The sequence below is a fragment of the Lentzea pudingi genome (genome assembly GCF_014646255.1).
In the GTDB taxonomy this organism is placed as follows: domain Bacteria; phylum Actinomycetota; class Actinomycetes; order Mycobacteriales; family Pseudonocardiaceae; genus Lentzea; species Lentzea pudingi.
This window is the reverse complement of record NZ_BMNC01000008.1, coordinates 230687-286775: the sequence shown is the minus strand read 5'-3', so window position 1 is coordinate 286775 and position 56089 is coordinate 230687. Positions and strand designations below refer to the sequence as shown.

The window sequence follows — 56089 nt, the reverse complement described above, 5'->3', positions numbered from 1 at the left end:
CGAGGAAGACGTCGCCACCCTCGAAGAACTCGTCGCGGTGGTCGACCACTTCGACAGAGGAGCGGAACTCGTCGCCCACACCCTGAACACCGCTGCCCGCGTGATGAACGCCCGCTACCCCGCGGAACTCGTCCGCCACCCGCTTCCGCCGGACTGCGACCTGCGCCGGCTGTTCCACGCGGACGTCGACGAACGCAGCCAGGACACCGCACGGGCGCTGTTCAACCAACGGCTCGCGCGGCTTTCCGACGTGCGGGACACGGAGATCGCCGTGGACCTCGACGAACTCACGTCGCAGCAGCGCATCGAGGTGTTCATGGCGATCTTCTTCCTGTACGGGACGAAGGTCGGGGCGTTGCAGAACCGGACCGGCATCCGATGAGGTGCCTCGTCATGGGCGCGACCGGACACCTCGGCTCCCGGCTCGTGCCGGAACTCCTCGCGCACGACCACGAGGTGGCCGCGCTGGTTCGCGACAGCGCCCAGTCGACGAGGTTCCCCACCAACGTGATGGTGCACATCGGTGACGCCACGGATCCGCACGCGGTCCGGGAAGCGTTGGCGGGCAAGGACCTCGTGTACTTCCTCGTGCACTCGCTGGACCGGCCGGACTTCGCCGACGTCGACCGCGAGGCCGCCGCCGTGCTGACTGCCGCCGCGGCGGAAGCCGGGGTGCGGCAGATCGTCTACGTCGGCGGGCCGCGTCCCGGTTCCGCAGGCCTCTCCGGCCACCTCGCCTCCCGGGCCGAGGTCGGCGACGTAGTGACCGCGGGCCCGGTGCCCGCCCTCGTCCTGCAGGCACCGATGATCATCGGCGCCGGTTCGACGAGCTTCGAGCTGCTGCGGTCGTCCGCGCGCGTCGTGCCCTGGGTGCCGGTGCCGTCGTGGATGCACAACACCAGCAAGCCAGTCGCCGCCGACGACGTCGTGCACTTCCTGCTGGCCGCAGCGAACCTCCCCGAACCGGTCGGCGGCGTGTACGACATCGCCGGCCCGGAGCAGCTCAGCTACCTCGAACTGGTGCAGCGGTGCGCACGGGTGCTGGGGCTGCCGGTCCGGCTGCCGCTGCCCTCACCCCTGTGGTCGCACAAGCTCGCGGCCCAGGTCGCCGGGCTCGTGACGCCGGTACCGGCGACGGTCGCGGAACCGTTGTTCGCGTCGCTCGACCACGACCTCGGGCAGTCCGGTCCGCCCGCCACCGACGTGCTGCCGCCGCCTCCCGCCGGCATGACGAGCGTCGACAACGCCATCCGCGCCACGACCGCCGCCGAGACCGATCAGTCCGACGGCGAGGTGTTCACCGAGGAACGGACCGTGCTCACCGAAGCCGCGCAGAAGGACGTGTGGAGCGCGGTGAACTCGCTGGGAGGCGACGACGGCTGGCACACGATCCCTCTCGTGTGGACGGTCCGGGGAGCGATCGACCACCTCATCGGCGGCGTCGGGCTGTACCGCGGCCGCGCACCCGAGGTCGGGGAAGGCGACGTGGTCGACTTCTGGACGGTCGTCCACCGCGACGACGAGGCGAGGCGGCTCGTCCTGCGCGCGGACATGAAGATGCCCGGCCACACGGTGCTGGACATGCGCGTCGACCGCGAAGGCGACCGCACCCGGTACCGGCAGAAGATCACGTTCACCGCGGACGGACTGTTCGGCCGGCTGTACTGGCTGGCACAGAAACCGTTGCACGACATCGTGTTCGCCACGATGGCCAGGGGGATCGTCAGGAAGGCGACGGTGCTCGGCCGCGGGTGAGTGCGGACGTGTCGCCGGCCCGGGCACGCGGGCCGAACGTCAGCAGCACCGCCACACCAGGCCTTCCCGGACAGCCGTCATGGTTGCGCGGCCAGGTCAGAGGGATGCGTCGCCAGCGGCGTCACCTCAACCGTCATGTACTGCCACAGCGGTAACGACGACAGGAACGCGTGCAGCTCGTCGTTGGACGGCACGTCGAAGACGCTGATGTTCCCGTACTGCCCGACGACGCGCCACAGGTGCGGCCACACGCCCAGTTTCTGCAGCTCCAGCGCGCGCTCCTTCTCGGCGCGCACCAGCTCGGCGCGGTCGTTGGGGTCCATGTCGTGGGGCAGGGAAACGTCCATCCGCACGTGGAATAGCACGGTCACCTCCTGGTGAAGGCCGCGACGGCCGCGGGGTCCAGCTCGATGCCGGGCCCCGGGCCGACCGGCGGGTGCAGGTCGCCGCCGTCGTGGCGCAGCGGCGTGGCCGGCGGCTCCTCGCGTACGAGCAACGGCCCGAACAGCTCGCTGCCCCACGTCACGGCCGGTGAGGCGCGGACGAGGTGCAACGACGCCGCCGTGCCGACCGGGCTCTCGATCGAGGTGCCGCCGTGACGGGGAATACCCGCCGCGGCCGCGATCGAAGCGAAGACCGCGGTGGCACGCGGCCCGCCGGACCTGGTCGTCTTCAATCCACTCGACCTCGGCGCCCGGCGCGGGCCTGCTCGACCAGTTCGACCCCCTGCATCGGCGAGCGTCAGCAGGCGGCGCGATGACCTGGTCCAGCACCGTCCACCGACCGGCTCGCTGACCCAGGTCGTCGCGGAGCCTCACGCCCCAGTGACGCCGTCGATCCCCTCGCGCAGGAAGTCCGCGTGGCCGTTGTGCCGCGCGTACTCGTGGCAGAGGTGGTTCATGACCAGCCGCAGCGACACCTGCTCGCCCCAGCGCGGCTGGTAGCCCGTCACGTCCAGCGACTCGGCCTCGCGCTCGATCCGGCGCGCGTGCTCGACCTCCGTCTGCCACGCCTCGAACGCCTCGGACCGCGTGGAGCCCGAGGCGTCGTAGGCGACCTGGTAGTCGCCGGCGTCCGACCACACCAGCGGGACGTCCTCGCCGTTGATGACCTTGCGGAACCACGTGCGCTCCACCTCGGCCATGTGCCGGACGAGGCCGAGCAGCGTGAGCGTCGACGGCGGAATCGAGCGGCGGCGCAGGTCGTCGTCGGACAGGCCGTCGCACTTCATCGCAAGGGTGGCGCGGTGGAAGTCGAGGAACGCGCGCAGGGTCTCGCGTTCGCCGGCCTGCAGGGGAGGGCTCGGGCGTTCGGTGGTCACGTGATCAGTCTGCCTTGCTCCGTTCGGGTGATGAGGGGCAACCGGTGCGGAGCGCCCCGCGTGATCGTGACGTCTTCAGTTGATTCGGGGGGATCAGAGATGCGCAGACGAGCGTTCATCGCGGCCATCGGCCTGGCGGGCACGGTGCTGGCGGCTCCGGGGGTGGCGACGGCGGACACGTGCGAGTGGGTCGTGTCCAAAGTGGCCGTGCCCGACGGGTACGACCCGCGTTCCACCAAGGTGGAAGGCACCGACAGCCACGGCGACTACGCGGGCACGTCGCTGCGGCCCGGGGAGAACACCAACGACCTGATCGTGTGGACGGGCGGGAAGCCGCGGGTCGTCCACGAGTTGCGGCACCTGCGGTCGTTGTCGATGGCCGGCGAGAACTCGTCGGGCACCGTGCTGGTCGACGGCACCATCGTCGCCGAGGGACGCCGTGCGGTCGTGCTGTACTCCGCGTCGGGAACGACGGACCTCGCCGCACCGAACGGATATCGGCTCACCGGCGCGACCGCCATCAACGAACGTGGCGACGTGCTCGGTCACGGCGAGCGGATCGCGGACGGCCGGCAAGTGGGAATTCTGTGGTCCACGATCGCGGTCGCTCCGCTGATCATCGACCTCACCACCGGCACGCCGCAGGGTCTCGACGACGACGGCACGGTGCTGCTGCGCGGCAGGGAGGGAAAACCGGGCGCCCTGTGGAAGTCCGGGCAGGTGACGTTGCTGGCCGACGAGGGCAGGTACACGTACGCGGAGGCGATCCGCGGCGGCAGGGTGGTCGGCTACCAGATCGGTGACAGGTGGCCGGAGTCGCAGGCACTGCTGTGGGACCGCGGCGGCAACGTCCGGCACGTCGACGGCGGCGGCACCGCGTTCGCCGTCAACGCGAGCGGACTGATCACCGGCGAACGGTCCACAATGGTCGGACCCGCGTCGGTCTGGCGGGACACGACCTTCCTGGGTGAACTGCCCTATCCCGACGGAGTCACGTTCGTCTCCGAGCTGTTCGTGGTGGGCGACGACAACTCGTTGTTCAGCCACGCGAGCGACTACGGACCAGTGCGGTGGACCTGTTCGTAGTCCGTGTGAGGCGCCACACCACCCCTCTCCCCGATCGGCGCTAACGTTGCCGTGAGGAGAGGGGTGGCCGATGACCCAGCAGCTCGACGAGGCCGAGTCGGCGTTCGCGGCGGCCCGGCCGAGGCTGTTCGGCATCGCGTACCGCATGTCCGGCAGCGTCGCCGACGCCGAGGACCTGGTGCAGGAGGTGTGGTTGCGCTGGCAGCTCGCGGACCGCGCCGCCGTGCTCAACCCCGAGGCTTACCTGGCCACTGCGATCACCCGGCTCGCGATCAACGAGTCGCAGACCGCGCGGGCCCGCCGCGAGACCTACGTCGGGCCGTGGCTGCCCGAACCCGTCGACACCTCCGCCGACCCGCAGGTGGGCGCGGAACGGGGTGCGGTGCTGGAGCTCGCGGTGCTGATGCTGCTGGAGAAGCTGACCCCGACCGAACGTGCCGCGTACGTGCTGCGCGAGGCGTTCGACTACCCGTACCGCGAGATCGCCGAGATCGTGCGGACCAGCGAGGTCGCGGCGCGGCAGCTGGTCAGCCGGGCGCGCAAGCACCTCGCGGACGAACGCCGGGCGCCCGTCGAGCGTGCCGAGCAGCGCAAGCTGCTGGAGGCGTTCGTGGCGGCGGCGCAGGCCGGTGACCTGGCGTCGCTCGAGAAGCTGTTCGCGCAGGACGTCGTGAGCTGGTCCGACAGCAACGGCGCGATCCGGGCGGCCGGTCGCCCGCTGTTCGGCGCGGCCTCCCTGGCGAAGATCATCTCGGGCTGGGCACCGTCGTTCTGGGCCGGCGCGGAAGCGTCGTTCGTCGAGGCGAACGGGCTCACCGCCGTGCGGCTGCGCAAGGACGACGGGACCTACGCGGTGATCACCGTGACCGCGTCTTCGGAAGGCATCGACCAGGTGTTGTGGCTGGTCAACCCGTCGAAGCTGGGCGCGTTCCAGTAGGGCTGTCACAAACCCGGAGGCTGTCCTGTCTTGGCTCGTGAACACCCCCGCAGGGAACACGAGAGGGATGGACTCCATGAGGATCGTTGTCATCGGCGGCACCGGGTTGATCGGCAGCCAGGTCGTGAAGCGGCTCGGCGAGCACGGCCACGACGCCGTGCCCGCGTCCCCGAACAGCGGAGTGAACACGCTGACCGGAGAGGGCGTCGAGGAGGTGCTCGAGGGCGCCGACGTGCTGGTGGACGTGTCGAACTCGCCGTCGTTCGCCGACGACGACGTGATGAACTTCTTCACCACGGCCACGACGAACCTGACCAAGGCCGCCGCCGAGGCGGGCGTCGGCCACTACGTCGCGCTGTCGATCGTCGGCACGGACGAGCTGCCCGAGTCCGGTTACCTGCGCGCGAAGGCGGCGCAGGAGAAGCTCATCGCGGAGTCGGGCCTCACGTACTCGATCATCCGCGCCACCCAGTTCTTCGAGTTCGCGGGTGCCATCGCGAACTCGGCCGAGCAGGACGGCGCCGTGCACCTCCCGCACGGCGGCGTCCAGCCGATCGCGGCCTCCGACGTCGCCGCGGTGGTCGGCCGGACCGCCGCGACCTCGCCGGTGAACGGCGTGCTGGAGATCGGCGGGCCGGAAGAGTTCACAATGGACGGTTGGATCCGCACGGTGCTGGCCCAGCGCAAGGACGAGCGCGAGGTCGTGGGGGACCCGCGGGCCAAGTACTTCGGCACGTTGCTGACCGGCAAGCAGCTCGTGCCGAACGCGGGCGCGCAGCTGCAGCCGACCAGCCTGCGGGAGTGGCTGGCCGCGGGCAACTGAGCTCGTGGAGAGTGCGGCCGAACGGTCGCGCTCTCCACGCTCTTCCCGCTACGCTCGGCGAAGTGTGACTCACAGATCTGGGGGGATGAGATGAGTCGAAACTTCGGCATGGCCCTGTCCGCCGCGCTGCTGGCGACGGTCGTCGTCGCCGCACCGGCCCACGCGAGCACGACCGCCGTGGAACTGGACAGACTTCCCGGCACCACCGAACAGGAAGCCGCGGCGATCAACGACGCGGGTGTTGTGGCCGGGTCCGCGACGATCGACGGTTCGACCCGTGCGGTGAAGTGGGACGCAGACGGCACGGTGTCCGCGGTCGGCGGCCCGAACACCAAGGCGAAGGCGGTCAACAGCTCCGGCGTGATCGCGGGCGAGACCAAGGTGTCCGGTGCCGCGGTCGCGGTGCGGTTCGACCTCGACGGGACGCACACCGTGCTCGGCGCGATTCCCGGGCACAACGCGGTCGTCACCGGTGTCGACGACGCGGGCGTGGTCTACGGCTACAGCCTCGAACCGTCCGGCGTCGGCGCCTGGCTCGCGGTGCGCTGGGACCTGACCGGGGTGCTGACGCCGCTGGCCGTACCGGACGGCACCACGACCAGCCAGGTCAGCGCGGTCTCCCCGAACGGCTTCGCCACCGGGTGGGTCGAGGGCGAGCGTTCGGGAGCGGTGCGCTGGAACCCCGACGGGTCGGTCACCCGGCTCCCCGGGCTGGAGGAGCACCGTCGCGCGAGGGGCACCGGTGTGAACCGGCACGGCGATGTCGTCGGCACGGCCGAGTACAGGTCGACGATGTACTCGGTGCGCTGGAACCACGACGGCACGATCATTCAGTTCGACGGCAGCGGTCGTGCGGCCTGGATCAACGACGAGGGCGTCGTGGTCAGCACCGTGGGCTTCAAGGCGGTCCGATGGAGCCCCACCGGCGAGCGCACCGATCTCCGCTGGCCGACCGGTTCCTACCTCGGCCGGGTCACGGCGATCAACAGCAGCGGGGTGGTCGTCGGCCACAGCGGCGACGGGACGATCGACCCCAAGAACGCGGTCAAGTGGGTGCTCGGCTGACCTCGGTCGGCTAGAACTTCGCGTCGCGCAACTGGCGGCGCGAAGTCACCCCCACCTTCCCGAACACCTTGCGCAGGTGCCATTCCACGGTGCGCGGGCTGATGAACAGCCGCGTGCCGATCTCCGGGTTCGAGTAGCCCTCCCGCGCCAGCCGGGCGATCTGGTACTCCTGCGCGGTCAGCTCGTCCGTCGGCTCGGCGGTCCGCTTGCGCGCCGTCTCGCCGGTCGCCTGCAGTTCCCGCATTGCCCGGTCCGCGAACGTCGGCATACCGCACGCCACAAGCGTTTCGTGAGCGGTCCGCAGGTGCTCCCGGGCTTCGACCCGTTGCCCCTCACGCCGCAGCCACTCGCCGTACAGCAGGTGCGCGCGGCCCAGCTCGCCGCGCAGGGCCGTCCGCTCGAAACAAGCGATCGACTCGGCGAACGCCGATGAATCCCCGTCCAGCGCGCGCAGACGAGCCTTGACGCCCAACGACCACTGCGTGTCGACCCAGTCCGCGGACCGTTCCAGCGCCTCGGAAATCAAGGCACTGTCGCCCGTGCGGGAGGCGGCCTCGGCCAGTTCGGACGTGATCAGGCAGCTGTAGACCAGGGAGTCCGACGCCCGCACCCGCAGGGCGGCGTCACGGGCCAGGTCGTGCCGGCCCAGTCCGTTGTGGAGGATCGCGGCGGTCCAGTCGGCGATCACGGCCAGCCGGCCCTGGCCCGCGGCCAACGCTTCCGCGCGGGCGGTACCGGCCAGGTCCTCGCCGCGGTAGGCGGCCCGCAGCAGCAGCGCGTAGCCGACGGGCGGGGTGCCGGTGACCTCCGAGATGCGCTGGTCCTCCTCGATCAACGCCTGTGCGGCGGCGGGTTCACCGGCGAGGAGTTCGTTGTCCGCCAGGAAGTTCAGCGCGAACTGCAGCTGCACGAGCGCTCCGGCGTCGCGGGACAGGCGGACCTGCTGCTGGGCGAACGCGCGGCGCGTGTCGAAGTCCCACATCTCCGTCGCGACGATGCCGCCCGCGCGGTTGCCGAACAGCCACGGCACGCGGCTGATGTCGTCGGCGCCGACTTTCAGCACGCGCACCGCGTCCAGCGCGCGCGTCATGGGCTCGACGGCCGCCGCGTAGCCGGACGTGATGCGCGTGGTCAGGGCGTCGAGGACCAGGTCCAGCGCACAGGGCGGGGTGCGGGCCGGGGGAGCGGTGCGGGCGGCGTCGGCCAGCGGGGCACCGGCCCAGATCGCGGCCGAGAGCGCTTCGAGGTGCGTCTCGCGGGCCAGGTCGGCGTCGAACGGCGCGAGCCGGCGGGCCGCGCTGAACAGCAGCGGCGCGGCGTCGGCGACCCGGCGCTGGTCGAACGCGATGTGCCCGCGCAGGTGTTCGACCTGGGCACTGCGGTGCTCGTCCGGAGGACCGGCCTCGACCGCGGACAGCAGTCGCAGTGAGGCGTCCAGCGCGCCCGCGTCCCGCTTGGCGCGCGCGGCGGCGAGCTCGCGGGAGGCCCGGCGGCCGGGTTCGGGGGTGAGCACGGCGGCCTGTTCGAGGAACGCGGCGGAGGCCAGCAGTCCGCCTCGGGCCTGCGCGCGGCCGGCCGAGTTCTCCAGGTCGGCGGCGACCTCCTCGTCCGGCGCGGCGGTGCCCTGCGCCCGGTGCCACGCGCGCCGGTCCGGGTCGATGGCCGGATCTGTCACGTCGGCCAGCGCCCGGTGCACGCGCAGCCGGTCCACGGCGGACGCCGACCGGTACACGGCCGAGCGCACCAGCGGGTGCCGGAACTGGACGCGCGCGCCGAACTCGATCAGTCCCGTGCCCAGCGCGGCGGCAGCCGGGTCGGCACCCAGCCCGAGCAGGCCCGCCGCCTGCCACAGCAGGGTCGCGTCCCCGAGCGGTTCGGCCGCGGCGGTCAGCATCAGCAGCCGGGTGTCGGCGGGCAGCGGCGCGATCTGCCGGGCGAAGCTCCGCTCGATGCGGCTGGTCAGCGGCCCCGCGTCCAGCCCGTCCGCCGCCTCGCGCGGCAGCTCCAGCAACGCGAGCGGGTTGCCGCGGGCCTCGGCGACGATCCGGTCGCGCACCCGGCCGTCCACCGGTCCCTTGATCACCGACTCCAGCAACGCGCGGGCGTCTGCGTCGTCGAGCCCCCGCACGAACAGCTCGGGCAGCCCGTCGAGGTAGTCGTTGCCCTCGCGCAGCACGAAGACCAGCGCGATCCGTTCGGCGAGCAGGCGCCGGGCGACGAACCCGAGCACCGCCGACGACATCGAGTCGAGCCACTGCGCGTCGTCCACCAGGCACACCAGCGGCTGCTCGTCGGCGACCTCGGCGAGCAGCGTCAGCACCGCGAGGCCGACCATGAACCGCGTCGGACGGGGCCCGGAGGCCATCCCGAACGCCGTGCCGAGCGCCTCGCGCTGGGGTGCCGGCAGCCGGTCCAGCCGGTCGAGGAACGGCACGCACAGCTGGTGCAGCCCCGCGTACGGGAACGCGCTCTCGGACTCGACGCCCGCGGCCCGCGCCACGCGGAAACCCGAGGCCCGCGTCGACACCTGGTCGAGCAGCGCGGTCTTGCCGATCCCGGCCTCACCCCGCAGCACGAGCACCTGACCAGCACCGGACCGCGCCCGCGTGAGCAGTCGTTCCAGCGTTTCGCCCTCAGCACGTCTGCCGAGCAGACCTTCGTCCGACACGGGGCCGAGCCTACGGGCCAGGGGGTGACCAGGGTGTTCCACGGGTTCGAGCGACCCCCTTGCGGGAGCAGTCTCATGTCATCGACGAATGAAGGAGATGAACCCCGATGGACTACAAGTTCGAGGTGACCGTCATCCCGGTCAGCGACATCGACCGGGCAGTGCACTTCTACAAGGTCCTGGGCTGGCGCTTCGACGCCGAGTTCGCCGACGACGAGGGCTACCGCCTGGTCCAGTTCACGCCGACCGGGTCGCCCGCCTCGATCATCTTCGGCACCGGCGTCTCGAACGCCGAGCCGGGCAGCGCCGAGGGCATGCACCTGATCGTCGACGACATCGAGGCCGCCCGCGACGACCTGCTCGCCCGCGGCGTGCAGGTCAGCGAGATCTTCCACGACAAGACCGGCGTCTTCCACCACGCCGGCACCACCGGCCGGGTCACCGGCCCGGACCCCGCCCGCACCAGCTACGGCTCGTTCGCCTCGTTCAGCGACCCGGACGGCAACGGCTGGGTCCTGCAGGAGGTCACGACGCGCCTGCCGGGTCGTGTGTGATGGCTCGCGACTACGACGTGATCGTCATCGGCGGCGGCTCACCCGGCGAGCACTTCGCCGCCGCCGTCGCCGAGGGCGGGCTGCGGGTGGCGGTGGTCGAGCGCGAGCTGCTCGGCGGCGAGTGCTCGTTCTGGGCGTGCATCCCGTCCAAGACCCTGCTGCGGGCCGGTGAGGCCGTGGCGGCGGCCCGCGAGGTGCCGGGCGCCCGTGAGGCGGTCACCGGCGAGATCGACGCGAAGGCCGTGCTGGCGTGGCGCGACTTCATGGTGTCGTCCTACGACGACGCGGGCGGCCAGAGCTGGGCCGAGAGCGCCGGGATCGACGTGCTGCGCGGCCATGGCAGCATCGCCGGGCCGGGGACCGTCGCGGTCGGCGACCAGACCTACACCGCCGACCACATCGTGCTCGCCACCGGCTCGTCGGCGTTCCTCCCGCCCATCCCGGGCCTCGCTGACCTGGACGTGTGGACGAACCGCGAGGCCACCGGCGTCCAGGAGATCCCGCGCCGGCTGCTGGTCCTCGGCGGCGGACCCGTGGGCGTCGAGATGGCGCAGGCGTTCCTCAGCCTCGGCTCCGAGGTCGCGCTGGTCGAGGGCAACGACCGGGTGCTGCCCCGCGAACCGGAGGCGGCCGGGCGGGTGCTCACCGAGGCGATGGCCGCACAGGGCATCGAGCTCCACCTCGGCGTGCACGTGCGGAAGGCCTCGTTCGAGGACGGGGAGTACGTGCTCGACCTCCCGGACGGCACTCAGCTGCGCGGCGACAAGCTCCTCGTCGCCACCGGCCGCCGCCCGCGCGTCGAAGGCATCGGCCTGGACACCGTTGGTGTGGAAGCCAATCCGCGCGGCATCGTCACCGACGAGCGGATGAACGTGGCGGACGGCATCTGGGCGGTCGGCGACGTCACGGGCCAGTGGAACCTGACCCACGTCGGCAAGTACCAGGGCCGGGTGGCCGCCGCGAACATCCTCGGCACACCGTCCGAGGTGGACTACACCGCCGTTCCCCGGGTCGTGTTCACCTCTCCGGAGGTCGCCGCGGTCGGTGCGGCGGAAGGGAAGTACACCGCGACCGCTCACCTGTCCGGTGTCGCACGCACGGCCACCTACACCCGTGAGTACACCAAGCCCGGATTCCTGACCCTCGTGTCCGACGGAGAAGTCCTCACCGGCGCCTACGCCGTTGGCCCGGAAGCCGGCGAGTGGCTGCAACAGGCCACCGTCGCGATCCGCGCGAAGGTCCCGCTGTCCGTGCTGCTCGACGTCATCCAGCCGTTCCCCACCTTTTCGGAGGCGTTCCTCAACGCGCTCCGCGACCTGGCGAAGGAAGTAGCGAAGTGAAGAACCTGACCGAGATCGACATGAAGCTCGAGGTCACCGTCATTCCCGTCACCGATGTCGAGCGCGCCAAGGAGTTCTACACCCGCCTCGGCTGGCGCCAGGACGTCACGCCGTCGTTCGTCGTGCAGTTCACCCCGCACGGTTCGAACGCGTCCATCCACTTCGGTGAGGGCGTCACGACCGCGGAACCCGGTTCCGGCAGGCACTTCCTGATCGTCGCGGACGTCGTCGAGACGCACGAGGCGTTGCTGGCGGCCGGGATCGAGGTCGGCCCGCTGTTCCACGGGGGCCCGGACGGCCCCGTCGAGGGCGCCGACCCCGAACGCCGCAGCTACGTCACGCGTGCCGAGTTCGCCGACCCGGACGGCAACACGTGGATCCTGCAGGAGGTCACGACCCGGCTGCCCGGCCGCGTCGACGCCGACGACACGTCCTACGACTCGATCACCGACCTCGCGGCGGCGTTGCGCAGGGCCGCGGTGGCCCACGGCGAGCACGAGAAGCGCAACGGCGGGGAGTTCGACGAGAACTGGCCCGACTGGTACGCCGAGTACATGGTCAAAGAGCAGACGGGCGAGCAGCTCCCGCAGTAGGTTCGGGCGGGTGGACGAAGAAATCGCAAGAGCGCTGCGCGGAACGCCGAGTCCCTTGGCGTTCCGCGCGCTTTGTGCCGCGGTGACGAGATCCGGCGAGGATCTCCTTGCGTGGTGCGAGGAACAGCTGGCGTCCTGGCCGGACGAGACCCGGCAGGCGCCGTACTCCTGGATCGCCGCGCTGCAAGCCGGTTTCACCAAACCGGTGTGGCCGCTGGTTCGCTCCCTCGACATGCGCGCTGGCCGCGACGGGATGCGCACGCTGGCGCTGCCGGATCCGCGGACCCGTCCCGAGGTGCGTGCGGTGAGCGAACTGAAGCTCGCCTGGTTCGGTCACGACCAGCTGGCGGCCCTCGCGGAGACCGCGGACCACTGGGAACACCTGCGGTCCGTGGACATAGCGGGCCTGTGGGAGTTCGACGGCGAGGCGATCGCCCGGTTCGCGGCGAGCGAGGCGGTGACCAGGCTCGAGTCGCTGGTGCTCGTGCGGATGTGGGAAGACCTGTGGAACTTCGAGGTCCCCCCGTTGCGCCTCGACCGGCCGGCCCGCCTGCGGCGGGTCGGCCTGCGCGCGCCCGACCTGGTCCACCTGCTGCGCAACGGGTTCGCTCCGGAGCTGAGGTCCGCGGACGTGCTCGTGGCGAGCGCCGACGAGGCACGTGAGCTGGCGGCGTGCGAGGGTGTCGCCGCACTGGAGCGGCTCGCGATCGGGTTCCGTTGTGGCAGGGACGGCAGATCGCCGTTGTCGGGACCGTACTTCGGCAACGTCATCGAGGCGGACGAACTCGCGTGCGAGGAGTTCTTCTCCCGCGCGGAACTCCCGAACCTGCGCAGTCTCGCGGTGCACGGCTACCACATCAGCGCGGGCAGCGAAGGGCTCGGCGCGCGTGGTGTGGCGGCGGTGGTGGACAGCGGTGTGCTCGGGCGACTCACCGAACTGACCCTGGGGACGCTTCCGGTCGGCGACGACACGATCACGCGGGTGCTCGCGGCCACCGACGCCGCGATCATCGAGAAGATCGCGCTGACGAACCTCGTCGCCACCGACCGCACCGCGGACGCGTTCGCCGCGGAGTACCCGAGGTTGAGCCACCTCGACCTCAGCAACAACAACCTCGGCCCGGACGGCGTGCGGACGCTGTTCACCGCGCACATGCCCGTTCTCGAACACCTCGACCTCGGCGGCAGCACGAGCGGGTCGCCGCACTACAGCCGTCCGTCGGTGCAGCCGATCGGGGACGCGGGCGCGCGGCTGGTACCGGCCCACGTGAAGCACCTGAGGCTCGCGACCACCGGCCTGACCCAGGCCGGCTTGAGCGCGGTGCTGGAACTTCCGCTGGACACCCTCGACGTGGCAGGCAATCCGTTGTGCGGACTGCCTTCCGGACCGCACGCGGCGTGGCAGACCCTGCGCGGCCTGAACCTGGACGACTGCGCGATCGGTGACCTGGAACTGCCCTCGGAAGCGCCGTTGCTGGAGAGCGTCTCCCTGGCGCACAACAACATCGGCTCTGAGGAAGCCCGCGTGCTCGCACGTTGGCAGGTGCTGCCCCAGCTGTGGGAACTGAACCTGCACGAGAACGTCATCCGCGACGACGGACTGGTCGACCTCGCCAAGTCCCGTGCGGCGCAACGGCTGCTGGAGCTCGACCTGGAGCAGGACGTCTGGACGGCGCACCGCCGCCGGCACAGCGCGCCGCTGCCGGCCGAGGTCGTGGCGCAGGAGTCGTTCCCGAACCTGGACGCGCTGCACCTCGGTGTGACCGACGAATACCACGGCTCGCGCGTGTCGTGCGGGTTTCCTCCCGAGCAGCACGAGGAGCTGATCAGGACCGGGCGACCCGAGCTCGCCGCGTTCCTCGCGCACGTCGAGCCCTACGGGTACCGGCCGGACGAGAACCGGGACCCCGACCCGCGCACGGACGACTTCCGGTCCAGGCGCCTGGAGAGGTACGGCCAGGACTTCGCCAAGGCCCAGGAGTTCGCCCGCGAACTGGCCTCGGGTGGTGTCCCTAGGGGCCGTCCCTGATGTGTCCGGGCCCCACCGCCGCTTACGTTCTCCCGCAAGTGAGGGAGGCCCGATGAAGGCGATCGTCCAGGACAGGTACGGCTCGGCGGACGTGTTGGAACTGCGGGAGGTCGAACGGCCCGTGCCCGCGGCCGGCGAGGTGCTGGTCCGGGTGCGGGCGTCGTCGGTGAACGCCGCCGACTGGCACATCATGCGCGGTGACCCGTACTTCGCACGGCTGTTCCTGGGGTGGAAGGGACCGAGGACGCGGATCCGGGGGATGGACTTCGCGGGCGTGGTCGAGGAGGCCGGGCCGGGGGTGGGCGGCATGGTGCAGGTCGGGGACGAGGTGTTCGGCGAGGTCGAGGGGTCCTTCGCCGAGTACGTCCGGGTGCCCGCGAACCTGGTGCAGCACAAGCCGTCCAACCTCACGTTCGAGCAGACGGCGACGCTCCCGCTGGCGGGCAACACCGCGTGGATGGGTCTGAAGGACGTGCGGGCCGGTCAGAAGGTGCTGATCAACGGCGCGTCCGGCGGGGTCGGGCTGATGGCGGTGCAGATCGCCAAGGCGCGCAAGGCGATCGTCACCGGCGTGTGCAGCACGCGCAACGTCGAGCAGGTGCGCGCGGTCGGCGCCGACCACGTCGTCGACTACCGGACCACGGACTTCACCCGCTCCGGGCAGCGCTACGACGTCGTGTTCGACCTGGTGGGGAACCGGTCGATGGGTGAGCTGCGGGCGTTGCTCACCGAGGACGGCACGCTGGTGCTGTCCGGTGGCGGGAGCTTCACCGGCGGCGTGCTGTTCGGCCCGTACCGGCTGATCATCCAGGGCAAGCTGCTCGCGTCGTTCTCCCGGCAGCGGCTCGTGGTGCTGGAGGCCAAGCCCAGCAAGGAGAACCTGGCCGCGTTGCGGGAGCTCGCCGAGTCCGGGCAGCTGGTGCCGGTGATCGAGCGGACCTACCCGCTCACCGACGTGCCGGACGCCATCCGGCACGTCGAGTCGAAACACGCGCGAGCGAAGGTCGTCGTGACGGCCTGAGCGCCCTATCGTTGGGGTGGAAATCAGTTCCGAGGGGGGAACGAGATGAAGTCCATCCCGGCGTTTCCGCACCACATCGCGGAGATGAAGGACGGCGCGCTCGCCACGGCGGACGCGTACGGCACGTGGTTGCGGTCGTTCTACGACGTCCGGGCGCGCTGGCACCGGCGGTTCTACCGGCTGAGCGGGACGCTGGTGATCCTCGCCGGCGCCACGCTGCCCGTGCTGACGACCCTCGACTATCCCGGCAAGGACCTGACTGTCTCGCTCACGGGTGTCCTGGTCGCCGGGCTGGTGGGGCTGCGCGCGTTCTACCGGTGGGACCAGTCGTGGATCCTGCTGCGCAACAGCGAGATGGCCGTGACCGCCGCCTACCTCGAGTGGAAGACGACGCCGGGCAACTTCCCGGCCTCCGACGACGTGGACCAGCGGGCGGTGCAGGAGAAGGCCGCGAGCGCGTTCATCGACAAGCTCGGCGAGCTCCGCCGGCACGAGGCGACGTCGTACTTCAAGGACCTGTCGTTCCCCGACATGAACGGCGCCAAGACCTGATCTGGTCGTGGTCCGGCGGGCGGTAAATCGCTGGATTTCTCGCGGGGGATGCGCCCACGATGCCGCCATGGTCGAGGTACGGGTCACCGGCGGAACTGTTCGCGGTACCACCGAGCAGGGGATGGCGGTGTTCCGCGGCATCCCGTTCGCGGCGCCGCCGGTGGGATCCGCGCGGTTCGCCGCGCCGCGACCGGTCGTGGCGTGGGACGGCGTGCGGGACGCGCTGGAGTTCGGGCCGCCGCCACCGCAGGCCGCGGTGTTCGGCATGGACGGCATCGGCTCGGCCGGCGACGAGTGGCTCACGGTGAACGTCTGGTCGCCCCGGGGCGCCGGTGACCTGCCGGTGATGGTGTGGATCCAGGGCGGCGCCTACACGGTCGGCATGTCCGGGCTGCCCGACTACGACGGCGCGCGGCTCGCGTCGGGCGGTGTCGTCCTGGTGACGTTCAACTACCGCGTGGGCATCGAGGGGTTCGCGCTGATCGAGGGCGCTCCGGCGAACCGCGGCCTGCTGGACCAGGTCGCCGCGCTGGAGTGGGTGCGCGACAACATCCGCGCGTTCGGCGGTGACCCGGCCCGCGTGACGGTCTTCGGCCAGTCGGCGGGCGGTGGTTCGGTGGCGGCGTTGCTCGCCATGCCCCGCGCCGCCGGGCTGTTCCACCGCGCGATCGCGAGCAGCGTGCCGGGCACGTTCTTCGGTCCCGAACTGGCCTCCGAGATCGCCGCTGTGTGCGCAGCCGAACTGGGGTTGCGCCCGACCGCGGCGGATCTGTCCACTGTGGACGCCGAACTGCTGCCGGCCGCGGGTGACGAGGTGATGGCCAAGATGCGCCAGTTCTCCCGCTGGGGACAGGTGGCGCAGAAGATGATCCCGTTCGCACCGGTGGTCGACGGGGACGTGCTGCCGGTGACGCCGTGGGAGGCGCTCAAGTCGGGTGCCGCGCGGGACGTCGAGCTGCTCGCCGGACACACGGTGCACGAGCAGCGGCTCCTATCCGTGCTGGAGGGCCTGGTGGGCACCGTGACGCCGGAGCAGGCATCGGCGGCGTCGGAGCTGTTCGCTCCCGGCCTCGCCTATCCGGATCTGGAGCCCGAGGAGTTGTTCGAGCTGGTGTGCTCGGACTGGCTGTTCCGGATGCCGTCGGTGAAGTTGGCGGAAGCCCAGGTGGCGGCCGGTGGCCGGGCGCACGTCTACGTCGTGGCGTTCGAACCGACCGAGGCGTTCCGCGCGTGCCACGGGATTGACGTGCCGCTGGTGTTCGGCAACCTCGACCGGGGGCAGTCGGCCGCGGTGCTCGGCGAGGTCACGCCGGTCGTGCGGGACGTGTCCGCGCGGATGCGGGCGGCGTGGACCGGTTTCGCCGTCGATGGTGATCCGGGGTGGCCCGCGTACTCCGCCGACCGCCTGACGCGGGTGTTCGACGTCCAGGACGAGACGGCGCCGTACCCGGAGGAGCGGTCGCGGTTGATCTGGCAGGACCACTCGTTCGACGCGCTTTCTCTTGCGGGGTAACCCGTTAGGCTTGCCCGGGAACAACTCTGGGGGAGTGGGAATGACGTTAAACCGCAGGTCCGTGCTGGCCGTGTTGGCCGCCGGGGCCGCCGCACCGCTGGTGGGCTCGGTGCCCGCCGGCGCCGAAGCCGCCCTGGCCGAGGGGGACGTGATGTCGTTCGCACGTCAGCGCATTCCCGGCCTGGTCGCGTTCGGGGATCCGGACTGGTTTCCGGACCCCGTGCGCGGGGCGCTCACCGTCGAGGCGCTGCCGGGCGGGCGCACGAGGGTGTCCGACGCGAAAGGGGTGCTGGCCACGCTCACCGCGGGTGCCCGCAGCGTGGCCGTGCGCGGTGCGCGGCGGTCGTTCAGCGAGCAGAAGCGGCCGTTCTCCGATCCGTTCGCGCGCACGTCGACCGGCGGGTGGGGCATGTCCCCGGGCGGTGGCCGCTGGGTGAGCACGAACGGCGAGCCCGCCGACTACTCGGTGGCACCGGGCAGCGGCATGATCCGGTTGCCGCAGAACAACTCCAGCTTCTTCGTGACGCTCAACGACCCGGCGATCGGCGACTTCGACTGCGCCGCGACCGTCTCGCTGGACACGGCGCCGGTGGGAGCGGACACGTCGATCGCGCTCACGTTCGGGTACCAGAACTACGACAACCACTACCGGGCCCGGCTCGCGTTCAGCCCGGCCGGTCCTGTGCGGCTGAGCGTCGAGCGCGAGCAGGACGACGTCGTCACGACGGTGGCCGCGGGGATCGAGGTCGGTGCGGGGACCGGCCGGTGGCGTGTCCGCGTCGCCCGGTCCGGCAGCACCTCGCAGGCCAAGGCGTGGCGCGAGGGCACGACCGAACCCGGCTGGACGCACGTCGTCCAGGACGCCACCTTCGGCGCCGGCAAGCTCGGCGTCCGCGCGATCGCGTCGAAGGGCAGCACCGCCGTGCCGAGCCGCGCGCTGGTGCACGAGTTCGCGGCGAGCGGCACGTGGGTCAGGCCGCCGGTCGTCACGCACGACACCTGGGTCCGGCTGCTGCCCGCGCCGTTCCAGGGATGGAACGCGGAGACCGACGTGCGCGTGCGGGCCTGGGCGACCGACGTCTCGCCGGACGCGCTGGCGTACTGCGCGATGCTGCAGACGGGCGCGGCGCCGTACCGGGAGAACGGCGTGCAGGTGCTGGGCGAGTCCGGCTACGGGCCGCTCGACCCCGACGGAACCCGAGTCGAGGGCGCGGACTTTCACGAGTACATGGGTGTCGCGTGGACTTTCCCCAACGGCGACCAGCGGCCCGCGCCGGCCGAGCGGTGGCACCGCACGCTGGACTGCTCGGGCCTGGTCCGCATGGTGTTCGGCCACCACCTGGGCGTGCCGATGATCTTCACCGGCCCCGGCGACGGCACCGTGCTCCCGCGCAGGTCACGGGACATCGGGCCGACCGGTCCCGGTGTGGTCGTGCACGGCGACGGGACTTACGCCGACATCCAGCCGGGCGACCTGGTGGTCTTCGACGCCGACGAGGAGGAGGTCACCGGACGGCTCGACCACGTGGGCGTGTACTTCGGGCGCGACCAGGACGGCCGGTACCGGTTCGCCTCCAGCCGCAAGACGGTGAACGGGCCGACGATCAGCGACCTCGGCGGTGCCTCCACTGTGGACGGCACGGGCACGTACGCGCGGTCGCTGCGGATCGTCCGCCGGGTCTGACGGGAATACCTGTGTCCCGGAGGCGTTGTACGCGTCCGGAAGGGAGGTTCTCCGATGAACGAGTTCTCCGTGCACGACAGCACGATGTTCAACGCCTACCAGCCGAATGGTGAGGTGGCGGCAGATCGCTGGGTGACGGTCAGGCACCTGTTCGACTCCGGCCACGTGGAGACTCCCGCCGAGAAGTGGGAGCGCGCGCAGCTGCTGTTCGAGTCCCGCGACTACATCAGGGCCGCCGAGCTGCTGGCCGCCGTCGCGGACGAGGTGCCGTTCCAGACGGACCTCCGCCTGCTGCTGGCCCGTGCCTACTACCACTCGGCGCAGCTGGGCAAGGCCGAGGCGCAGCTCCGCGTGATCGTGGACCGCGACCCGGTCGAGCACTACGCCCACCTGCTGCTCGGCCGCACTTTGGAGCGGCAGGGCAGGCCGGAGGAGGCCGCGCCCTGGCTCCGGCTGGCCGCCGCCTTCGGTGGCGACCTGGCCGAGGTCTAGTTCGCCGCTTCGGTGGAGGCCTGGCTGAGGCTTGGCCCGCCGTACTCGGTGGCGCCGCGGTTGAGGTCTACTCCGCCGCTTTCGGTGGTGGCGTGACCGAGGCTTGGCCGCCGCTTTCGGTGGTGGTGCTGGCCGAGGCTTGGCCGCCGTACTCGGTGGTGACGTGGCTGAGGTCCAGTCCGCCGCTTCGTTAGTGACGTGGCTGAGGCGTGGCCCGCCGCCCTCGGCGGCAACCCGGCCGAGGTCCAGCCCGCCGTCTTCGGTGGCGACCTGGCCGAGGCCTAGCGAGGTGAACGAGGGCGGCCGCCCCCAGGCCGGCCGCCCTCGAAGTCTCACCCGACGTCCGGCCCGGCGAACGTGCGCGGCAGTCCCTGCGCCGGCCGCCTTGGAAGTCTCACCCGACGTCCGGCCCGGCGAACGCGGGCAGCTACCCCTGCGCCGGCCGCCCTCGAAGTCTCACCCGACGTCCAGCTTGGCGAACGCCCGCAGCAACCCCGGCGCCGCCCGGCTGGCAAGCCGGGCCGCCTTCGCCTCAACCGTCACCGGCACGACGGGCTTGTTGCGACGCACCGCCCGCACGATCTGGGCGGCAACACCCTCGGGGCCGAAGCCACGCCGGGCGTAGATCCGGGACGCGCGGTCCTGCTTGCGGCGTTCCTCCTCGGCGCTGACGCCGGAGAACGTCGTGGTCGCCGTGATGTTCGTGTTCACCACGCCGGGGCAGATGGCGCTGACGCCGACCGCGTGCGGTGCGAGTTCGGCCCGCAGGCAGTCCGACAGCATGAACACCGCCGCCTTGCTGGTGGCGTACGCGGAGAGGATCTTCGACGGCAGGTAGGCCGCCGCCGAGGACAGGTTCACGATGTGGCCGCCCTCCCCGCGTTCGACCATCAGCTCGCCGAACGCCCGGCAGCCGTGCACGACGCCCCACAGGTTGACGTCCAGCACCCGTTGCCACTGCTCGGTCGTGGTCGACAGGAACGACCCGGAGTGGCCGACACCGGCGTTGTTCACGACCACGTCGGGCACGCCGTGCTCGGCGGCGACCTGCCGCGCCCATGCCCGCACGGCCTCCTCGGAGCGCACGTCGACCTCGTAGGCGTGGCCGTCGATCAGGCCGGCGGTCTCCTTGGCCGCCGCGAAGTCCACATCGGACACCACGACCTTCGCGCCCGTCTCGGCGAACGCCACCGCGGTCGCCCTGCCGATGCCGCTGCCACCACCGGTGATCACGACGAGCTCGCGCTTCGGTGTGGAGTCCGTGACGAACTCGCTGATCATCCGCGCGACCGGCTCCGGGTGGCTCAACGGTGCCCAGTGGCCGGCCGCGATCCGGCGGCGCGTGAGCGACGGCACCCAGCGCTCCAGGTCGAGCGGTTCGGTGCGGATGTAGCGGTCGTGGATCGGCTGGACCACCTGCACCGGCATGAGGGCGAAGCGTTGCCGGGGTGAGCGCATGACCTGCCGGATGTTGGCCCGGTACAACGAGATCCCGCGCGCCGCGTCCGTCGTGATCGTGCGCGCGGGCTTGACCCGCACGCCCTCCACCCGCTGCAGCACGCCTCCCCAGCGCGGACCGAGGTAGAGCCGCCAGAACAGCGGCGCGAGCACCGGCACGTGGAACGCGCCGATGTACCAGGAGCGGAAGAACTGCCGGATGTGAGCGATCGACAACCGCTTGCGCGACCAGTGGCCCATGTGGTCGAGGCACGGCCCGGAGACCGAGGTGAACGTGGCGATCCGCGCGCCGGGGGTGGTCACGGCCTCCCACGACTGGATCGAACCCCAGTCGTGCCCGACCAGGTGCACGGGCTCGTCCGGGCTGACCGCGTCGATCACCGCGAACAGGTCCGCCGCCAGCCGGTCGAGCCGGTAACCGTCCTCAGTGGACGGCGCGGTCGACTCACCGGCCCCGCGCACGTCGTAGGTGACGACCCGGAAGTCCTTCTCCAGCAGGGCGGCCACGCGGTCCCAGACCTCGTGCGTGTCCGGATACCCGTGCACCAGGACCACCGTCGGCCCGGACGTGCCGCGCACCTGCACGGCGAGGTCGACTTCCCCGGAACGCACCTTCACAGCTCCTCCAAGACGAGTCGGTCACCGGTGGGCCGATCCACGCAGATCCGCACGCCGCCGACGTCGCACGTGCCGCAGAACCCCTGCCGGCACGAGTAGGCGACCGACGGCCGGAGATCCCTGATCACGTCGAGCGCCGACCGGTCGGCCGGCACGTCCAGGGATACCCCGCTGCGCCGCAGTTCGACCGTGAACGGGCGGCCGTTCACGATCGGCGGCGGACTGAAGCGTTCGAAGTGCAGCCAGCGCGACGAGAACTCGGCGCGCACCTGCTCCAGCATCGACGCCGGCCCGCAGCAGTACACCGCGCCACGGGGCGAAGCGTGCCCGAGCAGGGGAGAACCACGCCCGATCCGCACGTCGACGCGACCGGCCGGCAGCTCGTCCAGGAACGGCATCGCCGCCCTCGACCGCCCGCAGTACACGAGCCGCCAGTCGAGACCGGCCCGCGCGGCCGCGTGCACCATCGGCAGGATCGCGGTGATCCCGATGCCGCCCGCCACGAACAAGACCGGCCCGATCCCCGCGAACGGGAACGCGTTGCGCGGTCCGCGCACCTGGATCCGGTCGCCGGCCCGCAACGCCTGCACCTCGCGTGACCCGGCGCCGACCTCGCGGACCGCGATCCGGTAGGTGCTCTCGCCCGGATCACCGCACAGCGAGTACTGCCGGCGCAGGCCAGAGGGCAGGTGCAGGTCGACGTGGCAGCCGGGTTGCCAGTCGGGCAGCGCCGGTCCGCCGAGGCGGAGGCTCACGACCCCGTCCGCGATTTGTGAGCGTTCGACAACGTTGAGCCACAAGGCATCCCGCGCGACACCAGGTCGCGCCCGGCCGCCGAACCGGGTGACGGCGGAGTCGTAGAGGGTGCCGAAGCGAGTGAGGCCGTTGAGCATCAGTGCGCCTCGCGCGCGGCGGGGGAGGAGGCGAGGTACGCGATCGCCTGCGTCGTCGACCCCTCCTGCTTCGGGTGGTAGGCGGGGTGGAAGTACCGCAGGAACGCGCGGAGGATCTCCGACAGCTTCGGCAGCAGCCCGCGCCGCCCGGCCCGCATCGACTCCCGCCAGGTCAGCCGCACCTTCGTCGTCTTGTCCGCGCGCACCATGAACCGCGCGCCACGCACCCACAGCCAGAACAGCACCGGCGCGACCAGCAGCATCGTCCGCGCCCGGCGCACGTACCGGCGGTCGAGGTGGCACATCAGGTCGTACGCGACGCTGCGGTGCTCGACCTCCTCGGCCGCGTGCCAGCGCAACAGGTCCAGCATCACCGGGTGGACGCCGGCCCGGTCCAGTGCGTCGGCGTTCAGCATCCAGTCGCCCAGGTAGGCCGTGAAGTGCTCGACGGCGGCGACGATCGCGACCCGTTCGATCAGCTGCTCGCGCGCCTGTTCCGCGTCCAGGCCCGGCTTGGGGCCGAGGATGCGCTGGAACACGTGCTCCATCTGCCGCGTGAACGGCCGCGGGTCGAGCCCGTTGGCGAGCAGGTGGTCGAGGACCTCGCTGTGCGCCTCGGCGTGCATCGCCTCCTGCCCGATGAACCCGAGCACGTCCTCGCGCAGCGTGTCGTCGGTGATCAGCGGTACCACCTGATGGAACGTCCGCACGAACCAGCGCTCGCCCTCGGGTAGCAGCAGGTGCAGGACGTTCATGACGTGCGTGGCCACCGGCTCGTCCGGGACCCAGTGCATCGGCAGGGTCGACCAGTCGAACCGCACGTCACGCGGCTGCAGGACGAGGTTGTCCGGCTCCATCGCAGTACCTCCGCCGACTCCGCCGCCAATTGCTACGCGCCCGTAGCTTTGTGAAAGCTACGCCACCGTAGCAATATGATCCCGTGAACACAACGCGTCGCAAGTACGCCCGCCGCCTGCCGCCGGAGCAGCGCCGCGAGCAGTTGCTGGACGCCGCCTTGAGCCTCATCCCGGCCGGCTTCGACACCGTCACCATGGAGTCGGTCGCGAAGCAGGCCGAGGTCACCAAGCCCGTGCTCTACGACCTGTTCGCCAACCGCGGCGAGCTCATCGGCGCCCTGCTCGAGCGCGAGGCGGGCCGCGCCACCGAACAGGTCCTCGCCGCCCTGCCGACCGACTTCGCCACCCGGTCCCCGGACGACGCCTTCGCCGACGCCGTCCGGGTCTTCGTGACGGCCGTGGTCGAGGCCCCAGACCGTTGGCGCCTGGTGCTCCTACCGCCCGAGGGGACCCCTCACGAGTTCCGCGCGCAGGTCGAACTCGTGCGCGCGGGCGTCCTCGCCCAGATCGAGGACCTGGCCGCCCTGGGCCTGAAGGAGCTCGGCCGCCTGGACGACCTCGACGCGGCCCTGCTCGGCCACGCGATGCTCGCCCTCGCCGAGATGTCCGGCCGCCTGGTCCTCACCGACCCGGAGAAGTTCACGCCGGACCGGCTGGCGGCCTTCGTGACCCGGATCGCCCACGGCCTGCGCTGAGCACGGCCCGCGAGTGGAGCGACGCTCGCCGGTCGTTCATCCCCGCCCGGTCCGGACGTGCGTGAGCACCGCCAGCCCGGTCGGGTCGAGGTTCATCGACACGTCGCAGCCCGGCAGTAACGCCCGGATGGCGCGGTCGTCGCGTTCGACCGCCGACCAGTCCATGAGGTGCTCGAGCGTCCACTTGAACGGGTTGCCGGGCTTGATGCTGGTGAAGTAGAACGTGCCGCCGGGCCGGCAGAGCCTGGTCAGCACGGCCTCGGTGAGCCGGACGGCCGCGCGGTCGTTGAGGTAGCCGTACAGGCCGTTGACCAGCACCAGGTCGAACGGGCCGAGCTCGGCGAGCTTCGGGAGCGCGCGGAACACGTTGCCGGGCACGGCGGTGGTGAACTCGTTGAGCAGCCCGAGCCGCTTCTGGGCCAGCTCCAGCGCGTCCGGGTCGACGTCGGTGAGCACGAACCTGTCGCCGGGCCGCACGATGCCCGGAGGGATGAGCCGCAGGTCGGGGGCGGCACCGGCGGCGACCACCAGCACCGAACGGGGGCCGTTGCGCGGCGCGGTCAGCACGTCGCTGATCAGCCGGGCCTGGTGCATCACCCGGTTGCGCTGCTGCTGGGTGATCGCCGAGCTCTGCAGGTTCGTCTCGACGTGCCAGCCCAGCGTGCCGGGCGCGGCCTCGTTCGCCTGCGCCACGACGTGCTCGACCAGCCGGAAGTCGCTGGGATAACCGCGCGCCCACTCGTTCTCGTCGCGCATGAAGGGTGAGCGTGAACATGCCGACCGCGCGGGCTGCACGATCGCGGCGATGTCCTCGTCCGGGATGCCCGCGAGCACGCTCTCGCCGATCTGCGCGCCGAGCGTGCGCAACCTGCCTCCGACCAGCATGTGCGCCGCCGGATCGGTGAGGTCGAAGTCCCTCTCGCTGCGCAGGAAGCCGTCGACGGCGTCGCTGAGCCGGTGCAGGACGTCAGTGGTGTGCGGGAGCACGGTCATCGAACACTTCCTCGGTGCGGCAACGGTTCCAGAGCCTGTCAGGCGGAGCGGCTGATCAACAGGGTCTTTCGGGTAATACGGGGAAAACCCTGCCCCGGTTCGCGAGCTGGCCTGGTAGTTCCGGCGCGTGAGAACGCGAACCCTGGAAGCCACTCGGAAGGAGCAAGGAAATGATCGAGTGGCTCAACGAGCTCGGCGCGTGGGCGTGGGCACGCCACCACAACGAGCTCAGCTGGTACATCCGGCCGCTGTTCCTGTTGCCGTTGGCCTACTTCAGCTACAAGCGAAGCTGGTGGGGCCTGGTGGCGACGGTGGTGGCCCTGGCCACGAGCATGGCGTGGTTCCCCGCCCCCGAACAGCCGACCGCCGGCGCGATCGAGATGCTCGCCGCCGAGCGCGAGTACCTGCTGGGGGAGTGGACGCCCGCGAAGCTCGCCATGGGTCTGCTCGTGCCCCTGGCGCTCGGCGGGCTCGCCGTGGCGTTGTGGCGGCGCTCGCTGGCGTGGGCGCTGGTCGCGATCAACGGCGGCGGCCTGTTCAAGATCGCCTGGACGTTCGTCGTCAGCGACACCGCGGGAGCGATGCAGCACCTGTGGCCCGCCGTGGCCGGGCTGACGGTGGTGAACGCCGTCCTTCTGGTCGTGTGGCACCGCCGGCAGCACACGCACGTGGTTGCATCACCGCATGCGCGTAGCAGTAGCTGACGATGCCGCGTTGTTCCGCGAAGGCGTGGCGCGGTTGCTGACCGACGCGGGGTTCGAGGTGGTGGCGAAGGCCGGCGACGCGGCCGGGCTCCTGGCCGGGGTGCGCGCCGACCCGCCGGACGTCGTGGTCGTCGACATCCGGATGCCACCCGGCTTCACCACCGAGGGCCTCGACGCCGCGCGGGAGATCCGCAGGACGCACCCTGAGATCGGGGTCCTCGTGCTGTCCGCGCACGTCGAGCCGCACTACGCGATGCAACTGCTCGACGCGGACGCCCGTGGCGCCGGCTACCTGTTGAAGGACCGCGTCGCCGACCCGGCGGAACTGGCCGACGCGGTGCGCCGGGTCGCGGCGGGCGGGCTGGTGATCGACCCCGGCGTGGTGGCGACGCTGGTCGGGAGGCGGCGGGCCGGTGATCCGCTGGAGTCGTTGTCGGAACGCGAACGCGAGGTGCTCGCCGTGATGGCCGAGGGACGGTCGAACCAGGGGATCTGCGAACGGCTGTTCCTGAGCCCCAAGACGGTCGAGGCGTATGTGCGGTCGGTGTTCACGAAGCTCGGGTTGCAGCAGGGCTCCGACGACAACCGGCGGGTGCTGGCCGTGCTCGCCTACCTGCGCCGATGAGGATCCTCTGGCTGGGCACCGGGTTCCTCGCCCTGGCCGCGCTGGTGTGGGGCGGCTACGAGGTCTCGGTGCCCGCCGTCGTGCTGAACCTCGCGGTGGGGCTCGCGTTCATCGGTGCCGGGATCGAGGCGGCGGACCGGCGTCCGGACAGCCTCTCCGGGCAGCTGATGATCGCCGTCGGGCTGGCGTGGTTCGTGCGGCTGGCGGGGGCTGTCGAGTCTGACTGGGGCTACGCGCTCGGCGTTGCGACCAAGACGCTGTACCTGGCGGTGCTCGGCCACCTGCTGGTCACCTATCCGGCCGGACGGATCACGAGTCGTTGGCAGCGCGTGGTTGTGAGTGTTGCCTATCTGCTGACGGTGCCGGTCAACGTGGCGTACCTGGTGCTCACGCCGTTCGACGGGCCGCAGAACATCGTGGTGATCCGGGAGGCGCCGTCTCGCGCTGTCCCGGCCGTCGCGGTGGTCGTGCTGGTCGGCGGGATCGTCCTGCTGGTCGCGTTGCTGGCGCGCATGATCACGCGCTGGTTGCGGTCCGGGAGTGTGGCGCGGCGTGACCTCGGGCCGGTGGTCTGGGGTGGCGCGGCGATCGTGCTGACGCTGGTCGTCACGTACGTGGCGGCGTTGCTCGGGCTGCCGGCCGCGGTCCAGGTGCCGTTGCAGTGGTCCACCGAGATCGTGCTGGTCGGGTGGCCGCTGGCGCTGCTCTACGGGCTGGTGCGGGCACGGCTGGACCGGTCCGCCGTCGGTGAGCTCGCGGTGTCGCTCGGAGCCGGGTTGCCTGGTGACCTGCGGTCGGTGTTGGCGCGCACATTGCACGACCCGTCGTTGGAGATCGTCTACGGCGAGGTGGCTGCTGCTGGTCGTGGCGTCACCTACTTGGAAGCGGGTGGGGTGCGGCTGGCGGCGCTCGTGCACGATCCGGCGCTGGATCCGGTGTTCGTGCGGGCCGTTGCCGCCAGTGCGGCGCTGGCCGTGCAGAACTCGCTGCGGGCGCAACGGATTGTGGAGGCCTCCGATGAGGCGCGCCGTCAGGTTGAACGCGATCTGCATGATGGTGCGCAGCAGCGGTTGGTGGGGGTGCTGTTGACGTTGCGGCTGGCGGAGGAGTCGCCTGAGCTGGTTGCGGTCGCTCGGGAGGAACTGGCTCGGGCGTTGGACGAGTTGCGGTCGCTTGCCCGTGGCATCTATCCGGTGCTGTTGACCGATGCTGGGCTTGGTCCTGCTCTGCTCTCGCTGGCTGAGCGGTCGGCGGTTCCCGTGGTGCTCGCTGGTGTGCCTGAGGAGCGGCTTTCTGCTGTTGCGGAACGCACCTGCTACTTCGTGGTTGCTGAGGCGCTCACCAACGCTGTTAAGCATGCGCGGGCTGGTGAGGTGCGTGTTGTGGTCGCCTGTGTGGGCGGGCTCGTCACGGTTGAGGTGAGCGATGACGGGATTGGTGGTGTGGACCTGTCCGGGTCTGGGGTGCGTGGGCTTGACGACCGGGTGGCGGCCGTTGGTGGGCGGTTGACCGTGTGGTCGGTGGTCGGTGAGGGGACGATCTTGCGGGCGGAGTTCAGCGACTTGCCGCGATGACTGCGTTCGCGATCGCCTGGTGGCCGGCGGGCGTTGGGTGCACGTCGGTCTCGTCGCAGTAGTGGGTGAGCGAGCACACCTCCGCTACCGGGGCCGGGATCTGGCCGTACCTGGGGTCCTCGGTCAGGTTGGTCAGTTCGCCGTAGCCGCCGGTCGAGTTCGTGACGTCTACGAAGTTCGCCCCGAATTTCGCGTACTCCGCGGCTATTTGGGCGTTGAAGTCTTCGTACAGGAGGATTGACGTGCGTGCCAGGTCCTCGCCGTTCGGGATCGCGGGGTTCACCCATGCGCCCAGAAACACGTCCGGGTAGCTCAGGCCGACGATTCTCACGTCTGGTGCTGCCTCGCGGAACCTGGTCAGCGCGGTGGCGATGTTGGACCTGGTGTCGGTGAGGGTTGCGGTGGCGCACTCCAGCGGGTTTTCTGCTATCGCGCACGGTTCCAGCAGGTCGTTGCTGCCGATCACCATCGTGATCAGGTCTACCTCGCCGGAGTGGAGGGCGTCCACGGTTCGGGCTACCTGGGTTCTGCCGTTGGCGTTGGGGTCGCATGCCTCTGTGGAGAGGAGGTCTGCGGAGGTGGCGCCGTTACAGGCGGCGTTGACCAGGGTGAGGTTGGATTGTGCGGCCACGATCTGGGCGAAGCTGTCGCTGGGGCCGGTTGGGCCGTAACCGGTGGCGTAGGAGTCGCCTAGCGATATGTACAGCCGTTGGCTGGCTGGGGTGGGGACGGTCGGCTGAGACTCCGGCGTCGATTCCTGCGCGCACGCGGTCAACAGCAGCGCGGCGATGACAGCTACAGGGAGCTTTTGCACCGCGGTGGTCAACGTCCTGCTGCGGTCACGGCCTCGGCTATCGCCTGGTGGCCGGCTGGGGTCGGGTGTACGTCGGTGCGGTCGCAGAAGTACGTGAGGTTGCAGACCTTGGCCACTGAGGTTGGGATCTGGCCGTACTTCGGGTCCTGGGTCAGGTCGGTCAATGCGCCGTAGCCGCCGGTCGTGTTGGTGACGTCGGCGAATTTCGCGCCGAACTTGTTGTATTGGGCTGCGAGTTTTGAGTTGAAGTCCTGGAACATCGTGACGGACAGGCGGGCCAGGTTCTTGCCGTTCGGGAACGACGGGTTCACCCATGCGCCTAGGAACACGTCTGGGTAGGTCAGGCCGATGATCTTCACGTCTGGGGCGGCTTGGCGTAGTTCGGACAGCGTGCCGGCCACGTTCGTCTGGATGGTTGCGACGGTTCTGGTTGCGCAGTCCAAGGGGTCTTGGGCGAGGGCGCACGGGGCCAGGTCGTTGCCGCCGATCACCAGGGTGATCAGGCTGACTTTGTTGGTGCGCAGGGTTTCTGTTGCGGCGTCCAGTTGGGATTTGCCTGTGGCGTTGGGGCCGCAGGCCGGTTTGGTGGCCAGGTCGGCTGAGGTTGCGCCGTTGCAGGCCAGGTTGATCAGTTTTCGGTTGGCTCGGTTTGCGATTATTTGGGCGAAGCTTTCGGTGGTTGATCCTGATGGGGCGAAGCCTGTTGCGTAGGAGTCGCCGATTGACAGGTGGATTTGTTGGTCGGGGGGTGGTGGTTGGGTGCTGCTGCTGGGGGTTGGGGTTGGGGTGGAGGGTGGTGGGGTTGCTGTGCACGCTGCCAGCGCGAATAGGGCTGGCAGGATTAGCGCGAACCTCGGCACACCTACTCCTGTTCATTGGAAGCTGATGGGTCCAGGGTACGAGAGCGGCCGTTAGGGGGCTGTCAGCCGGGTTTGGGGGTAGTAGTTGCCATGCGGTACGCGACCTGGTGGGCGGTTGCTGTTGCGGGCGGCCTGGTTGCTGTTGCGTGCTTCCCCTGGGGGCTCTGCCCCCAGACCCCCGGCAATCTGATCAGGGGTCCACGCCACCCGTAGGTAGATGGCACGCCTGTTGCGTTGGGCGGCTGCCGGTTGAGTTGTTTGGGTGCGTCGGCGGTGGGGTCCCATCACGAGCCGAGCCAAGAGCGGGCCACATGCCTGGAGGGGTGTCAACTCGACGAAAAGCGTGTCGAGTTGACACCCCTTCAGGCATGCAGCAAGAGCTATGGCGCGACTCGTGATGGGACCCCACCGCCCCTCGGGCTTGCTAAAGACGAAAGACAGGACGGCTCGCCTTCGGCATCGCGGTTGTCGGGCGTCGGGCGTCGGGCGTCAGGATGGCGTAAAGATCACCCGGCTGTGCTCAGCGTGTGGGTTCGGGGGCGGTTATCTTGCGGGCAGCAGGCCGTCTAGGGGGTTGCTCGTGGCTGAGTCGCAGGTTTCCGGGGCGCCCTCTCGGGCGAAGCTCGCTGGTCAGACCGTTCGGCTTGCTGTGGTTGTCGGGGCGCTCGGGGTTGTGTTCGGGGATATCGGGACCAGTCCCATTTATACGATTCAGACCGTGTTCAATCCCGCTGATCCGCATCCGGTGCCGGTCAGTGTGGACAACGTTTTTGGCGTTGTCTCGTTGATCTTTTGGTCGGTCATGATCGTTGTGACCATCACCTACGTGTTGTTGGCCATGTGGGTCGACAACGATGGTGAGGGCGGGATCATGGCGCTGATCACGCTGTTGCGGCGGTGGAAGGCCAAGCAGGGGCGCAAGGCTGCTGCCACGTTGGCTGCGTTGGGGATCTTTGGGGCCGCCTTGTTCTTTGGCGACAGCATGATCACCCCTGCGATCTCTGTCTTGTCTGCTGTTGAGGGGCTCAAGGTTGTCGAGCCTGAGCTCGGGCGGTTTGTCGTGCCGATCACTGCCGTGATCATCGTTGGGTTGTTCCTGGTGCAGCGGCGGGGGAGTGGGGTTGTCGGGCGGTTCTTCGGGCCCGTGATGATCCTGTGGTTTGGTGTTGTTGGAGTGGCTGGGGTTGGTGGGATCGCTGGGCATCTGGAGATTTTGAAGGCGTTGTCGCCTACTTATGCTGTTGGGTTCTTGTTCGGGCACTTTGATGTTGCGTTTTTTGCCTTGGCTGCTGTGGTGTTGGCGGTTACTGGGGCTGAGGCGTTGTACGCGGACATGGGGCACTTCGGGCGGCCTGCGATTGCTCGTGGGTGGTTGGTTCTGGTGTTTCCGGCCTGTGTGTTGAGTTATATGGGGCAAGGGGCCCTGATCTTGGACGATCCGGCCAACGTGAGTGGGCCGTTCTTCCTGCTTGTGCCTGAGTGGGGGCGGTGGCCCATGGTGGTGTTGGCCACGGCGGCTACTGTCATCGCCTCGCAGGCTGTGATCACTGGGGCCTACTCGGTGGCTTCTCAGGCTGCGCAGCTCGGGTACTTGCCTCGGTTGCGGATTGCGCACACGTCTGAGTCGACCATTGGGCAGATTTACGTGCCTTGGATCAACTGGGTGTTGCTGGTCTCGGTGTTGACGTTGGTCTTTGCGTTTCAGACTTCTGCTGCGCTGGCCTTTGCCTTCGGGATGGCGGTTACAGGGACCATCACGATCACCACGACGCTGTTCCTGTTCATCGCTCGGGTGCGGTTCAAGGCGCCTGGGTGGGCTGTGGGGCTGGGGTGCGTTGTGTTGCTTGGGGTGGATCTTCTGTTCCTGGCGGCCAACTTGACGAAGTTGTTGCATGGGGCCTGGTTGCCGTTGTTGATCGGGTTGACCGCGTTCACGGTGATGACCACTTGGCAGCGTGGGCGGGCGATCGTGACGAAGGCTCGGCGGGAGGCTGAGGGGTCGTTGCAGGTGTTCGTCGAGGAGTTGCACTCGCAGCGGCTTGCTCGGGTGCCTGGGTGTGCTGTGTTTTTGAACCGGGGGAAAGAGACTGCGCCGCTTGCTATGCGGGCGAACGTCGAGCACAACCACGTGTTGCACGAGCGGGTTGTGATCGTCTCGATCGAGACCGAGCCGGTGCCTCGGGTTGCCGAGGAGCGGCGGGTCGAGGTGGATCGGCTTGGCTTTGCGGATGACGGGATCATCCACGTGTGTGCTCGGTTCGGGTACATGGAGACGCCTGATGTGCCTGCGGCGCTGGCGTTGGTGGATCCCGGGATGACGGAGGGCGGGCTTGATCTCGAGCAGGCGCGGTACTTCCTGTCGAAGATCGAGTTGCGGCGCGGGCGGTCGCGGACGATGGCCGGGTGGCGCAAGCGGTTGTTCGTGGCCACGTCCTACATCACCGCTGATGCTGCCGAGCACTTCGGATTGCCCCGAGAGCGAACAGTGATCATGGGAGCCCACATCGATGTTTAGGTGAGGGCATGACGGATCCCTACCTGAACTTGGAACCCTCTGCCGAGAGTCCCGTTGTCGTGCTGGTGGCGGGGTCTCCTGGGGCCGGGAAGAGCACTCTTGCAGAAGGGGTTGCGAAGCAGCTTCGTGTGCCGGTCTTCTCGCTGGACTGGGTCATGGGGGCGTTGGTGCTGGCGCGTGCGGTCACTGACGAGAACGCCTACGAGGTTGTTGATCTGCAGCTCAGGGCCTTGGTTGCCCGGCACGTCCAGCTGGGGATCGACGTTGTTGTCGACACCACCGGGCACACGGTGGAGGAGCGGGCTCGGTGGCGTGAGCTCACTGAGCGGCTTGGGGGCGTGTTCGTGGGCGTTGAGTGCGTGTGTTCCGACGAGGTGTTGCACCGGGCGCGGGTCGAGGGGCGTGACCGGGGGATTCCTGGTTGGCACGCAACGGTTCCGTGGGTGCACGTGCAGCGCATGCGCGGGCTGTGGGAAGCGTGGGAGGAGGAGCACCTGGTGCTCGACTCCGCGGTCGAGACGCCTGCCGGGTCGGTGAAGCAGGTGCTCGAGGTGGTGCGGGGTCTGCGGTCAACAGGGGAGACCGCAGACCCCGGGATCGTGGGCCGTTAGGCGCTCTCGGCTGCCGCGGCACGGCCTGCCGCGCGTCCGGAGAACAGGCAGCCGCCCAGGAACGTGCCCTCCAGCGCGCGGTAGCCGTGCACGCCGCCGCCGCCGAAACCGGCCACCTCGCCCGCCGCGTACAGGCCGCGGACCGGCTGGCCGTTCGAGCCGAGGACCCGGCCCTGCAGGTCGGTCTGCAGGCCGCCCAGCGTCTTGCGGGTCAGGATGTTCATCCTGATCGCGATCAGCGGGCCGGAGCCGGAGTCGAGGAGCCGGTGCAACCCGGCGGTGCGGGCGAGGCTGTCGCCGCTGTACGCCAGCGAGTTGCGGATGCCCATCACCTGCACGTCCTTGGTGAACGGGTTCTCGGTCTGCTGGTCGCGGATGGTGATCTGGCGGCGCAGGTCGTCCAGGTTGATCAGGTTCTGGCCCGTCAGCTGGTTCATCCCGGCCACGAGGTCGGGCAGGTTGTTCTTGATGACGAAGTCGACGCCCTTGTCCATGAACGCCTTCACCGGCGGTGGGGTGCTGTTGAAGATCCGCATCGCGATGTAGGCGGCGAGGTCCTTGCGGGTGATCTCCGGGTTCTGCTCGGAACCGGAGAGCACGAACTCCTTGTCGATGATCTTCTTGTTGAGCACGAACCACGAGTAGTCGTAGCCGGACTGGCCGATCAGCTCCAGCGTGCCGAGCGTGTCCAGCGACGGGATGCCGGGACTGGGGAAGCGCTTGCCGCGCGCGTCGAGCCACAGCGACGACGGTGCCGCCAGCACGCGGATGCCGTGGTCCGGCCAGATCGGCGTGTGGTTGATCATGCCCTCGGTGTAGTGCCACATGCGGTCGCGGTTGACCAGGCGGCCTCCCGCCAGCTCGGTGATCGCCAGCATCCGGCCGTCGACGTGCGCCGGGACGCCGGTGACGAGCCGCTGGGGTACCGGGCCGAGGCGGGCGGGCCAGTTGCGGCGCACCAGGTCGTGGTTGGCGCCGATGCCGCCCGAGGTCACGACGACCATCGGCGCGTACAGCTCGAAGTCGCCGACCTTGGTGCGGGAGCTGCGGGTGCCGCGCGCGGCGTTGCTGGGCTCCAGCAGGCTGCCGCGCACGCCGGTGACGGCGCCGTTGCTGGTGATCAGGCCGTCGACCTGGTGCCGGAACTTGAAGGTGACCTTGCCGTCGCGGACGCCCTCGCGCACCTTCTTCTCGAAGGGCTCCATGACGCCGGGGCCGGTGCCCATCGTCATGTGGAAGCGCGGCACCGAGTTGCCCGGGCCGTCCGCGAGCTGCCCGCCGCGTTCGGCCCAGCCGACGATCGGCACCCAGCGCACGCCGAGGCCGTGGAGCCAGTCGCGCTTCTCGCCGGCGGCGAAGTTCAGGTACGCCTCGGCCCACTTGGCGCCCCAGTAGTCCTCGCCGAGCGGGTCGTTCACCCCGCGGTCGAACCCGGCGGTGTTGAACCAGTCGGCGCGGGCCAGCTCCAGCGAGTCCTTGATGCCGGCGGTGCGCTGCTCCTGGGAGTTGACGAAGAAGAGGCCGCCGAGCGACCAGAAGGCCTGTCCACCCAGGCTGGCCTCGGGTTCCTGGTCCAGCAGCAGGACCTTGCGGCCCGCCGCGGCCAGTTCGGAGGTCGCCACGAGCCCCGCCAGACCGTGCCCGATGACGATCACGTCCGCGTCGACTCTCGGCGCAGCCCCGGCGACTGCCTGTCCCAGAGTCCCGCTCGCGGCGATCGCCCCGATCGCGCCGCTCGCGGCAAGGAGGTTGCGGCGGCTGATGTTCCGGTCTGACATCCCAGGGCCTTCCTCGTTGAAGGGTGGAGCCAACGCGAATTACTCTCGCGTAAAGCAACTAACCAGTAACCCGAGAGCGGGGGATAGGGTCCCGCCACCAAACGGAGACGGCTGTGTTGTGGCCGTCACACAACGTGGGGTTTGCGGAGGCGACGTGCCGGGTATGTCCGCGATGGTCCGTGAGGTGCTCCAGGCCGTCGCCGCCGACGACAAGGTGGTCGGACGGGTCGTCGACGCGGCTCGCGGCAACTCGCCGGAGGTCGCCCGGCTGCCCGCGGAGGAGAACCGCCGGCACATCGCTTTCCTGCTGTCCGAGGGGATCGCGCACCTCGAACGCGGCGGCTCGCCCGACGACGGCGACTTCTCCGCCGCGTTGTCGCTGGGAGCCGACCGGGCCGCCCAAGGTGTGTCGATGGCGGGACTGCTGCGCGGGGTGCACGCCGGGCGCACCGAGTTGATCAGGGCGAGCGTCGAGCTCGCGCGGTCGCTCGGGGTGGACGACGGCACGATCCTCGACTTCATGATCGACCTGGACCACTACGTCGGCGCGGTCGAGCGGAACATCGTCAGCGGCTATCACACGGCCGAGCTGCAGCTGTCCCGCACGGTCCGTGACCTGCACGCCCAGGTGCTGCGGCGGCTGCTGGTGTCCGGTGACTTCCCGGACGCGTCCGAACTCGCGCGTGCGGGTCTGCGTCCCGACGGTCGTTACCACTGCGTCGTGTCCGGGGTGACCGACCCGAGCCACGCGCGGACGCTGGAACAGCGGCTGCACACGTTCGGCGGCGTCTACGGGCTGGTCGAGGGACGGCTGGCGGGGCTCACGCACGTGCCGCCGTCGTGGTCGGACGACCTGCTCGTGGTGTCCCCGGCGACCGCGCTGAAGTCGTTGCGGGGGACGTACTCGATGTGCACGCAGGCCCTGGCGGCGGCGAGGGCTTCTCTGGGCGTGCAGCTTCTTGTTGATCTCGCTGGTGAGACCGCTCTCGCGGCGTACCCCGGGCTTGCGGCGACGCTCGCCGACTCGTTGCTCGGCCAGCTGGACCCGAAGAGCACGTTCCACCACGAGATGGTGGTGACGGCGTTGTGCTACCTGGACAACGGCGGCCGGCTCAGCGCGACGGCCTCGGCGTTGCACATCCACGCGAACACGGTGCGGTACCGGCTCGACCGGCTGGTGGAGCTGACCGACGTCGATCTCGGCGAGAACCCCGATGCGGGACGGTCGCACGTGCTGACGACGCTGCACACCTGGTGGGCGCTGCGGTCGTGGATCGACCGCAGCGCCAGGTAAGACTCAGAGGCGGTAGAAGTTCTTGTAGTGGTCCGGCGAGAAGTAGACCGTGCCGGCCGTGCGGTCGACGACGATCCGGTACGCGTCCCGGGACGCGTTGCAGGCACGCGGATACACGTCGAACTCCAGGTAGCTGTGGCCGGCCGGGAGCTGGCCCTCGCGGTTCTGGTGCACGCCGCCCGCGTAGTTGCACTGGCCGTTCGGCCAGCTGTTCCAGCCGCGCGTGCTCGGGTAGTTCTTGGACTTCCACGTGGTGTTGGCGGAACGGGCCGCGTCGCAACGCGACTGCGTGCAGGAGCTGTAGACGGCGGCGTCGGCCGCGGGGGCGGCGGCCGTGGTCACGCCGAGGACGGACGCGACGACGGCGAGAGCGGCGAACAGGCGACGTGTCCGGTGCGGTTGCAGGGTGAGCACTTCAGACCTCCATCGGCAGGGAACGAGGTACGTCGTGATCCTTTCGGTCGAGCACCACGAGCTGATGAACGGCAGGGAACCATCCGCGCAACTGTGGCCACCTCACGCTCGCACATCCGGAAGCGCTGCGCGGCCCACACCTCCGAAAGCCCGAGTTGATCAACTCCGAACAGCCGATTGCGGACGCTGCCTCCGGCGATAGATTTGGCCAATGGCAGCACGGAAGCACTTGTTGGTGCTGTTGACCTTGTTCGTGGCCGGGTGCACGGCCTCGCAGGACGGCAGGCCCGTCCCCGCGCCGAACATCTCTTCTCCTGATGTGGCAGCGAAGGAGCCGTCCACAAAGGTGCGGACCGTTGTGGACGGCCGCACCGTCGAGCTGGCCGACGGCACCCGTGCCCGCATCTCACTGCTGGCCGAACCGTCGGTGTGCGCGGCCGCCGCCGCACTCGACTTCGCCACCAAGACGTTGCGGGACAAGGAAGTCCGGGTGAGCAGCATCACGCCCGGCGAGGTCTCCCTGGCACTTCCCGACGGCACCGACTACGCGTTGCTGGCAGTCCAGTACGGTTTTCTGCGCACCGCCGGTGTGGACGGTGGCCCGCTGGTCGAGGCGGAAAGCAAGGCGTCGAAGGCGAAACTCGGACTCTGGGCCCAGGGGGACTGTCCAGCGTCGACCGCGCCACCGCCCCCGTCGACGCCTGCCTCGACCTGTGTCGTGGTCTACCGGGTCACGAACCAGTGGGCCGGCGCGTTCCAGGCCGATGTGACCGTGCGCAACGTCAGCGGCGCGCTGGTCGAGGGCTGGACGGTGCGCTGGCGGTTCGCGGACGGCGAGACCGTGACGCAGCTGTGGAACGGGACGGTGTCCCAGTCCGGCGCGGAGGTGAGCGTTGCCAACGCGGGCTACAACGCGCTGATCGTCAAGGACGGCTCGGTGACGTTCGGGTTCAACGGCTCTGCCAACGGTCCCACCTCACCGCCCGCGTCGTTCAGCGTGAACGGAGCTGCCTGCACGACCGGTTAGTGCTGCTGCCACCAAGTCGTGACGATCCGGGCGTACTCGTCCGCGTTCTCCTCCCAGACGAAGTGCCCGGCGTCCACGACGTCCAGCCTGCTGTTCGACAACCGCCCGCGCAGGTGCTCGGCGTTGGAGACCGGCACCACCGAGTCGCGCTTGCCGTTGATCAGCTGGACGGGCGTGGTGATGCCCGGGAGGAGTTCGTTCAGCTTTCGCAGCTCCGCCGGGTAGGCTCGCACGTACGCCATCTGCTCGACGAACCGCTGGCCCTGGTAGGCGGCGAGGTAGTCCTGCCGCACGACGTCCGGCAGTTCGTAGCCCTCGATGGCGTCCATGGCAACGTTCACAACGTCCTTCGGGCCCAGCGCGCGGTACGGCGTGAGGTCCTCGTCGTGGACCCAGTCGTGCAGCGGTGAGCCGAGATCGGTCGGGGAGAGCGCGCCGCCGCTGCCGATCACGATGCTGCGGAACCGGTCCGGTGCCTGCGCCGCCGCGAACAGGACCGCGCTGGTGCCGATGTCGGGCCCTACGACGTGGGGCCGGTCGAGGTCGAACGCGTCGGCGATGCGCACGACGAACTCGCCCATCCGGCTGGGGGACAACAGGTCCTCGCGCAGCTCGGAGTGCCCGAAGCCGGGCAGGTCGACCGCGATCAGGTTCGCGTGCGCCGCGAGCTTCGCCCACGTCGCGTCGTAGGCGTAGATGCTCTCGGGCCAGGGGCTGAGCAGCAGCGCGGTGGGCTTGTCAGCGCTAACGGCGTAGCGGATCGACAGACCGTCGATGGTGTGGAACCGGGGGTGGATGTCGCTCATGCATCCAATATGACCGGTCGTCTTAGAATTCGTCAAGCAGTTCGGACCGGACCGAGAGCTGGGTCTCAGCGCAGGACGACCTCGAAGGCGACCGTGAAGAACGCGGCGAACGACGACCCGTCCTTCGTGGCGCGTTCGCCGACGATGGCGCCCTCCCAGGAGTTGAGCAGGAACCTGGCCAGGGCGTCCGGGCTCTGGGTGGTCGTCACGATCCCGTCGTCCTGGGCCTCGCGGATGACCGCGGAGATCGCGGTCGCCCAGAGGTCGAACGCGGTGCGGACGCCGGCGCGGATCGCGGGGATGTGGTCGGCGGCCTCGGTGCTGAAGTTGCCGAAGACGCAGCCGCGTTCGTAGCCGAAGTCGACGATGTCCTGCGCGAGGGCCTCGAAGTGGTGGCGCAGCCGGGCCAGCGGCGCGGTCTTCGGAGTCGCGAGCTTGTCGAGGTGCCGCGTCTCGCCGTAGCGGTCCATCACGACGAGCGCGAGGGCTTCCTTGCTCTCGAAATGGTTGTAGAACGAGCCCTTGGGGACCTTCGCGCTGTCCGTGATCAGCTTGACGCCGCACGCGTTGTAGCCGTGCCGGTGGAACTGTTCGAACGCGGCTTCGACGATCTGCTCTCGCACACTTGCCCTGGGCATTCCTCGAATATGAGCGGTCGTCTCGGAGGTGTCAAGTTAACGCGGGCCTTTCCGTTCAATGGAAAGTGGCGGTCGACTCCCGGGAGTCGGTTGCCTAGCCTTCGACGACGTGACGACCAGCCAGCACGAGATCAGCGACGAGATCGCGAAGATCCAGGCCGACTCACCGGGAGGTGCGCCGCTGCTGGACTTCGCGCCGTACCGCAGCACGACGTTGCGCCACCCGACCAAGGAACCGCGGCACGCCGACCCGGAAGGCGCCGAGCTGCTCGCGCCCGTGTTCGGCCACTCCGACGTCGCCGCGGTCGAGGCCGACCTGACCCTGCAGCGCGGCGGTGAGCCGATCGGCGAACGCATCCGCGTGCACGGCCGGGTGCTCGACGGCGACGGACGTCCGGTGCGCCGCCAGCTCGTCGAGATCTGGCAGGCCAACGCCGCCGGCCGCTACTCGCACCAGGGCGACCAGCACCCGGCACCGCTCGACCCGAACTTCCACGGCGTCGGCCGGTGCCTGACCGACGACGACGGCTGGTACTCGTTCACGTCGATCAAGCCGGGCCCCTACCCGTGGCGCAACCACCACAACGCCTGGCGGCCCGCGCACATCCACTTCTCGTTGTTCGGCACCGACTTCACGCAGCGGCTGATCACGCAGATGTACTTCCCCGGCGACCAGCTGCTGGCGCTGGACCCGATCGCGCAGTCGATCACCGATCCGGCCGCGCTGGCCCGGCTGATCGCGTCGTACGACCACTCGCGGTCGGAGCACGAGTGGCTGCTCGGCTACCGGTGGGACATCGTGTTGACCGGAAGCCACGCGACCCACCTGGAGCCGTCCGATGACTGAAGCCACCCCGGGCCAGACCGTCGGCCCGTTCTTCCACCACGCGCTCGCGTACCCCGGCGACTCCGAACTGGTGCCGTTCGGCGCGGCCGGATCCGTGGTGCTGCACGGCTACGTCTTCGACGGCGCGGGTGATCCCGTACCGGACGCGATGATCGAGATCCGCCAGTCCGACGCCTCCGGTGTCGTGCCACGGGTCGGCGGGTCGCTGCGGCGGCGCGGTGCCGGGTTCACGGGCTGGGGCCGGTCCTGCACCGACGGCGCCGGGCACTACTGGTTCAGCACGGTCGAGCCAGGGCTGCCGTTCTTCGCGGTGACGGTGTTCGCGCGAGGGCTGCTCGACCGCCTGTTCACGCGCATCTACCTGCCCGGCGCCGCGGACGTCGTGGACGGGCTGGTCGCCTCGCGCGAGGACGACGGGCGCCTCCGGTTCGACATCCACCTGCAGGGGCCGTCCGAGACGGTGTTCTTCCAGTTCCCGCGGACGTGATCGTGCTCCCCGGATCCCATCGCGCCGCCGGCCTCCTCGACGACGCCGCGCTGGTGCGGGCGATGCTGGAGGTCGAGGTCGCCTGGGCTCGCGTGCTCGGATCGCCTCTGTCCCTGGGCGACTGGGTTCCCTCGCTGGACCCGGTCGAGGTGGAGGCGGCGGGCAATCCTGTGCTGCCGCTGGTCTCCGCCTTGCGTGCGCGGGTCTCCACGCCCGTCCACACCGGACTGACCAGTCAGGACGTGCTCGACACCGCGCTGATGTTGCTGGCGCGCGGGGTTTTGGAACGCGTTTCGGCGGATCTTGAACGCACCGGTCGTGCGCTGGCCGGGCTGGCTGGGGAACATCGCGGCAGCGTGATGGCGGGGCGGACGTTGACGCAGTACGCCGTGCCGATCACGTTCGGGCTCAAGGCCGCGCGGTGGCTGGTGGGCGTGCTCGACTCGCTGGACGAGCTGGAAGCGGTGGCCTCCGGCCTGCCGGTGCAGTGCGGGGGCGCGGCGGGGACGTTGTCCCGTGTCGCGGATCCCGTTGCCTCTGCTGCGGCTCTCGCCGGCTTTCTGGGCCTGGTGTGGCCGGGAATGCCTTGGCACACCTACCGCGCGCCGGTCACGCGGCTCGGCGACGCGGTGGTGCGGTGTTGTGACGCCCTCGGGGTGATGGCGGCGGACCTGCTGACGCTGGGGCGGCCCGAGGTCGGTGAGGTCCGCGAGGGGTTCGTGGCCGGGCGCGGTGGGTCGTCGACCATGCCGCACAAGCGGAACCCGGTGCTGTCGGTGCTGGTGAACAGCGCGGCACTGCGAGCTCCCGGGCTGGGGGCGCAGCTGCACCTGTGCGCGGCGCGGGCGGTGGACGAGCGTCCGGACGGGGCGTGGCACGCGGAGTGGCCGGCGTTGCGGGCGTTGCTGGAGCTGGCCGTGGTGGCGGGTTCGCAGGCCGCGGAACTGGTGGAGGGGCTCGAGGTGCGCGCCGACGTGATGGCGCGGCGGGCTGCCGAGGCCGCTCCTGATCTTTTGGCGGAGCGTGGTGGCGGGACGGATCCGGGGTCGTACCTGGGGGCGGCCGGGGTGTTCGTGGACGAGGCGTTGAAGCGGTGGGAGGTGCGGTGTCCTACGACGAGGGCATGAAGGTCCGGCGTGAGGTGCTCGGTGACGCGCATGTGGACAGGGCGGCGCCGGACGAGTTCACTCGCGACTTCCAGGAGTTCATCACGAAGTACGCGTGGGGTGAGGTGTGGACGCGGCCCGGGCTCGACCGGCGGATGCGCAGTGCCGTCACCCTGACGGCGTTGATCGCGCACGGGCATTGGGACGAGCTGAAGCTGCACGTCGCCGCGGCGCTGCGGAACGGGCTGAGCGAGGCGGAGATCGGCGAGGTGATCCTGCAGAGCGCCATCTACTGCGGGGTGCCCGCGGCGAACCACGCCTTCTCGGTGGCCCGGCAGGTCCTGAAGGAACACTCTTAATACTCCCGCTCACCAAGGAGTTCTAATGACGCGCACGCAGGTCGGCATCGTCGGTGCGGGACCGGCGGGGCTGATGCTCTCGCACCTGTTGTCCCTCAACGGGATCGACAGTGTCGTCATCGACAACAGAACACGCGTGGAGATCGGGAAGACGGTCCGCGCCGGCATCCTGGAAGCCGACAGCGCGCGACTGCTGGCCGACACCGGAGTGTCGGATCGGGTGCTGCGCGAAGGGCATCCGCACGAGGGCATCGACCTGCGGTTCGGCGGCGAGAGCCATCGCGTCGACTTCCGCGCGCTGGTCGGCGAGTCGGTCTGGCTCTACCCGCAGACCGACGTGTTCGTGGACCTGGCGAACGCGCGCGAACGCGACGGCGGCGACGTGCGGTTCGGCGTCAGCGACACGTCCGTCGACGTCAGCGGGCCCGCGATCCGGTTCACCGACAGCGACGGGATCGCGCAGGAGGTGCGCTGCGACCTGCTCGTCGGGGCGGACGGCTCCCGTTCGATCTGCCGCGCCGAGGTGCCGGAAGCGTTGCGCCGGCACAGTTCCCGCGAGTACCCGTTCGCCTGGTTCGGCATCATCACCGAGGCGCCGCGCAGCGCTCCCGAACTGGTCTACGCGCACTCGCCGCGCGGGTTCGCGCTGATCAGCCAGCGCACCGAGACCCACCAGCGCATGTACTTCCAGTGCTCGCCGGAGACCGACGCCGCCGCCTGGTCCGACGACCGGATCTGGGAGGAGCTGCAGGCGCGCGTGGCGGGCCCGGACGGATTCGCGTTGAAGGAAGGCCCGATCACCGAGAAGACCGTGCTGCGCTTCCGGTCGTTCGTCGCGGAACCCATGCGCCACGGCAACCTGCTGCTCGCGGGCGACGCCGCCCACACCGTGCCGCCGACCGGTGCCAAGGGCCTGAACCTGGCCCTGGCCGATGTGAGCGTGCTCAGCGAGGTCATCGAACGCGCGTTGCTCAAGAACGACCCGGACGCCCTGGACGCGTACGGCCCGCGCGCACTCGACCGCGTGTGGAAGGCACAGCACTTCTCGTACTGGATGACGACGATGCTGCACTCCCTGCCCGCCGCGACGGACTTCGACGTGCGCAGGCAACTCAGCGAACTGGCCTCGGTCGTCGGCTCGGAGGCGGGCTCGCGCTACCTGGCCGAGGGGTACACGGGCTGCTGGCCCGCTTGAGCGAGACTGGAGCGCGGTCGGTGAGACTGGCCCGATGGACATCGCGGCGCTGCGCCTCGGCAACATCGGGCGGCTCCGGTCGGCGGAGGACGTCGTGCGCTCGCTCGGCGCAATGCAGGGCCAGGACTACGGCCAGTCCCTGTGGGCCATCGGCCTGCGCACGGCCGGGGAACGCATCGCCGACGTCGAATCAGCGCTGCAGTCCGGTCGTGTCGTCCGCACGTGGCTGATGCGAGGCACGATCCACTACGTCCTGGCCGAGGACGTCCGCTGGATGCTGGGCCTCTTCGGCGCCCGCGACCTTGCCCGCCTGACCCCCAAGGCGTGGGCCTACCACCACATGACGCCCGAACTGATGTCGTTGGCGCGCAAGACTTTCGTGGAGGCTTTGACCGGAGGCGGCTGTCTCACCCGGCGCGAGATGATCTCCCTCATGGCGGGCGTCGGCATTCCGGACGACCGGCAGCAGAGCTACTTCACGTTCATCCACCTCGCCCAGGAGGGCTTGGTCGTACCGGGACCGCCACGCGGCAAGGAGCAGACGTTCGTGCTCCTGGACGAATGGGCGCCACACCAACGTTCGTTGGACGGCGACGAGGCGATGGCGGTGCTGGCGTCACGCTTCTTCGGCAGCCACGGCCCGGCGACCCTGGCGGACTTCGCGAACTGGTGCGGCATCGGCGTCCGCGAGGCCTCCCGCGGCCTGGAAGCGGTGAAGTCGTCGCTGGTGTGCGAGACGTTCGACGGCAAGGAGTACTGGTTGCCGCCGGACCTCACACCGGCCTTGGGTGCGTTCGTGCTGCCCGCCTACGACGAGCTTCTGATCGGCTACAAGGACCGTGGCGCGTTCTTCACCCGGTATGGCGAGATACCGATCTCCACCTACAACGGCATGTTCCACGCGACTCTCATCGAGGACGGGCAGATCGCCGGTCTGTGGCGGCGAGTCCTGAAGAAGACCTCCGTGGACGTCGAACTGAGGCCGCTGCCGGGCTTCGACGTCGACCGGCTTGTGGACCACATCGGGCGGTTCGGCGAGTTCCTCGGCCTGCCGGTGCGGACCGTCGTGAAGGACGCGCCAGAGGCGGGGTCGTCGAAGGTCAGCTGGCGCTCCCGCAAGTGAGCACCTCCACCTCACCACCCCGATGACCGGGCGGAACGACCGCGACCGCGTCCGCGAGCGCCGCACCCCACAACGACCCCGGCCGGTCGTGCCCGACGGGTACGGCCAGGGCGCCGGACCTGGTGACCGGGACCAGGCGGGTGTCGCGCGGGTGAGCGTTCACATCGCCCAGCCAGGCGGTGACCGGTGGGTTCGTGGTGTGCCCGCCCAGGGCGTCGAGCAGGGGGTGGAGCAGGGTCAGCACGGCGGCGTGCGCGGCGAACGGGTTGCCTGGCAGGCCGACGACGAAGCGGCCGTCGGGCAGGACGGCGAGCAGCATCGGGTGACCGGGGCGGCAGGCGACGCCGCTGACGAGGACTTCGGCGCTCAGGTTCGCGAGCACGCGGCGGAGGTGGTCGGCCGGGCCTACCGAGGTGGCGCCGCAGGTGATCAGGACGTCGGCCTGGTTCGAGGTGAGGGCATCAGTCAGTTCGGGCATGAGGGCCGCCCGGTCGGAGGTGAGGGCGTCGGCCAGGGCGTCCGGGTCGTCGCGCAGGTGGGTGGTGCCGAGGAGGTCGGCGTTGTGCAGCAGGCCGGGGAGCATCGGGCCGATGGCGTCGCGGACCCGGCCTGGGCGGGGTGGGCCGGCGTGGAGGAGTTCGTCGCCGGTGACGATGACGGCCACGCGTGGGCGGCGGTGAGCCAGGAGCGTGTCGTGGCCCGCTGCGGCGGCCAGGCCGAGGACGGCAGGGGTGATTCGAGAGCCGGCGGGGACCAGCTCGTCGCCTGCTGACCAGTCCTCGCCTCGGCGGCGGATGTGCTTGCCGGGCAGCGCTTCGGCGATCAGCAGAGCGCCGTCCGCCGAACAGAGTTCGACGGGGACGACGGCCTCCGAGCCCTCCGGCACCGGCGCCCCCGTGGCCACCCCGAACGCCTCGCCCACCGCCAATGGCCCCGGCACCGGATCTCCCGCGGCCACCCGCCCGACGACGGTCCACGGCCCAGGCCCGGCCACCGCGAACCCGTCCATCGCCGAGGTGTCACAGGTCGGCTGACTGGCGAGCGCCCGCACAGCCGACGCCAACGCCAACCCCACAGCAGAGGGCAGGGCGAGCTCGATCGCGTCCAGAGGCTTCGCGGCATCGCGGGCCGTCTGGCGGGCCAGCGTCCAAGGCATGTTCATCAGGGCTCCCGTGGTATAGCCTACCGAATACTGTATGCAATCCTCGGGACGGGGTGAAGGGCATGCCAGTCGCGACTTACGTACGTGATCACGTCGGCAGGCTCTACCGGGTGGGGGAGACCGACGTCGAGGCGTCGGGGCGTTCGCGTCGCACGGTGCTGTGGGCCGCTTGGGCGGCGATGCTCGCGGCCGGCATCGGGCAGTACGGGTTCGGGGCGCTCATTCCTCAGTTGCGGGACCGGTGGAGTGTGCCGGAGTTGTTCTGGGCGCTGGCGTTGTGGACCGTGTGCCAGGCGGGCACGGCGTTTCCTGCAGCCTGGCTGAGAGACCAGAAGCGGCTCACGTCCTCCGGCGCCATGTGGATCGGGGCTGCCCTGTGCGGCGCCGGCCTGATCACGCTCGGGCAGAACCAGTTGGTCGGGTACGCGATTCTCGGTGGCATCGGGGCCGGGCTGGTCTACGCGACGTGCGTCAGCACGGTGGTCCGCTGGTATCCGGAGCGGGTGACGCGCAAAGTCGCGTTCGTCAGCGGGGCGTTCGCGTACGGGTCGGTGCCGTTCGTGCTGGCCGCCGGGTTCTTCTTCGGTGGCGGGTTCCTGGTGCAGGCCGGGGTCGCGATCGCTGCCGTCCTGGCGGTGGCGGGCGCGTTGGTGAAGGATCCGCCCGAGCACTGGTGGCCACCGCACGTCCCGCCGCGCGAGTGGGCGCTCGATCGCGCCAGGGTGCCGAACCGGTCTGCTCTCAAGGAGTTCCGGACGCACGAGGCCATGCGGTGCGGCACGTTCTGGTGGCTGTACGGCGGTGTGGCGTTCGCGGCGGCGGTGTCCCTTTACGACCTGGCGTACTTGCCGTTGTTCGTCGGTGACAAGGCGCTCGGCGTTGTCGCGCTGGCCACGCTAGCTGCCGCGACAGGTACCGGTCGCGTGCTGGTCGGGTGGATCTCGGACCGGATCGGTCGCAGGAAGGCGCTCGTCTGGACGCTGGCGACGGGCGGGCTGGCGCAGTTCGTGTTGTTGTACAGCCAGAACGTGCCGGGGTTGCTCATCGGCGCCACGTTCGCGGGTCTCGGCACCGGGTGCTGCTATTCGCTGCTCGTCGGCGTGACGAGGGAGTACTTCGGCGAGGCGAACGGCGCGCAGAACTTCGGCGTGCTCTACACCGCCAAAGCCGCCGGAGCGCTGATCGCCGCGATCGTCCTTGCCTCGCAAGGGCACACGTTCGCGTTCATCGCGGCGGGCGTGCTCGGCCTGGCGGGCGCGGTGCTCACCGGGCACCTGTCGCAGCCGGGGAGGCCGCGCCTGTGAGCCGCGTGCCGCGGCTCTCGAAGGGCTGGCACCGGACGCCGGCGGACGGCTGTTGCCTGATGGAACTGACGTCGGTGCTCGCGGGCGAGGTGTGGTCGGACCGGCCCGCCTGCGTGCACCCGGTGCTGGCGTGCGTGGCGCGGTGCGTCAACGACCAGTCCACAGAGGCTGGACGGCGCAAGCTGCTTCCGTACGCCACCAAGGTGATCGGGACGCGGCAAGCGTCAGCCCAACGTCTGATAGCACATTGCACGAGGAGCGCCGGGATCGTCGTGCCGAGGTGGTGGCCGCGCGACTGGGTCGTGGCCTCGGCCGTGAGGGCGTTGTCCGGGGACGAGGTGTTGCGGCGCCTGCTCGACGAGTGCGTCGCGATCTGCAGGGAGGCGGGTCATGGGACGAGTGACGAGCAGGCGGCGCGTGGTGCGGCTGGTGGACGACGCGGTCACCGTGCGGCCGGACACGCTGGCGGTCGAGGAACCACTGGAGATCCGCGTGCGGGGCAAGTCCCTCGCCGTGACCATGCGCACGCCGGGTGACGACTTCGACCTGGCCGCGGGATTCCTCGTCAGCGAGGGCGTGGTGCGCTCGCCGTCCGACATCGTGTCGATCCGCTACTGCGCGGGCGCCACGGCCGACGGCGGCAACACCTACAACGTTCTCGACGTCGGGCTCGCCGAAGGCGTCGCGCCGCCCGACCCGTCGATAGAGCGGAACTTCTACACCACCTCGTCCTGCGGCCTGTGCGGCAAGGCGAGTCTCGACGCCGTGCGCACCGTCGCGACCTGGCAGGTGGCGTCCGACCCGATCCGCCTCGACCCGAAGACGATCACGGAGTTCCCCACGAAACTCCGTGCCGCGCAACGGGTCTTCGACCGCACCGGCGGCCTGCACGCGGCCGGCCTGTTCGACGCCCAGGGCACTCTCCTGTGCCTGCGCGAGGACGTCGGCCGGCACAACGCGGTCGACAAGGTCGTCGGCTGGGCCACCCGCACCGGACGGCTGCCGCTGAGGGGAACCGTGCTGCAGGTGAGCGGGCGGGCGTCGTTCGAACTGGTGCAGAAGGCGGTCATGGCGGGGATCCCGGTGCTCACGGCGGTGTCCGCGCCGTCGTCGCTCGCCGCCGACCTGGCCGAGGAGATGGGCGTGACGCTCGTCGGGTTCCTGCGGGGCTCATCGATGAACGTCTACACGGGCGGCCACCGGCTGGGAGTGACGGCGGGCGTGCGTTAGTGCTGGACCAGGCCGCCGACCGGTACCGCAGCGACATGCCCGGTCGGCGGCCTCTCCGCGAAGAGGGCCAGACCGACGTCGACCAGTGAGGACCGGCGCAGTCCCGCGACGTCGGCGAGCGGTGTCCACACAGGATCGATGGTCGCGCCGTTCGGTTCCGGGCGCGGTTCGCCGGTGATCCGGACCTGGTAGAAGACGCCGACGTTCTGGTGGGGCCCCAGTTCGGACAGGTGGCGTTCGTCGGCGGGGACGACGCGGGAGTCCACGCCCAGCAGCCGCTCGACCTCGCCGGTGCAGCCGGTCTCCTCCGCGACCTCGCGGACCACCGCGTCGAACGGATCTTCGCAGTGCTCCACCGCGCCGCCGGGCAACGACCACTGGTCTTCGCTGTGCGTGTTCACGCAACGAACGAGCAGCACGCGGTCGTTCTCGACGCTGACGGCGTACGCGGCCAAACGGAAGCTCATACGGGCACGTTAGCCCGTAAGGGGTCCTCCGCGAGGATGATGCCGCGCGGCGGACGCGATCTTGAACGCCGCGACCTACCGTTCTCCCCATGTTGACTGTCAGGGGGATCAGCCGGAGCTTCGGCGATCACAAGGTGCTCGACGAGGTGAGCTTCGACGTCCGGCCCGGCCGGATGACGGGCTTCCTGGGCGCCAACGGGTCGGGCAAGACGACCACGATGCGCATCGTGCTGGGGGTGCTCGCCGCGCACGGGGGCTCGGTGAGCTGGCAGGGGACCGAGGTGCGGCCGGACAACCGGCCGGACTTCGGGTACATGCCGGAGGAACGCGGGCTCTACCCGAAGATGAAGGTGCGCGACCAGATCACGTGGCTGGCGCGGTTGCACGGCGTCGACCGCGAGACCGCGCAGCGCAATACCGACGAGCTGCTCGAGGACCTGGAGCTGACCGGGCGGGCCGGCGACCGGCTCGAGGAGCTGTCGCTCGGCAACCAGCAGCGCGTGCAGATCGCCGCCGCGCTGGTGCACGACCCGGACGTGCTGATCCTCGACGAGCCGTTCTCCGGCCTCGACCCGATCGCCGTCGAGACCGTGCTGGACGTGCTGCGCAAGCGCGCCGCCAACGGGGTGCCGGTGCTGTTCTCGAGCCACCAGCTGGCCATCGTGGAACGGCTCTGCGACGACGTCGTGATCATCTCGAAGGGACGGATCGCGGCGAACGGGTCACGCGAGGAGCTGCGCGCCCGGCACGCGGGGGAGCGCTACGAGATCGTCGTCGCGGAGGACGCGGGCTGGGTCCGCGACGTGCCCGGCGTGACGATCCTCGACCTCGACGGGCCGCGCGCGGTGTTCGAGGCGGAACCCCAGCAGGTGCTCAGGGCGGCGCTGGACCGCGGCGAGGTCCGCTCGTTCACGCCCGTCGTGCCCACGCTGGACGAGATCTTCAAGGAAGTGATCTGACATGGCCCGTGCGTCCTTCAGCCAGGCGACGTGGCTCGTCGCCGAACGCGAGATGAAGACCCTGTTCGGTACCAAGGGTTTCTGGATCGGCTTCGCCTTCACGGTCGTCGGGTTGTTCGCGCTCACCGTGCTGCCGACGGTCTTCGGCGGTGACGACCCGAAGGTCGCCGTGGTCGGCTCCGCCTCGCAGGCGGTGCAGGGCAAGGCACTCGACGTCCGCGAGGTCGGCAGCGTGCAGGAGGCCTCTGACCTGGTCAGGGCCGACGACGTCGAGGCCGCGATCGTGCCGGACGGCGCCGGGATCAAGGTCCTCGCGCTCAACTCCCCGCCGAACAGCGTGATCCGCGAGCTCGTCGAGTCGCCTCCGGTGGAACTGCTCGAAGCCTCGGCGGTCACCTCCGGCCAGCGGTCGGTCACCGTGATCGTGTTCGGGCTCGTGTTCCTGATGTTCGGCATGGGCGGCGCGGCCATCGCGCAGAGCACCGTGACCGAGAAGCAGACGCGGATCGTGGAGATCCTCGTGTCGACGGTGCCGGTGCGGGCACTGCTCGCGGGCAAGATCCTCGGGCACACCATCCTCACGCTCGGCCAGGTCGTCGTGCTGGCACTGGCGGCACCGATCGCGTTGCGGGTCGCGGGACTCGGCGAGCTGCTGGGGGTGGTGGCGCCCGCGCTCGGCTGGTTCATCCCGTTCCTGATGCTCGGGTTCGTGCTGATCTCGTCGATGTGGGCCGTGGCGGGCGCGCTGGTCAGCCGCCAGGAGGACCTCGGCTCGACGATGGGCCTGGTCATGATCGCCGTGATGGGACCGTACTTCGGCGTGCAGTTCTTCTACGAGAACCCCGCCGTGCTCAAGGTGATGTCGTTCGTGCCCTTCACGGCCGGCGTCGCGATGCCGGTGCGGTTGTTCGCGGAGCAGGCCAAGGCGTGGGAGGCGATCCTCTCGCTCGGCATCCTCGCGGTGACGGTCGTGGTGATCCTGCTGGTCGCGTCGCGGCTCTACACCGGCTCGTTGCTGCAGACCGGTGCACGGGTGAAGCTCTCGAAGGCCTGGGCACCTGCAGAATAGGGCGCATGATCGCTGATCCGATTCGCCTCGCCGTCGTCGGCCTGGGAGCCATGGGCACCCGGATGCTGACGGCGGCGCGGTCACATCCCGGCTTCACCGTGGTCGCGGGTGTCGACGTCGCACCCCGCACGCTCGACATCCCGGTCTTCACCACGCTGGACGACGTGCTGTCCGATGTGGACGCGGTGTACATCTCGACGCCACCCGCGTCGCACGCCGAACTCGTGCACCGGGCTTTCGCGGCCGGCAAGGCGGTGTTCTGCGAGAAGCCGCTGGCCGTCGACCTCGCCGAGGCCCGCGCGATGGCCGAAGCCGCTGAAGGACGCCCGAACGCGGTCAACTTCGCGCTCTCCGACATGGCGGCGACGATCGAGATCGAACGACGGCTACCCGAGCTCGGCACGCTGCGGGGCGTCGAGATCCGGCTGCAGTTCCCGCGGTGGCCCAGGGCGTTCCAGGCGGACGCGACCTGGCTGTCGCGCTCCGAGCAGGGCGGGTTCGTCCGCGAGGTGTTGTCGCACTTCGTCTACCTGACCGACCGGATGCTCGGGCCGGTCACCGTCGAGTCGGTCTCGTCGGACTTCCCCGAGCCCGGCGCGGCCGAGGTCGCGGCCCGCGGTGTGCTGCGGGGCAGTGGCGTGCCGGTGCACGTGTCGGCGTTCTCCGGACTGGCCGGGCCCGAGATCTACGAGTGGACCGCGTGGGGCACCGAACGGTCGTTGCGCCTCGGCCAGTGGGCCCTGCTGTCCACTTCGGACGGAGGACCGTGGGAACCGGTGCCGCTGGAGCAGACCGGGTCCGACTACTCGCGGCTCACGCTGTTCGCGCAGGCCGTGCGGGGCGAGCACCCGCGTGACCTGGCGGACTTCGCGAGCGGGCGGCGCGTGGCCGAGGTGGTCGAGGCTTTCCTGCGGTGATCCGCCGGATCTTGTGAGGCACGCATCCGGCCGAACCTCGACCGGATGCACGCCCACGTCCTCCTCAGCCGAGCACCTCGCGGAGCTTGACCGCGAACTCCTCCGGCTTGCCCGCGTAGCCGAACTCGCCGCCCATGAACCCGCCGTGGTGGCTCGGGAACACGACGGCCTCCTGGCCGAGCAGCGTCGCGGTGTGCCGGGCTGTGCGCGCGGTGAACGCGTCGCCGGTCTCCTCACCCACGGCGAGCACGATGCGCGCGGGCGCGGCGATCAGGTCCTGCACCCGGAGCTGGTAGTCGGTGATGGCGAGCGAGGCGGTCCCGAGCAACGGGTCGTCGCGCTTGCCGTCGTCCTCGGACGGCATCCCGAACTGCGCGGGGTCCGGCAGGGGCTGCGCGAAGTACTCGTCGGTGTACTCGCCCTGGTGCGAGCTCATGTGCAGGAACGCCGCCATGCCCGCGCCCTGACCCTTGGCCTGGTAGGCGTCCATGAACGCGTCGCGGGCCTTGCGGGCGGCGGCCGCGTCGGGCAGCACGTCGATCAGCGGTGGCTCGTGGGCGACGAGGGTGAGGACGTCGCCGGGGTAGGCCGCCACGAGCTCGAGGGCCGTGACCGCGCCGCCGCTGGACGCGAACAGGTCGACCGGGCCGCCCACGGCCTGGATCACCGCGTGCACGTCCGCCGCCTGGGTCTGCGGCGTGTTGTCGGTGCGGCCGTCCGAACGGGTGCTCCTGCCGATGCCACGCGGGTCGTAGGTGATCACCTTGCGGTCGGGGAACTGCGCGCGCAGGGCCGTGAAGCCGCTGGCGTCCATGGGCTGGCCGATCATCATCAACGGCCGGCCCTCACCGCTCACGTCGTACGTGATGGCGGCGCCGTCTGTCTCGAGAACGTGAGTTTCCATGCGATTCTCCCCAGTGGAGTCGGGTCTGAGCAGCCTAGTCACAGACGTGAACCCCGATGGGCTGACAGGCCGATCGACCTGCATGTATTCGGCTGTTATCAAAGGTCGCATGACACGTACAGCAGTGGTGACCGGCGGCGGCACGGGCATCGGCAGGGCAGTGGCGGCACGGCTCGTGGAGCAGGGCCTGGACGTGGTGATCACCGGACGCAGGGAGGACGTCCTGAAGGCGGCGGCCGACGAGATCGGCGCGCGGGCGGTCGTGTTCGACGCGGCGGACCCCGAGTCGGTGGAGGCGGCGCTGCCGGACCTCCCGTCCTCGGTGGACGTTCTGGTCAACAACGCGGGCGGCAACATGACCCGGCGCCTGCCCGCGCCGCGGAACCTGTCCGACGTGAAGAACCTGTGGCTCGCGAACTACGAGTCCAACGTGATCAGCGCCGTTCTCGTGACGACCGCGCTGGAGCCGCGGCTGGCCGACAACGCGCGGGTCGTGACGCTCGGCTCGATCGCGGGCCGGCGGGGTTCGGGTGCCTACGGCGCGGCCAAGTCCGCGGTCGAGGCGTGGACGGCGGACCTCGCGTTCGCCGTCGGGGCAAGGGGGATCACGGTCAACGTGGTGTCGCCGGGTGTCACCGAGGACACCGAGTTCTTCGGCGGGACCCTGAGCGAGGAGCGGCGCAAGAAGCTCGTCGGAAGCCCCGCGAACGGCCGCGCGGGCACCCCGGCGGACGTCGCCTCCGCGATCACGTTCCTGACCTCGCCGGAGGCCGGGCACATCACCGCCCAGGTCATCGGGGTGAACGGCGGAGCCGGGCTCGGACGCTGAACGCGACGACCGCGACCAGCACGACCACGAGCGCGATCCACGAGAACTCCGCGAGGTAGTGCTCGGCGGCCTCTCCGACGAAGTAGACGGCCGCCGTCGTGCCGCCGGCCCACGCGATGCCGCCAGCCGCGTTGGCCAGCAGGAACTTCCCGTAGTGCATGCCCATCGTGGCCGCGAGCGGACCGGACAGGATCCGCAGCAGCGCCACGAACCGGCCGAAGAAGACCGCCCAGGCGCCGTACTTCTCGAACAGCGCCTGGGCGCGGCCGACCTTGTCCGCGCTGAAGTGGCGGGGGAACTTCTCGCCCGCCCAGCCGAAGATCCGCGGGCCGAACCGCGTGCCCAGCGCGTACCCGGCGCTGTCGCCGATGATCGCGCCGGCGGAGGCCGCGACGCCGACCCAGACCGGTGAGACGCCGTCGTGGTGCGAGGCCATGAGCGCCGCCGCGACCAGCACGACCTCGCCCGGCAGCGGGATCCCCATGCTCTCGACCCCGACCACCAGACCCACGACGAGGTAGACCAGCAACGGCGGAACGACGTGGAGCCACTCGGTCAGCACAACCGCGATCTTCCTCCAACCGGATGGGATCGGCCACGAGACGCGGCCGTCTCGGTAGTGTGCTGATCATCGGGACGAGGGGGCGGTTGTGGGGAGCCAGTTCGGCTTACTGCTGCGTCAATGGCGGCAGCGGGCGGGATTGAGCCAGGAGGCGCTCGCGACACGCGCCGCCGTGGGCATCCGCACGGTGCGAGGGCTGGAAACCGGCGAACGGACCGATCCGCGCATGGGCACCGTGCGCGCGTTGGCCGACGCTCTGGAGCTCACCGGAGCCGAACGGGTCGAGCTGTTCTCGGCCGCCGGGCGCGACGAACCCGTGGTCGTGGCGGAGCCGGTCCGGTTCGACCCGCTGCACGAGGCCGTCGAGACGTTGAAGGTCGCGGTCGAGGGCCGGTGGCGGCGCGAGGAGGAGCAGCGGCAGATCCACGACCCGGTGCCGTTGCCGGTGCGGTGGGACGCGGCGCCCGCGACGTGGATGGACAGCTGGCTCAACATCGGCGGTGAGGCAAGGCTCGGCGGAAGCCTGGACCAGGTCGTCGAGGTGTACCGCAGGGTCGGGTCGCGGCGGCTGGTCGTGCTGGGGCGGGCCGGGTCCGGCAAGACGGTGCTGACCACGCGGTTCGCGCTGGACCTGCTGGGTACCCGCTCGCCGGCCGACGCCGTACCGGTGATCTTCGGCCTCGGCGCGTGGCACCCCGGGCGCGTGGGGCTGCGCGACTGGCTCGCCGACCAGCTCACGCGTGATCACCCGTTCCTCGCGGCTCCCGGACCCAGCGGCGGCACGCTGGCGGCGGCGCTGGTCGACTCGCAGCGCGTGTTGCCCGTGCTGGACGGCTTCGACGAGATTGCCAGCGGACTGCACCGGTTGGCGCTCAACGCGTTGAACACCACCACTCTGCCGTTGCTGCTCACGAGCCGTGTGGACGAGTACCGCGACGCCGTCGAGGGCACGGACGTGCTGACGTCGGCTGCCGCTGTGGTGCTGGCCGATCTGGCAGTCGACGACCTCGCGGATTACCTGCCGCGCACCACCCGCAAGACCGGGCCGGGCGGCAACGTCTGGAAGCCCGTGCTGGACGAGGTGCGGTGCGGCGGTCCGCTCGCCGAGGTGCTGACGACGCCGTTGATGGTGGCGCTCGCCCGGCGGATCTACAGCGACACCCCGGACCACGACCCGGCCGTGCTGCTGACCCTGCACGAGCCCGACGAGATCGAACGCCACCTGCTCGGCAGCTTCATACCTGCTGTATACGGCTCGGATACCGAACGTGTACAGCCTTGGCTCGGGTACCTCGCGGACCACCTGACCAGGCTCGGCACCCACGACATCGCGTGGTGGCGGTTCGGCGGCTCGTCGGTGGTGACGGGTCTGGGTGTCGGGCTGGCGGTCGGCGTCGCGGACCTCGTGCTCGAGACGGCGCTGGAGGGCTTCCTCGGCGCCAGGGGTCTGCTGTTCGCGGTGATGATCGGCCTGGTCACCGGCCTCCTGTTCGGGGTGGCGCACTGGTACGTGGCGCGCAGGACGCCGATCGAACCCGTGCGGACCCGGCTGCGGCTGCGTGGCCGCGCCGGCAGGCGGGTGTGGTCGCGCGGACTGCTCGGGCTGGCGTTCGGCGGGGCGATCGGCGCCGCGTACGGGCTGGTGCGCGCGATGGCGTTCTGGCTGGTGGTGCCCGAGTTCGGGATGACGGCCGGGGTGCTGGTCGACGTCGGCGTGTTCGGCCTGGTGTTCGGCTTCGGCGCCGGGCTGGTGTTCGCCGTGGTCGCCGCGATGGAGGCACCGCTCGACGTGCGGTCGGCGGGCAGTCCGGACGGGTTGCTGACCGCGAACCGGAGTGCGGTGCTCGGCCTCGTCGCGGTGATGGCGCCGGTGTTCGCGGTGTTCGTCGCGGGGGCCACCGGCGTCGTCGCGAGTGGTCTGACGGTGTTGCGGTTCGAGGTGGTGTGGAGCCCGACGACGGCCCTGGCGCTCGGGCTCGTCGGCGGCGTCGGCGGAGGGCTCGCGTACGTGCTGAGCCTGACCGCGTGGGGCCAGTGGGTCGTGTTCGCACGCGTCTGGCTGCCGCTGACCGGGAACCTGCCGTGGGGTCTGCCGGCGTTCCTCGACGACGCGTACCGGCGCGGCGTGCTGCGCCGGGCGGGTGCGGTCTACCAGTTCCGGCACGCGCGCCTGCAGGACCACCTCACGCGTTCGCGCTGATCAGACGGACCGGCCACAAGTGGCCGGTCGTCTGGCCTGTTCCCCCGTCCTGCCCGGCTGTGATCGTCGCCGGGGACGAGGGAGGGGATTCCAGGGGTGTCAGGCATCAACTGGGAGGCGTACAGCCATGAAGAGTTGCACCGCATGCTGTGGCAGGACGCTGATGTCGCCGACGTGAGCGCGGTGGCGCAGGAGTGGACGCGTCACCGGGCCGCGCTGGCCTCGCACGCCGAGGTGCTGCGGGAGCAACGGGCCGCGTTGACGGAGGGGTGGACCGGGGCCGCGGCGGAGGAGGCCGCCGCACGGCTGGGGGCGCTGGCGGAGCGGATCGAGAAGATCAGCGAGCTGGCGGTCGCGGGGCAGAAGGCCGCGCAGGACTCCGCTGACGCGCTGGCGTCGGCCCGGGCCTCGATGCCGCCGCCACCGGGGCCGGGGGTGACGATGCCGGCGTTCGCCGGGCTGCCGAGCGCGCCGGCACCGTTCGCGCCGCCCAGTGGGCCGGGGACGTTCACGCCGCCCAGTGGACCGGGGACGTTCGCGCCGGCGCCGTTCGCATTGCCTGGTGCGCCGGGGTCCATGACGTTGTCCAGCGCACCCGCGCCATTCGCGCTGCCCAGCGCACCCGCGCCGTTCGCTCTACCGAGCGCACCGACACCATCCGGCTCGGGCTTCTTCTTCTACTTCGGCGCCGCGTCCGCCGACCAACAGAAGGCCCAGGCCGTCCGGGCGATGCAGACCTACGAGTCCAGCCTCAACGGCAGC

At 70.3% G+C, this 56089-nt stretch carries 55 protein-coding genes (2 of these 55 cut by a window edge); 37 read left to right on the top strand and 18 right to left on the bottom strand.

Features of this window, described 5'->3' with window-relative positions; genetic code table 11:
• Both IEY88_RS27765 and IEY88_RS27760 read left to right on the top strand, forming a co-directional pair.
• A protein-coding gene (locus IEY88_RS27765) for a hypothetical protein (RefSeq protein WP_189157783.1) crosses the window boundary here: on the top strand, nt 1–382 show its 3' portion. 185 nt of this gene lie to the left of the window's left edge; the window shows 382 of its 567 coding nt (coding positions 186–567); its start codon lies off the left edge, out of view; the stop codon is at nt 380–382.
• A gap of 11 nt (nt 383–393) precedes the next feature.
• Nucleotides 394–1755: a DUF2867 domain-containing protein gene (locus IEY88_RS27760; protein ID WP_189157782.1), complete on the top strand. Its 1362-nt coding sequence runs from the start codon at nt 394–396 to the stop codon at nt 1753–1755.
• Between the two features lie 77 nt (nt 1756–1832).
• On the opposite strand, the gene catC is transcribed toward IEY88_RS27760, so the two are convergent.
• The 3 genes from catC to IEY88_RS27745 form a co-directional block, all read right to left on the bottom strand.
• Nucleotides 1833–2120 carry a muconolactone Delta-isomerase gene (catC, locus tag IEY88_RS27755; protein ID WP_189157840.1) on the bottom strand — a complete coding sequence of 96 codons (288 nt, stop codon included), beginning with the start codon at nt 2118–2120 and terminating at the stop codon, nt 1833–1835.
• A 2-nt stretch (nt 2121–2122) separates the two neighbouring features.
• Complete coding sequence (locus IEY88_RS27750; RefSeq protein ID WP_229693825.1) at nt 2123–2431, bottom strand: enolase C-terminal domain-like protein; 309 nt, start codon at nt 2429–2431, stop codon at nt 2123–2125.
• 138 nt (nt 2432–2569) lie between these two features.
• Nucleotides 2570–3076, bottom strand: a complete 507-nt coding sequence (locus IEY88_RS27745; protein ID WP_189157781.1) for a DinB family protein — start codon at nt 3074–3076, stop codon at nt 2570–2572.
• 99 nt (nt 3077–3175) lie between these two features.
• Here IEY88_RS27745 and IEY88_RS27740 point away from each other — a divergent pair, with 99 nt between their 5' ends.
• From IEY88_RS27740 to IEY88_RS27725, 4 genes are all read left to right on the top strand, one after another.
• The gene (locus IEY88_RS27740; RefSeq protein ID WP_189157780.1) at nt 3176–4162 is read left to right on the top strand and encodes a hypothetical protein; all 987 of its coding nucleotides are present in this window, start codon (nt 3176–3178) and stop codon (nt 4160–4162) included.
• A 70-nt stretch (nt 4163–4232) separates the two neighbouring features.
• Nucleotides 4233–5099 carry an RNA polymerase sigma-70 factor gene (locus IEY88_RS27735; protein ID WP_189157779.1) on the top strand — a complete coding sequence of 289 codons (867 nt, stop codon included), beginning with the start codon at nt 4233–4235 and terminating at the stop codon, nt 5097–5099.
• A gap of 76 nt (nt 5100–5175) precedes the next feature.
• Nucleotides 5176–5922 carry an SDR family oxidoreductase gene (locus tag IEY88_RS27730; RefSeq protein WP_189157778.1) on the top strand — a complete coding sequence of 249 codons (747 nt, stop codon included), beginning with the start codon at nt 5176–5178 and terminating at the stop codon, nt 5920–5922.
• Nucleotides 5923–6012: 90 nt separating this feature from the next.
• Entirely contained in the window at nt 6013–6987 is a 975-nt protein-coding gene (locus IEY88_RS27725; RefSeq protein WP_189157777.1) for a hypothetical protein, read from the top strand.
• A 10-nt stretch (nt 6988–6997) separates the two neighbouring features.
• On the opposite strand, the gene IEY88_RS27720 is transcribed toward IEY88_RS27725, so the two are convergent.
• A complete protein-coding gene (locus IEY88_RS27720; protein ID WP_189157776.1) occupies nt 6998–9655 on the bottom strand; it encodes a helix-turn-helix transcriptional regulator in 2658 nt (885 codons plus the stop codon).
• A 107-nt stretch (nt 9656–9762) separates the two neighbouring features.
• Between IEY88_RS27720 and IEY88_RS27715 the strand changes: the two genes are divergently transcribed.
• The 9 genes from IEY88_RS27715 (at nt 9763) to IEY88_RS27675 (ending at nt 19433) form a co-directional block, all read left to right on the top strand.
• Nucleotides 9763–10209 carry a VOC family protein gene (locus IEY88_RS27715; protein ID WP_189157775.1) on the top strand — a complete coding sequence of 149 codons (447 nt, stop codon included), beginning with the start codon at nt 9763–9765 and terminating at the stop codon, nt 10207–10209.
• Nucleotides 10209–11549: a dihydrolipoyl dehydrogenase family protein gene (locus IEY88_RS27710; protein WP_229693824.1), complete on the top strand. Its 1341-nt coding sequence runs from the start codon at nt 10209–10211 to the stop codon at nt 11547–11549. The genes IEY88_RS27715 and IEY88_RS27710 overlap by 1 nt, the downstream gene beginning before the upstream one ends.
• Nucleotides 11546–12142 (top strand): VOC family protein, encoded by a 597-nt coding sequence (locus tag IEY88_RS27705; RefSeq protein WP_229693823.1) that lies wholly within the window; start codon nt 11546–11548, stop codon nt 12140–12142. The genes IEY88_RS27710 and IEY88_RS27705 overlap by 4 nt, the downstream gene beginning before the upstream one ends.
• A 10-nt stretch (nt 12143–12152) precedes the next feature.
• The gene (locus IEY88_RS27700) at nt 12153–14171 is read left to right on the top strand and encodes a leucine-rich repeat domain-containing protein (protein WP_189157773.1); all 2019 of its coding nucleotides are present in this window, start codon (nt 12153–12155) and stop codon (nt 14169–14171) included.
• A 52-nt stretch (nt 14172–14223) separates the two neighbouring features.
• Nucleotides 14224–15192: an NAD(P)-dependent alcohol dehydrogenase gene (locus tag IEY88_RS27695; RefSeq protein ID WP_189157772.1), complete on the top strand. Its 969-nt coding sequence runs from the start codon at nt 14224–14226 to the stop codon at nt 15190–15192.
• A gap of 45 nt (nt 15193–15237) precedes the next feature.
• The gene (locus tag IEY88_RS27690) at nt 15238–15744 is read left to right on the top strand and encodes a DUF4231 domain-containing protein (protein ID WP_189157771.1); all 507 of its coding nucleotides are present in this window, start codon (nt 15238–15240) and stop codon (nt 15742–15744) included.
• A 67-nt stretch (nt 15745–15811) separates the two neighbouring features.
• Nucleotides 15812–17257 carry a carboxylesterase/lipase family protein gene (locus IEY88_RS27685; protein ID WP_189157770.1) on the top strand — a complete coding sequence of 482 codons (1446 nt, stop codon included), beginning with the start codon at nt 15812–15814 and terminating at the stop codon, nt 17255–17257.
• Between the two features lie 40 nt (nt 17258–17297).
• Entirely contained in the window at nt 17298–18941 is a 1644-nt protein-coding gene (locus IEY88_RS27680; protein ID WP_229693822.1) for an NlpC/P60 family protein, read from the top strand.
• A 54-nt stretch (nt 18942–18995) separates the two neighbouring features.
• The gene (locus IEY88_RS27675) at nt 18996–19433 is read left to right on the top strand and encodes a tetratricopeptide repeat protein (protein WP_229693821.1); all 438 of its coding nucleotides are present in this window, start codon (nt 18996–18998) and stop codon (nt 19431–19433) included.
• 456 nt (nt 19434–19889) lie between these two features.
• Here IEY88_RS27675 and IEY88_RS27670 read toward each other — a convergent pair whose 3' ends face one another.
• The 3 genes from IEY88_RS27670 to IEY88_RS27660 are packed head-to-tail and all read right to left on the bottom strand — an operon-like array spanning nt 19890 to nt 23259.
• Nucleotides 19890–21503, bottom strand: coding sequence for an SDR family oxidoreductase (locus IEY88_RS27670; RefSeq protein ID WP_229693820.1), 1614 nt, complete (start codon nt 21501–21503; stop codon nt 19890–19892).
• A 2-nt stretch (nt 21504–21505) separates the two neighbouring features.
• A complete protein-coding gene (locus IEY88_RS27665) occupies nt 21506–22402 on the bottom strand; it encodes a PDR/VanB family oxidoreductase (protein WP_189157768.1) in 897 nt (298 codons plus the stop codon).
• A complete protein-coding gene (locus tag IEY88_RS27660) occupies nt 22402–23259 on the bottom strand; it encodes a metal-dependent hydrolase (RefSeq protein ID WP_189157767.1) in 858 nt (285 codons plus the stop codon). The genes IEY88_RS27665 and IEY88_RS27660 overlap by 1 nt, the downstream gene beginning before the upstream one ends.
• An 83-nt stretch (nt 23260–23342) precedes the next feature.
• Between IEY88_RS27660 and IEY88_RS27655 the strand changes: the two genes are divergently transcribed.
• Nucleotides 23343–23954, top strand: a complete 612-nt coding sequence (locus IEY88_RS27655) for a TetR/AcrR family transcriptional regulator (protein ID WP_189157766.1) — start codon at nt 23343–23345, stop codon at nt 23952–23954.
• 36 nt (nt 23955–23990) lie between these two features.
• Here the strand turns inward: IEY88_RS27655 and IEY88_RS27650 are convergent, their stop codons facing one another.
• On the bottom strand, nt 23991–24947 hold the full coding sequence (locus tag IEY88_RS27650; RefSeq protein WP_189157765.1) for a class I SAM-dependent methyltransferase: 957 nt from the start codon (nt 24945–24947) through the stop codon (nt 23991–23993).
• 170 nt (nt 24948–25117) lie between these two features.
• Between IEY88_RS27650 and IEY88_RS27645 the strand changes: the two genes are divergently transcribed.
• The 3 genes from IEY88_RS27645 to IEY88_RS27635 are packed head-to-tail and all read left to right on the top strand — an operon-like array spanning nt 25118 to nt 27850.
• On the top strand, nt 25118–25651 hold the full coding sequence (locus IEY88_RS27645; protein ID WP_189157764.1) for a hypothetical protein: 534 nt from the start codon (nt 25118–25120) through the stop codon (nt 25649–25651).
• A complete protein-coding gene (locus IEY88_RS27640; RefSeq protein ID WP_189157763.1) occupies nt 25632–26276 on the top strand; it encodes a response regulator transcription factor in 645 nt (214 codons plus the stop codon). The genes IEY88_RS27645 and IEY88_RS27640 overlap by 20 nt, the downstream gene beginning before the upstream one ends.
• On the top strand, nt 26273–27850 hold the full coding sequence (locus IEY88_RS27635) for a sensor histidine kinase (protein ID WP_189157762.1): 1578 nt from the start codon (nt 26273–26275) through the stop codon (nt 27848–27850). Before IEY88_RS27640 ends, IEY88_RS27635 begins: the two co-directional genes overlap by 4 nt.
• Here IEY88_RS27635 and IEY88_RS27630 read toward each other — a convergent pair.
• Nucleotides 27831–28676 carry an SGNH/GDSL hydrolase family protein gene (locus IEY88_RS27630; protein ID WP_189157761.1) on the bottom strand — a complete coding sequence of 282 codons (846 nt, stop codon included), beginning with the start codon at nt 28674–28676 and terminating at the stop codon, nt 27831–27833. The two genes, IEY88_RS27635 and IEY88_RS27630, sit on opposite strands and share 20 nt — an antisense overlap.
• The gene (locus IEY88_RS27625) at nt 28673–29524 is read right to left on the bottom strand and encodes an SGNH/GDSL hydrolase family protein (RefSeq protein ID WP_189157760.1); all 852 of its coding nucleotides are present in this window, start codon (nt 29522–29524) and stop codon (nt 28673–28675) included. The genes IEY88_RS27630 and IEY88_RS27625 overlap by 4 nt, the downstream gene beginning before the upstream one ends.
• A gap of 580 nt (nt 29525–30104) precedes the next feature.
• On the opposite strand from IEY88_RS27625, the gene IEY88_RS27620 reads away from it, so the two are divergent.
• Together IEY88_RS27620 and IEY88_RS27615 are read left to right on the top strand one after the other, a co-directional pair.
• Nucleotides 30105–32039, top strand: coding sequence for a potassium transporter Kup (locus IEY88_RS27620; protein WP_229693819.1), 1935 nt, complete (start codon nt 30105–30107; stop codon nt 32037–32039).
• Between the two features lie 8 nt (nt 32040–32047).
• A complete protein-coding gene (locus IEY88_RS27615; protein WP_189157759.1) occupies nt 32048–32650 on the top strand; it encodes a P-loop nucleotide/nucleoside kinase family protein in 603 nt (200 codons plus the stop codon).
• Here IEY88_RS27615 and IEY88_RS27610 read toward each other — a convergent pair.
• Entirely contained in the window at nt 32647–34428 is a 1782-nt protein-coding gene (locus IEY88_RS27610) for an FAD-binding dehydrogenase (protein WP_189157758.1), read from the bottom strand. The genes IEY88_RS27615 and IEY88_RS27610 overlap by 4 nt on opposite strands.
• A 163-nt stretch (nt 34429–34591) precedes the next feature.
• On the opposite strand from IEY88_RS27610, the gene IEY88_RS27605 reads away from it, so the two are divergent.
• The gene (locus IEY88_RS27605; protein ID WP_229693818.1) at nt 34592–35722 is read left to right on the top strand and encodes a PucR family transcriptional regulator; all 1131 of its coding nucleotides are present in this window, start codon (nt 34592–34594) and stop codon (nt 35720–35722) included.
• Nucleotides 35723–35725: 3 nt separating this feature from the next.
• On the opposite strand, the gene IEY88_RS27600 is transcribed toward IEY88_RS27605, so the two are convergent.
• Nucleotides 35726–36136 carry a ribonuclease domain-containing protein gene (locus IEY88_RS27600; RefSeq protein ID WP_189157756.1) on the bottom strand — a complete coding sequence of 137 codons (411 nt, stop codon included), beginning with the start codon at nt 36134–36136 and terminating at the stop codon, nt 35726–35728.
• 211 nt (nt 36137–36347) lie between these two features.
• Between IEY88_RS27600 and IEY88_RS27595 the strand changes: the two genes are divergently transcribed.
• Nucleotides 36348–37163, top strand: a complete 816-nt coding sequence (locus tag IEY88_RS27595) for a cellulose binding domain-containing protein (protein ID WP_189157755.1) — start codon at nt 36348–36350, stop codon at nt 37161–37163.
• Here IEY88_RS27595 and IEY88_RS27590 read toward each other — a convergent pair.
• Both IEY88_RS27590 and IEY88_RS27585 read right to left on the bottom strand, forming a co-directional pair.
• Nucleotides 37160–37969 (bottom strand): alpha/beta fold hydrolase, encoded by an 810-nt coding sequence (locus IEY88_RS27590; protein WP_189157754.1) that lies wholly within the window; start codon nt 37967–37969, stop codon nt 37160–37162. The two genes, IEY88_RS27595 and IEY88_RS27590, sit on opposite strands and share 4 nt — an antisense overlap.
• Before the next feature lie 65 nt (nt 37970–38034).
• Nucleotides 38035–38607, bottom strand: a complete 573-nt coding sequence (locus IEY88_RS27585) for a TetR/AcrR family transcriptional regulator (RefSeq protein WP_189157753.1) — start codon at nt 38605–38607, stop codon at nt 38035–38037.
• Nucleotides 38608–38716: 109 nt separating this feature from the next.
• On the opposite strand from IEY88_RS27585, the gene pcaH reads away from it, so the two are divergent.
• The 6 genes from pcaH to IEY88_RS27555 are packed head-to-tail and all read left to right on the top strand — an operon-like array spanning nt 38717 to nt 43724.
• Entirely contained in the window at nt 38717–39454 is a 738-nt protein-coding gene (gene pcaH / locus IEY88_RS27580) for a protocatechuate 3,4-dioxygenase subunit beta (RefSeq protein ID WP_229693817.1), read from the top strand.
• Nucleotides 39447–39941: a dioxygenase family protein gene (locus tag IEY88_RS27575; protein WP_189157751.1), complete on the top strand. Its 495-nt coding sequence runs from the start codon at nt 39447–39449 to the stop codon at nt 39939–39941. The genes pcaH and IEY88_RS27575 overlap by 8 nt, the downstream gene beginning before the upstream one ends.
• 2 nt (nt 39942–39943) lie before the next feature.
• Nucleotides 39944–41068 carry a lyase family protein gene (locus IEY88_RS27570; protein WP_229693816.1) on the top strand — a complete coding sequence of 375 codons (1125 nt, stop codon included), beginning with the start codon at nt 39944–39946 and terminating at the stop codon, nt 41066–41068.
• A complete protein-coding gene (locus IEY88_RS27565; RefSeq protein WP_189157833.1) occupies nt 41065–41406 on the top strand; it encodes a carboxymuconolactone decarboxylase family protein in 342 nt (113 codons plus the stop codon). The genes IEY88_RS27570 and IEY88_RS27565 overlap by 4 nt, the downstream gene beginning before the upstream one ends.
• Before the next feature lie 25 nt (nt 41407–41431).
• Entirely contained in the window at nt 41432–42601 is a 1170-nt protein-coding gene (locus IEY88_RS27560) for a 4-hydroxybenzoate 3-monooxygenase (protein WP_189157750.1), read from the top strand.
• Nucleotides 42602–42635: 34 nt separating this feature from the next.
• Entirely contained in the window at nt 42636–43724 is a 1089-nt protein-coding gene (locus tag IEY88_RS27555; protein ID WP_189157749.1) for a winged helix DNA-binding domain-containing protein, read from the top strand.
• Here the strand turns inward: IEY88_RS27555 and IEY88_RS27550 are convergent.
• Entirely contained in the window at nt 43702–44886 is a 1185-nt protein-coding gene (locus IEY88_RS27550) for a molybdopterin molybdotransferase MoeA (RefSeq protein WP_229693815.1), read from the bottom strand. The genes IEY88_RS27555 and IEY88_RS27550 overlap by 23 nt on opposite strands.
• Nucleotides 44887–44948: 62 nt before the next feature.
• Here IEY88_RS27550 and IEY88_RS27545 point away from each other — a divergent pair, with 62 nt between their 5' ends.
• Both IEY88_RS27545 and fdhD read left to right on the top strand, forming a co-directional pair.
• Nucleotides 44949–46190, top strand: a complete 1242-nt coding sequence (locus tag IEY88_RS27545; protein ID WP_189157748.1) for an MFS transporter — start codon at nt 44949–44951, stop codon at nt 46188–46190.
• Nucleotides 46191–46580: 390 nt separating this feature from the next.
• Nucleotides 46581–47420, top strand: coding sequence for a formate dehydrogenase accessory sulfurtransferase FdhD (gene fdhD, locus IEY88_RS27540; RefSeq protein ID WP_189157747.1), 840 nt, complete (start codon nt 46581–46583; stop codon nt 47418–47420).
• Here fdhD and IEY88_RS27535 read toward each other — a convergent pair.
• A complete protein-coding gene (locus tag IEY88_RS27535; protein ID WP_189157746.1) occupies nt 47417–47887 on the bottom strand; it encodes an NUDIX hydrolase in 471 nt (156 codons plus the stop codon). The genes fdhD and IEY88_RS27535 overlap by 4 nt on opposite strands.
• An 89-nt stretch (nt 47888–47976) precedes the next feature.
• On the opposite strand from IEY88_RS27535, the gene IEY88_RS27530 reads away from it, so the two are divergent.
• Genes IEY88_RS27530 through IEY88_RS27520 form a run of 3 tightly spaced genes read left to right on the top strand, consistent with a single transcriptional unit; the run spans nt 47977 to nt 50832 of the window.
• The gene (locus IEY88_RS27530; RefSeq protein WP_189157745.1) at nt 47977–48846 is read left to right on the top strand and encodes an ABC transporter ATP-binding protein; all 870 of its coding nucleotides are present in this window, start codon (nt 47977–47979) and stop codon (nt 48844–48846) included.
• A gap of 1 nt (nt 48847) precedes the next feature.
• The gene (locus IEY88_RS27525; protein WP_189157744.1) at nt 48848–49915 is read left to right on the top strand and encodes an ABC transporter permease; all 1068 of its coding nucleotides are present in this window, start codon (nt 48848–48850) and stop codon (nt 49913–49915) included.
• Nucleotides 49916–49920: 5 nt separating this feature from the next.
• A complete protein-coding gene (locus IEY88_RS27520) occupies nt 49921–50832 on the top strand; it encodes a Gfo/Idh/MocA family protein (protein ID WP_189157743.1) in 912 nt (303 codons plus the stop codon).
• Between the two features lie 64 nt (nt 50833–50896).
• Here IEY88_RS27520 and IEY88_RS27515 read toward each other — a convergent pair whose 3' ends face one another.
• Entirely contained in the window at nt 50897–51736 is an 840-nt protein-coding gene (locus IEY88_RS27515) for an alpha/beta fold hydrolase (RefSeq protein ID WP_189157742.1), read from the bottom strand.
• A 109-nt stretch (nt 51737–51845) separates the two neighbouring features.
• Between IEY88_RS27515 and IEY88_RS27510 the strand changes: the two genes are divergently transcribed.
• Entirely contained in the window at nt 51846–52565 is a 720-nt protein-coding gene (locus IEY88_RS27510; protein ID WP_189157741.1) for an SDR family NAD(P)-dependent oxidoreductase, read from the top strand.
• On the opposite strand, the gene IEY88_RS27505 is transcribed toward IEY88_RS27510, so the two are convergent.
• Complete coding sequence (locus IEY88_RS27505) at nt 52528–53127, bottom strand: DedA family protein (RefSeq protein WP_229693814.1); 600 nt, start codon at nt 53125–53127, stop codon at nt 52528–52530. The two genes, IEY88_RS27510 and IEY88_RS27505, sit on opposite strands and share 38 nt — an antisense overlap.
• Before the next feature lie 88 nt (nt 53128–53215).
• Between IEY88_RS27505 and IEY88_RS27500 the strand changes: the two genes are divergently transcribed.
• Nucleotides 53216–55327, top strand: coding sequence for an XRE family transcriptional regulator (locus tag IEY88_RS27500; RefSeq protein WP_189157740.1), 2112 nt, complete (start codon nt 53216–53218; stop codon nt 55325–55327).
• Between the two features lie 96 nt (nt 55328–55423).
• On the top strand, nt 55424–56089 hold the 5' portion of the coding sequence (locus tag IEY88_RS27495) for a hypothetical protein (RefSeq protein ID WP_189157739.1). Its footprint extends 450 nt past the window's final position; 666 of the gene's 1116 nt are visible here — the first part of the coding sequence; the start codon lies at nt 55424–55426; the stop codon falls past the right edge of the window.

Bases quoted from the DNA above. Each gene is read 5' to 3' on its own strand.
- IEY88_RS27760 (WP_189157782.1), top strand. From the start codon at position 394: ATGGGCGCGACCGGACACCTCGGCTCCCGGCTCGTGCCGGAACTCCTC.
- IEY88_RS27740 (WP_189157780.1), top strand. From the start codon at position 3,176: ATGCGCAGACGAGCGTTCATCGCGGCCATCGGCCTGGCGGGCACGGTG.
- IEY88_RS27735 (WP_189157779.1), top strand. From the start codon at position 4,233: ATGACCCAGCAGCTCGACGAGGCCGAGTCGGCGTTCGCGGCGGCCCGG.
- IEY88_RS27730 (WP_189157778.1), top strand. From the start codon at position 5,176: ATGAGGATCGTTGTCATCGGCGGCACCGGGTTGATCGGCAGCCAGGTC.
- IEY88_RS27725 (WP_189157777.1), top strand. From the start codon at position 6,013: ATGAGTCGAAACTTCGGCATGGCCCTGTCCGCCGCGCTGCTGGCGACG.
- IEY88_RS27715 (WP_189157775.1), top strand. From the start codon at position 9,763: ATGGACTACAAGTTCGAGGTGACCGTCATCCCGGTCAGCGACATCGAC.
- IEY88_RS27710 (WP_229693824.1), top strand. From the start codon at position 10,209: ATGGCTCGCGACTACGACGTGATCGTCATCGGCGGCGGCTCACCCGGC.
- IEY88_RS27695 (WP_189157772.1), top strand. From the start codon at position 14,224: ATGAAGGCGATCGTCCAGGACAGGTACGGCTCGGCGGACGTGTTGGAA.
- IEY88_RS27690 (WP_189157771.1), top strand. From the start codon at position 15,238: ATGAAGTCCATCCCGGCGTTTCCGCACCACATCGCGGAGATGAAGGAC.
- IEY88_RS27685 (WP_189157770.1), top strand. From the start codon at position 15,812: ATGGTCGAGGTACGGGTCACCGGCGGAACTGTTCGCGGTACCACCGAG.
- IEY88_RS27680 (WP_229693822.1), top strand. From the start codon at position 17,298: ATGACGTTAAACCGCAGGTCCGTGCTGGCCGTGTTGGCCGCCGGGGCC.
- IEY88_RS27675 (WP_229693821.1), top strand. From the start codon at position 18,996: ATGAACGAGTTCTCCGTGCACGACAGCACGATGTTCAACGCCTACCAG.
- IEY88_RS27665 (WP_189157768.1), bottom strand. From the start codon at position 22,402: ATGCTCAACGGCCTCACTCGCTTCGGCACCCTCTACGACTCCGCCGTC.
- IEY88_RS27660 (WP_189157767.1), bottom strand. From the start codon at position 23,259: ATGGAGCCGGACAACCTCGTCCTGCAGCCGCGTGACGTGCGGTTCGAC.
- IEY88_RS27650 (WP_189157765.1), bottom strand. From the start codon at position 24,947: ATGACCGTGCTCCCGCACACCACTGACGTCCTGCACCGGCTCAGCGAC.
- IEY88_RS27645 (WP_189157764.1), top strand. From the start codon at position 25,118: ATGATCGAGTGGCTCAACGAGCTCGGCGCGTGGGCGTGGGCACGCCAC.
- IEY88_RS27640 (WP_189157763.1), top strand. From the start codon at position 25,632: ATGCGCGTAGCAGTAGCTGACGATGCCGCGTTGTTCCGCGAAGGCGTG.
- IEY88_RS27635 (WP_189157762.1), top strand. From the start codon at position 26,273: ATGAGGATCCTCTGGCTGGGCACCGGGTTCCTCGCCCTGGCCGCGCTG.
- IEY88_RS27615 (WP_189157759.1), top strand. From the start codon at position 32,048: ATGACGGATCCCTACCTGAACTTGGAACCCTCTGCCGAGAGTCCCGTT.
- IEY88_RS27610 (WP_189157758.1), bottom strand. From the start codon at position 34,428: ATGTCAGACCGGAACATCAGCCGCCGCAACCTCCTTGCCGCGAGCGGC.
- IEY88_RS27605 (WP_229693818.1), top strand. From the start codon at position 34,592: ATGTCCGCGATGGTCCGTGAGGTGCTCCAGGCCGTCGCCGCCGACGAC.
- IEY88_RS27595 (WP_189157755.1), top strand. From the start codon at position 36,348: ATGGCAGCACGGAAGCACTTGTTGGTGCTGTTGACCTTGTTCGTGGCC.
- IEY88_RS27590 (WP_189157754.1), bottom strand. From the start codon at position 37,969: ATGAGCGACATCCACCCCCGGTTCCACACCATCGACGGTCTGTCGATC.
- IEY88_RS27585 (WP_189157753.1), bottom strand. From the start codon at position 38,607: ATGCCCAGGGCAAGTGTGCGAGAGCAGATCGTCGAAGCCGCGTTCGAA.
- IEY88_RS27575 (WP_189157751.1), top strand. From the start codon at position 39,447: ATGACTGAAGCCACCCCGGGCCAGACCGTCGGCCCGTTCTTCCACCAC.
- IEY88_RS27565 (WP_189157833.1), top strand. From the start codon at position 41,065: ATGAAGGTCCGGCGTGAGGTGCTCGGTGACGCGCATGTGGACAGGGCG.
- IEY88_RS27560 (WP_189157750.1), top strand. From the start codon at position 41,432: ATGACGCGCACGCAGGTCGGCATCGTCGGTGCGGGACCGGCGGGGCTG.
- IEY88_RS27555 (WP_189157749.1), top strand. From the start codon at position 42,636: ATGGACATCGCGGCGCTGCGCCTCGGCAACATCGGGCGGCTCCGGTCG.
- IEY88_RS27550 (WP_229693815.1), bottom strand. From the start codon at position 44,886: ATGAACATGCCTTGGACGCTGGCCCGCCAGACGGCCCGCGATGCCGCG.
- IEY88_RS27545 (WP_189157748.1), top strand. From the start codon at position 44,949: ATGCCAGTCGCGACTTACGTACGTGATCACGTCGGCAGGCTCTACCGG.
- fdhD (WP_189157747.1), top strand. From the start codon at position 46,581: ATGGGACGAGTGACGAGCAGGCGGCGCGTGGTGCGGCTGGTGGACGAC.
- IEY88_RS27535 (WP_189157746.1), bottom strand. From the start codon at position 47,887: ATGAGCTTCCGTTTGGCCGCGTACGCCGTCAGCGTCGAGAACGACCGC.
- IEY88_RS27530 (WP_189157745.1), top strand. From the start codon at position 47,977: ATGTTGACTGTCAGGGGGATCAGCCGGAGCTTCGGCGATCACAAGGTG.
- IEY88_RS27525 (WP_189157744.1), top strand. From the start codon at position 48,848: ATGGCCCGTGCGTCCTTCAGCCAGGCGACGTGGCTCGTCGCCGAACGC.
- IEY88_RS27520 (WP_189157743.1), top strand. From the start codon at position 49,921: ATGATCGCTGATCCGATTCGCCTCGCCGTCGTCGGCCTGGGAGCCATG.
- IEY88_RS27515 (WP_189157742.1), bottom strand. From the start codon at position 51,736: ATGGAAACTCACGTTCTCGAGACAGACGGCGCCGCCATCACGTACGAC.
- IEY88_RS27510 (WP_189157741.1), top strand. From the start codon at position 51,846: ATGACACGTACAGCAGTGGTGACCGGCGGCGGCACGGGCATCGGCAGG.